Below are 57,671 nucleotides of genomic sequence, written 5' to 3' on the forward strand. Positions count from 1 at the left end.
GCTTTGGCTGTTGCTTTGGCTTTTGATTTTCTTGCCCCATCGAGAGGCCGAGTGGAGGTTCTGCGCAGTGGGTAAACCGGCATGGATGCCGGTTTAGCCGCGCTGGGCCAAGGATGGCCCATCGCGGCGGGCCCACGGAGCAGGACCGGAGCGAGGGTATGCCGAGCCCTAGCGAGGCACCGAACGCCAGGGGCAAGAGCCCTTGGTTACTTAGGGCCGGGCGGCGTTCCGTTTTTCCAAGTGACTCGCCGTAAGGGCGAAACCCTAAGTAGCCGTTACCGCAGGAATGGATATGTACACCTGAAAGACAATCATCGTCTGTCAGGACGCCTTCGCCGGCAAGCCGGGCTCCTACAGGGTTTTCACCCGTCGTGAGGAGGATTGGGGCCCAGCAGCAAATCCTGCTCACGCTCACACAACTCCACCACGTAATCCCACATCACCCGCAGCCGCACCGATTTGTGCAGCTCGCGGCGGGTGCTGATCCAGTAGCTGCGCTGGATGCTCTCCTGGGGGAACAACGGCACCAGCGCAGGATCGGCACTGGCCATGTAACACGGCAGCACGGCAATACCCAGGCCCGCGCGCGCGGCCTGTTGCTGGGCGATGACGCTGGTGCTGTGGAACACCACCTGCGGGTTGCGGCAGAAGCTGTTGAGGAACATCAGTTCCTGACTGAACAGCAAGTCGTCGACGTAGCCGATCCAGGCATGCCGCCCCAGATCGTCACGATTGCGCAGCGCTGGCGCACGGTCGAGGTAGTCCTGGCTGGCGTAGAGCGCCAGGCGATAGTCCGTCAGTTTGCGCGTGACCAGCATGTCGGCGGCCGGGCGTTCCAGGTGGATGCTGATTTCCGCCTCGCGGTTGAGAATGCTGACGAAGCGCGGCACCGCCACCAGCTCCACTTCCAGCCCCGGGTAACGCTCGAACAGGCCAATCATGCGGCTGGCGAGGAACATGATGCCCAGCCCTTCCGTCACCCCCACCCGGATCTTGCCCAGCGGCGCCGTGGATTGGGTGATTTCTTCTTGCGCCAGCAGCGCGACGTTCTCCATCGCCTCGGCGTGCTTGAGCAAGGCTTCACCGGCCGGGGTCAGCTCGTACCCCTGTGCATGCTGCACGAACAGTGCGGTGCCCAGGCTCTTTTCAATGGCCTCGATGTGCCGTGCCACGGTGGCATGGGTGGTGTTCAATCGGCGCGCGGCGGTGAGCAAACGCCCGCTACGCTGTAGCTCGAGAAAGAACCGCAGGTCATTCCAGTCGAACATCGTCCATCCTTTGGTCAGCGTTGTTTAAAAACGAACAGCAGCTGGGTAAAAACTAACATTCTTTTAACGAAAGCTAACAACTAGGATGAAGCCCAACAAGAACAACAAGCGAGGTCAGGGATGCACGCTTCCCTTGATGAATACGACTACATCGTGGTCGGCGCCGGTCCGGCCGGTTGTTTGCTGGCCAATCGCCTGTCGGCCAACCCACAGCACCGCGTGCTGCTGCTCGAAGCCGGCGGTCGCGACAACTATGCGTGGATTCACATCCCCGTGGGTTACCTGTTCTGCATCGGCAACCCTCGCACCGACTGGTGCTTCAAGACCGAAGCGCAAGCGGGCCTGCAGGGGCGCACCCTGAGTTACCCACGCGGCAAGGTGCTGGGCGGCTGCTCCTCGATCAACGGCATGATCTACATGCGCGGCCAGGCCGGCGACTACGATGGCTGGGCGGCCGAGGGCAACCCCGGCTGGCGCTGGCAAGACGTGCTGCCGCTGTTCAAGAAAAGCGAAAACCACTTTGCCGGTGATTCCGAGTTTCATGGTGCCACCGGCCAATGGCGAGTTGAACGCCAGCGCCTGTCGTGGCCAATTCTCGATGCCTTCCGCAGTGCCGCCGAACAAAGCGGCATCGCCAGCATCGACGACTTCAACCAGGGCGACAACGAAGGCTGTGGCTACTTCCAGGTCAACCAGAAGGCCGGCATCCGCTGGAATGCGGCCAAGGCGTTTCTCAAGCCAATACGCAATCGCCACAATCTAACTGTGCTGACCGGCGTCGAGGTCGATCGCGTGCTGCTGGAAAACGCCCGGGCCTCGGCGGTCAGCGCCCGTTGGCAGGGTCACGCCAAAACCTTCAGGGCGCGCAAGGAAATCATCCTGTGCGCCGGCTCCGTTGGCTCACCGAGCATTCTGCAGCGCTCCGGTATCGGCCCTCGCCCTCTGCTGAAGCGCCTGGGCATCGGCGTCGCCCATGAACTGGCCGGCGTCGGCGGCAACCTGCAGGACCACCTGCAACTGCGCCTGATCTACAAGCTGGAAAACGCCCGCACCCTCAATCAGATCGCCGGCAGCCTGTGGGGCAAGATGGGCATGGGCCTGCGTTACCTGTATGACCGCAGTGGTCCGTTGTCGATGGCGCCGAGTCAGCTCGGGGCCTTTGCGCGTTCAGGCCCGGAGCAAACCTCGGCTAACCTTGAGTACCACGTTCAGCCACTCTCGCTGGAGCGTTTTGGTGAGCCGTTGCACGCCTTCCCGGCCTTCACCGCATCGGTTTGCGATCTGCGTCCGCAAAGCCGGGGCAAGGTGGAGATCCGCTCGGCCGATCCACAACAAGCACCGTTGATCCAGCCCAATTACCTGAGCCACCCGGAAGATTTGCAGGTCGCCGCCGATGCCATTCGCCTGACCCGGCGCATCGTTGCCGCGCCGGCCTTGAAGGCATTCAAACCGGTCGAGTACCTGCCGGGTGACAGCCTGCAAAGCGAAGAACAGCTGCACGAAGCCGCGGCGCGGATCGGCACCACCATCTTCCATCCGGTCGGTACCTGCCGCATGGGTAACGACGCAGACGCGGTGGTCGATGCCGAACTGCGCGTGCACGGCATCCCCGGCCTGCGCATCGCCGACGCCTCGATCATGCCGCGCATCACCTCGGGCAACACTTGTTCGCCTACGCTGATGATCGCGGAGAAGGCTGCACAACTCATTCTTGACCCTGACACAAGGAGCATCACCCAGCCAAAGGAACTGGTCACACATCCGTGAACCTGCACGGACATTGTAGGAGCGAGCCTGCTCGCGATGAACCTGAGAGCAACGCGGGGTGTCAGGCTCCCCGCATTATCGTTGACCTCCATCGCGAGCAGGCTCGCTCCTACAGGTAACGGGTACACCCGATTTATGGATAAACGCGGCACCCGCCCACAAGGCCAGTGCCGACAGTGGAACAACAAAAACAATCACTGTGAGGGATACCGAAATGTCAGAACACGTTCAGCCCCTGGAAGCCGTGCGCAGCGCGGGCACCAGCCAGGAAACCCAGAAAGTCATCTTCGCCTCGTCGCTCGGGACGGTCTTCGAGTGGTATGACTTTTTCCTCTACGGCGCCCTCGCGGCGGTCATCAGCAAGCAGTTCTTCGCCGGGGTCAACGACACCACGGCGTTCATCTTTGCCTTGATGGCGTTTGCCGCCGGCTTCATTGTCAGGCCGTTCGGCGCCCTGGTGTTCGGCCGGTTGGGGGACATGATCGGGCGCAAATACACCTTCCTCGCCACCATCGTGCTCATGGGCCTGGCCACCTTCTGCGTCGGCTTGCTGCCCAATTACGCGAGCATCGGCATTGCCGCACCGATCATCCTCGTGGTGCTGCGCATGCTCCAGGGCCTGGCGCTGGGTGGGGAATACGGCGGCGCCGCGACCTACGTGGCCGAGCACGCGCCGATGGGCAAGCGTGGCTTCCACACCAGCTGGATTCAATCAACCGCCACCCTCGGCCTGCTGCTGTCGCTGCTGGTGGTGCTCGGCTGCCGCTACTTCACGGGCGATCAGTTCGAAGTCTGGGGCTGGCGCATTCCGTTCCTGTTCTCGATTATTCTGCTGGGCATCTCGACCTGGATTCGCCTGAGCCTGCACGAGTCGCCTGCGTTCGTGAAGATGAAAGAGGAAGGCAAACTCTGCAAGTCGCCGATCCGCGATTCCTTCGGCAAGTGGGAAAACCTCAAGGTGGTGCTGATCGCCCTGTTCAGCATCAACGCCGGGCAAGCGGTGACCTTCTACGCCGCGCAGTTCTATGTGCTGTTCTTCCTCACCCAGTTCCTGAAAATGGACCCCGCGGTGGCCAACGGCCTGCTGATCGTCAGTGTGACCATCGGTGCGCCCTTCTTCATTTTCTTCGGCTGGCTGTCGGACAAGGTCGGGCGCAAACCGGTGCTGATGCTTGGCCTGCTGCTCGCCACCGTGTTGTACTTCCCGATCTTCAAGACCCTGGCCCACTACGCCAACCCGGCCATCGACCTGGCCAGCCGTCAGGCGCCGATTACCGTGCTCGCGGACCCGGCCACTTGCACCTTCCAGTTTGACCCGGTGGGCAAGGCGAAATTCGACAGCCCATGCGACAAGGTCAAGACCTTCCTGGTCAAGCAGGGCCTGCCGTACCAGAGCGCAGCGGCCCCGGCCGGCAGCGCTGTGCAGGTCAGCGTCGGTGACGTGAAGATCGACGGTTTCGACGAAGCGGCCCTGCGTGGCGCGGTGACCCTGGCGGGTTACCCGCAACAGGCCGACATGCAGCAGATCAACAAACCGATGATCGTGGCCCTGATCGTCGCGCTGATCATCATCTCCGCCATGTGCTACGGCCCGCTGGCGGCGCTGATGGTCGAGCTGTTCCCGACCCGCATCCGCTACACCTCGATGTCCCTGCCCTACCACATCGGCAACGGCTGGTTCGGCGGCTTCCTGCCGACCGTGTCGTTCGCCCTGGTGGTCTACACCGGCGATATCTTCTACGGGCTGTGGTACCCGGTGCTGATCACCGGGGTGAGCCTGGTGGTGGGGATGCTGTGTTTGCGTGAGACGCGTAACGTGGATCTAGACAAGAACTGACGCAATGCCAATGAACATGCCCCGCACTGCGGGGCATGTTTGCGTTTTGACAACGCAGAAGGCCCAGCACAAGCATCCCCATCACTCATCGATATCGATCAATTCGAACGTCACCTGATCCGGATAGAACGCCACGTAGTCTTGAATCTGCCTGACAGACACCTTGGGATTTTCGTAGCTCCAGACCGCATTGGCGCCTTCATGCCCCGGAACCTGCAGACTGAAATAACTGGCATCGCCCTTGTAAGGGCAATAGCTGGTGTGGTCGGTACGGGCGTAATACTTTTCGTCGATGTCCTCGCGCGGCACGTAGTACACCGGAGGGTAATTGGCCTCCAGCAACACCAGCGCACGAGCGGACGCTGCCACCTGAAATCCGTGAAACTTCACCAACAGGCAGCCGGGCTGCTCGGCGATGGTGATGACAGGGCTGGGACCGGAGCTTTTCATGGAAAACAATCCTCATGACAGAAATTGATCTGTAGGAGCGTGGCTTGCCCGCGATGGGCTGCGCAGCGGCCCCAAAACCTGAGACCACGATTATCAGGTATAACCCAGATTCCCCAATAACGAGCGCCTCACAGCCAAACGGCCTGCGCAACCAAACGCAACTGAAAAAACTGTACATCCATACAGATAAAGATTGCTCTCGCGCCCCACTCACGCCATCCTGTGCACTTGCGCACATTGATCGACGATGGTGGTTATGCGGCTGTACCTCTGTGAAAAACCTTCCCAGGCCAAAGACATTGCGGCTGTGCTCGGCGCGCGGCGGCGCGGTGACGGCTGCTGGCTGGGAACGGACGTCACGGTGACCTGGTGCATCGGCCACCTGCTGGAAACCGCGCCCCCGGATGCCTATGACGCACGCTACAAGCGCTGGGTCCTGGCAGACCTGCCGATCATTCCCGATAAATGGAAAATGACCGTCAAGCCGCGCACGGCCAGCCAGTACAAGGTGGTCAAGCGCCTGCTCGGCGAAGCGCGCGACCTGGTCATTGCCACGGACGCCGACCGTGAAGGCGAAATGATCGCCAGGGAACTGGTGGAGCATTGCCGCTATCGCGGTCCGATCCAGCGCTTGTGGCTGTCGGCGCTGGACGATGCCTCGATCCGCAAGGCCCTCGCCGCACTCAGGCCCGGCGCGCAAACCTTCAGCCTCTATCATTCGGCACTGGGGCGCTCCCGGGCCGACTGGCTGATCGGCATGAACATGAGCCGGCTGTTCACCTTGCTGGGGCGCCAATCCGGTTATCAGGGGGTCTTGCCGGTCGGCCGGGTACAGACGCCGACCTTGCGCCTGGTGGTGGATCGCGACCGCAGCATCGCCGCCTTCGTACCCGTGCCCTACTGGGCTGTCGAGGTGCAGTTGCTGCATGACGGCACCACTTTCACGGCACAATGGCGGGCACCTTCCGAACTGTGCGACGACCAGGATCGCTGCCTGAACCAGGCGCTGGCCCAACGCGCGGCGGCGGCCATGCTCGCCGCCGCCAGCGCCAGGGTCGTCAAGCTGCGCACCGAACGGATGCGCGAAGTGGCGCCGCTGCCATTCGACCTCGGCACCTTGCAGGAAGTCTGCTCGAAAAAGCTCGGGCTTGGCGCCCAGGAAACCCTCGACATCGCCCAGGCGCTCTACGAAACCCACAAGGTCATCACCTACCCGCGTAGCGATTGCGGCTACCTGCCCCTCAGCCAGCACAGCGAAGCACCGGGCATTCTCGCGGCGCTACGCCAGGCCGACCCGGCACTGAACGCCTTGCACGACTACCTGGAGCCCCAGCGTCGCTCACGGGCCTGGAACGATGCCAAGGTCAGTGCGCACCATGGCATCATCCCCACCGCCGCGGCGAAAAACCTCGATCGTCTGGTGGGCAAGCAGCGCGCGGTCTACACCTTGATCCGCGCCCGTTACCTGGCGCAGTTCCTGCCCAATCACGAGTTCGACCGCACCCAGGCCGACTTCGATTGCGCCGGCGAGGCCTTGCGTGCGGTCGGCAAGCAAATCGTCGAGCCCGGCTGGAAACGCGCCCTGCCCGAAGCCCTTGCGCCCGCCAAGGGCCGCGAAGCACCCGCCCCGCAAACCCTGCCCAACCTCAGGGAAGGCATTGATTGCGCGGTGGCCGACGTGCAACTCAAGGACCTCTGGACGCAACCGCCCAAACCCTTCACCGAGGGCGACCTGATCAAGGCCATGAAGAACGTCGCCAAGCTGGTGGAAGATCCATTGCTCAAGCAAAAGCTCAAGGACACCACCGGCATCGGCACCGAGGCGACCCGTGCCTCGATCATCCAGGGGCTGCTCGACCGTGGCTACCTGATCAAGAACGGCAAGGCACTTGCCGCGACCCCGGCGGCTTTCAGCCTGATCGATGCGGTGCCGCGCGCCATTGCCGACCCGGGCACCACGGCCATCTGGGAGCAAGCCCTGGACATGGTGCAGAGTGGAGAAATGAGCCTGGACGAGTTCGTCACCAAGCAGGCGGCCTGGATGAGCAAGCAAGTCAGCCGCTGCGCCGGCCTGAGCCTGACCATCAGCGGGCCGGCCAGCCCTGCCGGGCGGGGCGCGACGCCGTGGAAAAACAAGCGCAAGCCGGCCAAGCGCAAGCCCGCGAGCACCAGCAAGCGTGGAGCAAAAGCAGCGAAGCCAACGTGATAAGCCGCACGCTTGCACGTGGTTGAGTCAGGTTAAACATTGCCAGTTCGAGGTTTTCATTTCTGCGCCGCTTTTGCATTTCTGTGCGACAGATCCCACATCAGGGGCTCCCCACCCTACCCTCGCGATGTTAGTTTGCGGATGTTTCTGATTAAACGATCAGATATTTCCTACGAACTACCTGCAAAGGAATGCCCCCAGCAATGGACTTTTCACTCAAGCACCTGGCCGCAGCCACCCTGATGCTCGCCAGCCTGTCGTCGTTTACCAGCGCCGCACACGCCAATATCACCGCGCAACAGAGTGCGATCATCCTCAAGACGTTCAGCGATGCCTCGGTCACGGATTTCAGGCAGTTCCTGAAAAACCTGGGCAAGAGCGACGTGGCCAAGACCGACGAGCTCGGCCCGGCCATCAGTGCCTTCCTCGATAACAAGGCACTGCCCCCTGAGCAGCAAAACGAAATCCATCGCCTGCTCGGCCTCTACACACGGATCAAGTACGGCAGCGCGGCGACCGAAACCCTGCGGGAACTGGTAGCCATCCCGACTGTGCGCGTGGACGGCGTTGCCCAGCACGACAATCCCGAGTTCATCAAGATCGCCGAGAAGATCAAGAGCCTGGCCGAAGCTTTCAACCTGAGCTTTCGCAACATCGACAACCGCGTCTATGAAATCTCCCTGCAAGGCACTGGCGATGAAGTCGTGGGTATTCACGCCCATGCCGACGTGGTGCCGGTGACGCCAGAGAACTGGGTGCTGCAGGATGGCACCCGGCTCGACCCGTTCAAGGTCACCCTGGTGGGCGATCGCATGTATGGCCGGGGCACCGAGGATGACAAGAACGGCATCGTGGTCGCGCTGTACGCCATGAAGGTCATCAAGGAAGAGAAACTTCCGCTGGCGAGGAATTTCAAGCTGCTGGTAGACACCACCGAGGAAACCACGGGCGACGCCATCCCTTACTATTTCGAGCGCAACCCGACGCCCAACTACAATCTGGCGCTGGATGGCGGCTACCCGGTGGTGATCGCCGAGAAAGGCTACGGCACCGTCATGGCCAGCTTCGCCAAGCGCAAGGCTCAAGGCAAGGGCGCCGAAATCACCTCGATGACCGGCGGCCTGGCCACCAACCAGATTCCGTCGACCTCGGTCGCCACTCTGGTGACAGACAAACCCGCGGAACTGGCGGCCAGCCTGCAAAAGGCCGGTATCGAGTACGCCATGCGCAATGGCGGCAACTTCGACATCGCCACCAAAGTGGACGGCAAGGACGTCAAACTGACCGTCACCGGTGTGTCCGCCCACTCCTCCGAACCCGAGTCCGGCGTCAATCCGGTGGCCAGGATGCTGGACTTCATCAACAGCCTCGACGGCCAGGTCGCGCTCAAGCACAACCACATCACCGACGCCGCCCGCTATGCTGCGGACAACTGGGGCCTGGACTACCTGGGTGGCAAATTGGGGGTGGGTTTCGCCGATGAATTCATGGGCCCGCTGACCACGTCGCTGACCTATGTCGGCATGGATGACAAAGCCTTCAAGCTCGCGGTCAACCTGCGGGTGCCCAAGGGCAAGTCCCCGGAAGTGCTCAAGGCCGAAATCGCCACGAAACTGGATGCCTGGAGCAAGAACAGCAAAATCGCACCGGCCTTCGACTACTCCATCGCCAAACCGATGTACCGCAACCCCGAGGGTGAATGGGTCAAGGCCCTGCTCGCCGTGGCCAGCGAAAACCTCGGCATGGAGCACAAGTTCGGCACCTCCGCCGGCGCCACCTCGGTGCACGAACTGCCCAACGGCGTGCAATTCGGCCTGGCCATGCCGAACGTCAAATACACCGGTCACAACGACAACGAGTTCAAGACCACCGAGCAGTTCCTGCTCGACCTGCAAATTGTGACCGAAATGATGGGGCGTATCGGGCAGTTGCCGAAGCTTTGATTCTTCGGGTCACCGCTACCTTTGCAGGAGCCAGGCTTGCCGGCGAACCAGACGCTGGGGTGTATCTGTTGCACCGCGTTACCGTTCTTCGCCGGCAAGCCTGGCTCCTACAGGCGAACCAGGCGCCGCGGTGTATCTGTAACACCACGTCATCGTTCTTCGCCGGCAAGCCTGGCTCTACAGGGGCACCATCGAACACTAACGCTGAACGCGCCCACCACTCAGTGGTCACAACAAATGATGGCATCGCAACTGATCACTGGCCTCAGGCCTGCTCCCTTCAGCCGCGACGCTTGCGATTCACACATTCCAGGGCGCGCCGGATAACCTTCAGTAAGTTCGGGTCCTGCCTGACACAGGCGCCGACTGCTGCTGCCATCCAATGCTCCCTTATCGGAGTACGCAAATGACTCAATCAATACGGTTCTTCCTGACGGCCTTGCTCACGGTTGCAGCATTGGCATCGGCCAGTCTCCTGAACACGGCAGGCGCCGCCACCGCCGAGGACCTCAACACCGACTCCCGGCAAGCGTTGCAAACGCTCTACAAGACCAATCCTTTCTCAGAAACCATCTCGCAAAAAGCCAAGGCCGTGCTGGTCTTCCCGAAAATCATCAAGGCCGGCCTGGTATTCGGTGGCAGCTACGGCGAAGGCGTTTTGATGAAAGGCACGAAGGTTGAGGATTATTACAACTCCGTCAGCGGTTCCTGGGGATTGCAGGCTGGCGCGCAGTCATATGGCTATGTGGTTTTCCTGATGACCGACAAAGCGGTGAAATACATCACTGAAACCAAAGGCTGGGAAATCGGTGTAGGGCCAACGGTGGTTGTGGTAGACGAAGGGGTTGCCAAGAACCTGTCCAGCTCGACGCTCAAGGACGACGCCTACGCGTTCATTTTCGACCAGCAAGGACTGATGGCCGGGATCAGCATCGAAGGCACGAAGATTTCCCTGATCAAACGCTAAAACCGGCAGTTCAGTTGATCGTCGGTCGAGCGATGGCAGCCTGTGTCAACGTGGGTTGATCTCCCAGCAGGCAAGGCTGCCACTCGATAACATCAAGGCCTGCTTACCAGAGCGCCATATCGTAGGTGAAATAAATCCGATTGCTGTCGCGCCCCCGTGCGAAGTCCGCGCGGTAGACATAGTTACGCAGCTTTACCCCCACGCCTTTGAACGCACCGCTCTGGACCACGTAAGCCAAGTCGGTATCGCGCTCGGACTCTTTGATCTGGGTGTCAGACTTGCCATCGCTGCCCTTCAGGTAACGCGTCATGAACGTCAGGCCTGGCACGCCCATTGGCGCAAAGTCATAACCGTAGCTGAGCATCCAGGTTTTCTCGTCCTCCTCGATGAACTTGCCGATACCGGCGTTGCTGAACGAGTAAACCGTGGCACCGCTGATGTAAGGCAGCCCGGCATCGCCGCTGAGGGTTTGATAACCACCGCCCAATGTATGCCCTGCCACCGTGTAGGACACCAGGGCACTGAGCATGTCGTTATCGATCTTCGAGGCATAGGCGCGGCCCGCGTCATGGCTGTTGAAATAGCGCAGGTCGCCCGTCAGGGTCCCGCGGCCCAACGCTATATCGTGCTGGATGCCGGCGAAGTCCTGGCGATAGAAATTTTCCAGCTCGCCGTGGAAGTAGCTCAGGCGCGTGTTCTTGCCGAGCTTGTAGTCGGCGCCGGCATAGGTGAAATCCCCGCCCCTGTCGCCCGAATAGCCATCAGGAATGATCGGGACGCTGTTGGTGGAATCACGCTGCTTGAACCGATCCAGACGGCCGCCGGCCAGGGTTAGATTGTCGATATCCAGGCTGGTGACCTGGCCACCCTCATAGGTCTGCGGTAACAAGCGTGCATCGTTGTAGATCAGTACTGGCGTCTTGGGTAGCAGTGTTCCGTACCTGAGGGTGGTCTTGGCCAGTTTGATCTTCGCCGTGGCGCCGGCACTGGAGAACTCATCGGCGGCGCGTCCATCGTCGTGCACCGGCAGCAGCCCGGTACCGCTGCGGCCACGCCCCGAGTCCAGCCTTACCCCCAGCAAGCCCAACGCATCAACACCCACCCCCAATGTCCCCGGGGTAAACCCCGACTGATAGTCCAGCAGGAAGCCTTGCGCCCACTCGGTACGCTCACTTTTAGCAGTGCTCGCCGCACGGGCACTCAATCCATGTTCATCACGAAAGTTTTCATTGAAGTACACATTGCGCAGCTGCAACTTCAGTTTGCTGTCGGCGATGAAACCGCTCGCATCGACAGCGGCAATCGGTAATACCCCCAGGAGAGGTAAAAGCGCCCTGCTGATCAGAGAATGGGGCATGTCGAACTACTCTTGTTGTTGTTTTTCAGGATGCAGGTATCCGCGCGCCGGCAGTCGGCGCGTGAAACGCGTCTAGAGGTGAGTCAGGGGTGAATCAGGCGAACAGCGTCAAGGCACCGGTCAGCAGGGCTAAAGCTGTGATCACCAGGGAGGTGAGCACTGCCCATTTCACGGTGGCGCGCTGGAAGTCGCCAATGTCGCGATCGACCATCCCGACCAGCAACAGGGTCGAAGCCACCAACGGGCTCATCAAGTGCACCGGCTGCCCCAGGACCGATGCCCTGGCAATTTCCACCGGGTCAATACCGTAGGCAGCAGCGGCGTTTGCGAGGATCGGCACCACGCCGAAGTAGTAAGCATCGTTGGACAGCACGAACGTCAGCGGCATGCTGGTAATCGCCACCACCAGCGGAAACAGATGCCCCCAGGACGGTGGAATCCACTCCACCAATGTCTGTGCCAGTGCATCGACCATTTTCGTGCCGGAGAAAATGCCGGCGAAGACACCGGCTGCGAACACCAGCAGTACCACGGTCATGGCGTTGCCGGAATGGGCGAGGATGCGTTCCTTTTGAATGTCCAGCTGCGGGTAGTTGATCATCAGCGCCAGGACAAAACCGATCAGGAACAAAATCGCCGAATGGGCCAGCCCCATCACCAGCGCAATCATCACTCCGGTCACCAACAGCAGGTTCACATAGGCCAGCTTCGGACGCTTGTACGGTGTGTCTTCAAGAATGGCCTTGATGTAGCAATCACCACCGCCGCTCTGCAACTTCGTATTGCCGATTCGCTTGCGCTCGGCGCGCCCCAGCAAAAATGCCGTGAACACCACCCAGGCGGCACCGCCGATCATGGTCGGCAATAACGGGATGAAGTATTCCCCGGCATCCACCCCCAGCGCGGCAATCGCCCGGGTGGCCGGACCGCCCCACGGGCTCAAACCGCTCATGATGCTCAGCGACAGCATGGAAATCGTTGCCAGGATCATCGGGTTCATGCCGATACGCTTGTACAACGGCAGCATCGCCGCACAGGTGATCATGTAGGTGGTCGTGCCATCGCCATCCAGCGCGACAGTCAACGACAGCAGTGCGGTGCCGAGGGCGATTTTCATCGGGTCGCCATTCACCCGCTTGAGGATTTTGCGGATCAGCGGGTCGAACAGTCCCGAGTCGATCATCAACCCGAAAAACAGGATCGCGAACAGCAGCAACGCGGCCGACGGCGCGACCATTTTCAGGCCGTCGAGCATCATTTTCCCGGTGGTCCCGCCAAAACCGCCGATCAGGGCAAAGACGATCGGCACAACGGTCAACGCAACGATTGGCGACAAACGCTTGGACATGATCAGGTAGGTGAACACTACCACCATGGCCAGGCCGAGTAAGGCGAGCATAGGGCATCTCTCTTGTTGTTATTAATGGCGAGGCCGGCGCACAGGCGAACGACCCCGAGACTACCAGACGTTGCTGTCCGCTATGTCCGGTGGTGGGTAATGACGAGCGCGTTTCATGGCATCACCCATTTTTACAATTGTGCTGATACAAAAACCCAGGCACCGTCAGATCACTAGCCGGCGAGTCGCTGGGAAATCGGGGCATAGACGAAACCGGAGAACAATCGTCGTGCCGTACGCACCACCGAGGCGCGGATGGTCTGACCGTTATCGCCGACGTAGGACAACACGACATCGATGCCGCCACTCGGGTGCTCGATACGCACCTGTTGCAAGCGCGGACCTGCGGTATTGCCAAGCATCCGGGCCACTACGCTGCCCTCGCTGACACAGGCAGTCGCCACGCCGATGGAGCCGGTAATGGCCAGCGCGCGATGGCAGTTGTGGGGCATGAAGTAGCGAACCTGCAACGTGCCACCCGCCTTGGCCGGTGAAACCAGCACCGGTTTGGGGATGACCTTGTCGCTGACATCGCCCAACCCCATCGCCCTGCCGGCCTGCAACCGCAAGGCTTCGAGCTGGCGCAGAAAATCCTTGTCCGCGTCCAGCTCGGCTGGGGTTTCATCGCCGCGCTTGGCCAGATGACGGGCCTCGATGATCAGCATCGGCATGGCCATGTCGATGCAGGTAACAGGCACCCCATCGAACACATCCAGGGTATTGCCGGTCGGGAACAGTTTGCCGGTCTTGCTGCCGGCAGCGTCGAGGAAGGTCAATTGCACGGGTGCCGCACTGCCAGGCACGCCATCGATGACCGTGTCGCCCTCGTAGCTGACTTTGCCGTTGGGCGTGTGCACGTCCGAAGTGACGAAGGTGCCGGTGTTGAGGTTGCGAATGCGCACCCGGGTCAATCCGTTGCCCGCCTTGACCAGGCCCTGCTCGATGGCGAACGGGCCAACCGCGCAGAGCATGTTGCCGCAATTGGGCGCGGTGTCGACACGGCGTTGGGAGACCATGACTTGAACGAACAGATAGTCGACATCCGCATCAGGATGCAGCGACGGGCTGACGATCGCCACCTTGCTGGTTTGCGGGCTGCCGCCACCGATGCCGTCAATTTCCAGCTCATGGCCAGAACCCATCAGGTTGAGCAGCAGTTCGTCACGTTCTGCGATCGCAACCGGTAGATCCCAGGCGAGAAACACCGGGCCCTTGGACGTACCGCCGCGCATAAGCACACAGGGAATTCGTTGCATGAATACTGACTCTTGTTGATCAATAGGGGTAATTGATGTCTTGGGAGCAAGAGTCGCAGGCTTTGAAAATTGTTTCCAATGCAAATATCAGCCTGATTATTGCGTTTTACGAATGATAAATTTAGGATGATTTCGCTGGTTCACCCTCGTCTGCTGAGATAAAACAATTGAATTATGAGCTCAATGACATCCGGTCTTTCGTGAAGATCGCAGAACTTGGGAGCTTCCATGAGGCTGCCGATGCCTTGCATCTCTCTCAACCCGCGTTGAGTCGCAGAATGAAAAAGCTAGAAGAGGGGTTGGGAACAGCCCTTCTTGATCGCACGACAAGAAGGGTAAGCCTCACCAGCGTCGGGCGAGACTTCCTGCCCAAGGCACGACGTTTGCTGGATGACTTCGATGACTCGATACTTAACATCCGGGAGCTGGCGGAGCGCCAGAGCGGTCGTGTCACCCTTGCCTGCATCCCGACCGCCGCCTTCTACTTCCTCCCTTCGGTCATCCGCCTCTACAACGAACGCTATCCACAAATCCGCATTCGCTTGCTCGACCTGAGTGCGAACGAAGGGCTGGAGGCTGTCCTGCGTGGCGAAGCCGACTTCGGCATCAACATGATGAGCGGCCAGCACCCGGACATCGAGTTCGTGCCGTTGGTCAACGAGCCTTTTGTTTTGGCGTGTCGACGCGATCACGAGTTGGCCGAACGCAGCTCGGTCACCTGGTCTGAACTCAGCAATTACCGGCTGATCGGGGTCGGTCGCCTGAGCGGCAACCGCATGTTGCTTGACCATGCCTTGTCAGGCTTGAGCTGGCGTCCACAGTGGTTCTATGAGGTGCAACACCTGTCTACGTCGCTGGGGCTGGTGGAAGCCGGATTAGGCGTTTCGGCAATGCCGAGCCTTGCAATGCCGGCTGTGGATCATCCAACGTTGGTGAGCGTCCCCTTGATCGAGCCCATTGTGAACCGATCGTTGGGACTGGTTTACCGCCGAGGCGCCTCACTGTCTCCGGCAGCGGAAAAATTCGTCTCGATACTGCTGGAACAGTGGGAACAATGAGCTCAATCAGCGATACCCATCCGGTGCGCATAGTCGACGTCCTGGTCGATGAAATTCGTATACCATATCTCTAACTCAATCCGAACGACCGCCGCCGTGAACTCACCCAAATTCAACGCTCCCGACTTGGGCAATGCGCCTTCGACATCGGAAATAATCACCCGCCATCTGCGTGACGCCATCGTCGCCGGGCACTTCGCCGAAGACGAGCCTATTCGCCAGGACGACATCGCCCGGCAGTTCAACGTCAGCAAAATTCCGGTCCGCGAGGCCCTCAAGCGCCTGGAAGCCGAGGGCCTGGTGATGTTCCAGCGCAATCGCGGGGCAATGGTCACGCGGGTGTCCGATGCCGAACTGGCACAGATGTTCGAAGTGCGCATGTTGCTCGAAGACAAGGTGCTGCGCCTGGCCATTCCCAACATGACCGAAGCCACCTTCGCCCGCGCCGAAAGCATTTGCCAGGAATTCGTCGGTGAAGATGACGTGGGCCGCTGGGCCGAGCTCAACTGGGAACTGCACGCCTGTCTCTACGAGCCGGCACAACGTCCATTCCTGGTGAGCCTGATCCGTTCGGTCAACGACAAACTGGAACGTTACCTGCGGATGCAGATGAGCCTTTCCGCCGGTAAGGAGCGTGCCGACCACGAGCACCGGGAGATCGTCGAAGCCTGCCGCGCCGGTGACGTCGACCGGGCGGTGAAGCTGCTCGACGAACACATTGCAGGGGTCTGCAAGACCTTGTTCGAGCACCTGCCGCACCACCATTGACAGTCCGCTCTACTGTGCCGATTTCGTCATCGGCGCAAGATAAAACCATCAAGCCGGCATCCCCTCGCACGGGCCACTCTTGCGTTCACTCATCTGAACGGACGTGGCCCTGTCATGAAACGCATCACCGTGATCGACTCCCACACTGGCGGCGAACCCACTCGCCTGGTGACCGCCGGCTTTCCCGACCTGGGCACCGGCAGCATGGCCGAACGGCTTCGGCGGCTGGCTGCAGACCATGATCAATGGCGCGCCGCCTGCGTACTCGAACCACGGGGCAGCGACGTGCTGGTCGGCGCATTGCTGTGCGAACCGGTCGACCCCGCCGCCTGTGCCGGGGTGATTTTCTTCAATAACACCGGCTACCTGGGCATGTGCGGCCACGGCACCATTGGCCTGGTGGCCTCGCTGGCGCACCTGGGCAAGATCGGCCCGGGCGTGCACAGCATCGAAACGCCGGTCGGTACGGTGCAGGCCACCTTGCACGACGACCACTCGGTCAGCGTGCGCAACGTACCGGCCTACCGTTATCGCAAAGCCGTGGCATTGCAGGTGCCGGGGATCGGCCAGGTGGTCGGTGATATCGCCTGGGGTGGCAACTGGTTTTTCCTGATCGCCGAACATGGCCTGCGCATCGCCAATGACAACCTCGAGGCGTTGACCGCCTACACCTACGCCGTGCAGCAAGCACTGGAGGTTCAGGGGATACGCGGCGAAGACGGCGGGTTGATCGACCACGTCGAACTGTTCGCCGATGACGCCCGCGCCGACAGCCGCAACTTTGTACTCTGCCCCGGCAAAGCCTATGACCGTTCGCCCTGCGGCACCGGCACCAGTGCCAAGCTGGCGTGCCTGGCGGCCGACGACAAATTGCAACCGGGACAGATCTGGCGCCAGGCCAGCGTGATCGGCAGCGAGTTCGAAGGCTCCTACGAACGACAGGGCGAGCGCATCGTACCGACCATTCGCGGTCGCGCCTTCATCAGTGCCGAGGCCAGCCTGATCATTGAACAGGACGACCCGTTTGCCTGGGGCATTCGCCCATGAACCAGGGCCTGGTGGCCGATGTGATCGTGATCGGTGCCGGTATCATCGGCGCCGCCTGCGCCCAGGCGCTGGCCCGGCGCGGCCTGCGCGTGCTGGTGCTGGACGCGGGCCTGCACAACGCGACAGCCGCCGGCATGGGCCACTTGCTGGTGCTGGATGACAATGTGGCCGAACTGGCCCTCAGCCAATACTCGCTGCAACGCTGGCGCGAACAGGCACCGCAACTGCCCGACAACTGCGCCTACCGCTGCAACGGCACATTGTGGCTGGCGGCCAATGCCGAAGAAATGGAAGTGGCCCGCAGCAAATACCTGAACCTGCAGGCCCAGGGCATTGCCTGCGAGTTGATCGCCCGCAACGCCCTGCGTACCCGAGAGCCCGAGCTACACGACGGCCTCGAAGGCGGTTTATTGATCAACGGCGACGGCATTCTCTACGCCCCGGCGACCGCCAACTGGATGCTCGACACCACAGGCATCGAACAACGGCGGGCACGGGTCAGCGAGGTCGATGGCAACCGCGTGCGACTCGAGGATGGCCAGTGGTTGAATGCCGAAGCCGTCATATTGGCCAACGGCATCCAGGCCAATGACCTGTGCCCCGAGTTGCCGATCGAACCGAAAAAGGGCCACTTGCTGATCACAGACCGCTACCCCGGCAAGGTCACCCACACGCTGGTGGAACTGGGCTATGTCACCAGTGCCCACAACGCCACGGGACCTTCGACCGCCTGCAACATACAGCCTCGCCCCACCGGGCAACTGTTCATCGGCGCCTCGCGACAATTCGGCACCACCGACACGGAGGTCGAAAGCTGGATGCTGGCGAAAATGCTCAAGCGCGCCAGCGAATACATGCCGGGCCTGGCCCAGCTCAATGGCATCCGCGCCTGGACCGGTTTTCGCGCCGCCAGCCCCGATGGCCTGCCGCTGGTTGGCCAGCATCCCAAACGCAAAGGCTTGTGGCTGGCGGTCGGGCACGAGGGACTCGGAGTCACCACGGCCCCCGGCACTGCCGATTTGCTGGTCGCGCAATTGTTCAACGAGACGCCGCCCCTGGCGGCACAACCCTATCTGCCGCAACGCTTTCTGGGAGAGCCCCTATATGCCTGACTTGATCATGGACGGCCGCACCCTGAAGGTGGCCGAGGGCACGACGGTGGCCGCGGCCCTGGCACTGGCCGGCGACGGTTGCAGTCGCACTTCGGTCAGCGGAGAGCGCCGCGCACCACTGTGCGGCATGGGCATCTGCCAGGAATGCCGGGTGACCATCGACGGTCGCCGCCGACTGGCCTGCCAGACGCTGTGCCAGCAGGGCATGCAAGTGCAGACCCGAGCATGAACGAATACGCCGACCTGCTGATCATTGGCGCCGGCCCCGCCGGCATGAGTGCCGCCCTCGCCGCGGCACCCAGTGGCGCACGCATTGTGATGCTCGACGACAACCCGTCGCCGGGAGGCCAGATCTGGCGCGACGGGCCAAAGGCCTGCCTGCCGAATCAGGCCCGGCAGATGCGCGAGCGCCTGCACGCCCACAGCAATATCCGCCACCATGCCGGCACCCGGGTGATCGCCCTCGCCGGTGCCAGACAATTGCTGGTGGAAGACGCCGACCACGGCTGGTTGATCGGCTATGACCAACTGATTCTATGCACCGGCGCCCGTGAATTACTGCTGCCCTTCCCCGGCTGGACACTGCCAGGGGTGACCGGCGCGGGCGGACTCCAGGCGTTGATCAAGGGCGGCCTGCCGGTGCAGGACGAGCGTGTGGTGATCGCCGGCAGCGGGCCGTTGTTGCTGGTCAGCGCGGCCACCGCGAAACATAACGGTGCCCAGGTGCTGCGCATCGCCGAGCAGGCCTCTGCGGGCGCGGTCGCCGGGTTCGCCCTGCAACTGCCGCGCTGGCCGGGCAAGCTGGTGCAATCCTTCAGTCTGTTCGACCGCCAATACCGCACCGGCACCCACGTCGTGGCGGCCTTGGGCAACGAACGGCTGGAAGCTGTGCGATTGCGGCATCAGGGCAAAATCGTCGAATTGGCGTGTGATCGCCTGGCCTGCGGCTTCGGCCTGATTCCCAACACCCAACTCGGCCAGGCCTTGGGCTGCGCGCTCGATGGCTCGGCGCTTGCAGTGGATGCCTGGCAAACCACGAGCCGCGTCGACCACTACGCCGCCGGCGAATGCAGCGGTTTCGGCGGCAGTGAACTGGCGCTGGTCGAAGGGGCAATCGCCGGTCATGTGGCCGTGGGCAACACCGCGGTGGCACGGGATTTGTGGCCACGCCGGGCGCGCTGGCAGGGTTTCGCCAAGGCGTTGAACAGCGCCTTCAGCCTCGACCCACAGCTCAAGTCGCTGGCGCAGCCCGACACGCTGGTCTGTCGTTGCGAAGACGTGCCCTACGCGGCACTGGCCGGACACACTGGCTGGCGTGAGGCCAAACTGGCCAGTCGCTGCGGCATGGGCGCCTGCCAGGGCCGGGTGTGTGGCGCTGCCTTGCAGTATCTGTTCGACTGGCAACCCTCGGCACCCCGGCCGCCGTTCAACCCTGCACGCATCGAAACCCTGATGTGCCTGGATGACACCCCGCCGGCGTAAACGCTCGCGCCGGGGTTTCGGGGGCGCTGCCGAGTCTTTATAGTCCCGGTAGTCGCCACCAGGCCCCCTTGCCATGTTCCCCTCACTCAATCACTTCAAACCCTGCGACCTGCCGACGTTGCTAAACAGTTTGCAGGCCATCGCGACGCTGCTCGATACCCTGACGGACGTAGTGTTTTTCATCAAGGACAGCGAGGCCCGCTACGTTTTCGTCAACCAGACCCTGGTTAGACGCTGTAGCTTGAAGCACAGCGACCAACTGCTGGGGCTGACAGCGGACCGTGTGTTCCCGGAGCGCTTTGGCCCGATTTACACCGAGCAGGATCGGCGGGTGCTGGCCACCGGCCGCGAATTGGCCGATCAACTGGAACTGCACCTGTATTTCGGTAACCAGCCGGTCTGGTGCCTGACCCATAAACTCGCGCTGCGCGATGAACAAGGGCGGATCGTTGGCCTGGCCGGCATCTCCCGCGACCTGCAACTGCCCCAGTCCAACCACCCGGCATTCCAGAAACTGGCAGCGGTGGACGCACACATCCGTCGCCATTTTGCCCGACCTGTCAGCCTTGCCGAGCTGACGGCAATCGCGGGCTTTTCGGTTGCGCAACTCGAACGCCATTGCAAACGGGTTTTCCAGCTCACCCCACGGCAGATGATCCACAAGTGCCGGCTCGAAGAAGGTACGCGGTTGTTGCTGGATACCGAGCTGCCCATTACCGAAATCGCACTGCGCTGTGGCTACACCGACCACAGTGCATTCAGCCGCCAGTTCCGTGCCCTCACCAGCCTTTCGCCCAGCCAGTTCCGCGATCGTGGTCGTTAGAATGTTCCTTTAAGGGGCGCCTTGCACACCGGTTGCTCCCTTCTGTAACACCTGCCTGCCTCGCGCCATGGTGCCGTTGCCCTGCTCCCGACGTCTGAACCGCCCTGACTCAAGGGCTGGAAAATATTTGCCTGGAAAAAGGCAAATCGGCACAACCGTTGCTATTGTTAATATCGTATACGAAATCCTCAATCCGATATCTAACAGCACTTTCCGATAACGAGGCCTCTATGAAAAACCCCGCATTTGCCGTAGCCCTCAGCGCTGTTCTCAGTTCCACCTTCATCGCCACCGCGCACGCCGACAAGCTCGACGACATTATCGGTTCCGGCAAGCTGCGCTGTGCCGTCACCCTGGACTTCCCGCCCATGGGTTTTCGAGATGCCAGCAACGCGCCGGCCGGTTTCGACGTGGACTATTGCCACGACCTGGCGAAAATCCTCGGGGTCGAGGCCGAAGTGGTCGAAACACCGTTCCCGGACCGTATTCCGGCCCTGATCTCCGGGCGGGCCGACGTGATTGTCGCCTCGACCTCCGACACCCTCGAACGGGCCAAGACCGTCGGCCTCACCGTGCCGTACTTCGCCTTCCAGATGGTCGTGCTGACCCGCGACAACACCGGCATCAACAGCTTCGACGACATCAAGGGCAAGGCACTGGGCAATACCAGCGGCACCTTTGAAGCCATTGCCCTGGAGAACGATGTGAAGAAATGGGGCAGCGGCAGCTTCCGTGCCTACCAGTCGCAGAACGACACCCTGCTGGCAGTGGCCCAGGGGCACATCGACGCCACGGTGGTCACCAATACCGTGGCCGCCGCGACGATCAAGTCGGGCAAATACAAAAACCTGAAGATCGCCGGCAACGCGCCCTACACCATCGACTATGTCTCCCTGGGTGCCAAACGCAACGAGTACGGCCTGCTCAATTACCTCAACCTGTTCGTCAACCAGCAGGTACGCAACGGTCGTTACAAAGAGTTGTACGCCAAATGGGTCGGCACCGAGATTGCGCCGACCGACCTGACCGTGCCCAAGGTCTACTACTGAGATGCCCGGCATGCCTGGGCCTACTTCTCTGACCGGTCGCAGCCTGGTCCCGGGCTCTGCCCAGGGCGCTCTGCTGTTTGCCGATGTCGGGCTGAGCTTATGGGGCGGAGTCGACCCCTTGCGGGGTGAAATCATCGACCGTCACCACCCGCTCAGCGGCGAATACCTGACCGGTCGTGTGCTCGCCATTCCCAGTGGCCGCGGTTCGTGTACCGGCAGCAGTGTGCTGATGGAACTGATCAGCAACGGTCATGCGCCGGCCGCACTGGTACTGGCCGAGGCCGATGAGATCCTGACCTTGGGCGTGCTGGTGGCACAGATGATTTTCGAGCGTTCCCTGCCGGTGCTGTGCATCGGCCGGGAGGCCTTTGCCGCCTTGCGCGGCAAGGCGTTTGCCCGAATCGACGGTGCCGGGCTGGCCGTGTTCGATCACATACCCGTCGACAACTGGCAGCCCTGCGAAACGCCAATCCCGGCCCATGCAACCAGCGCGTCAATGGTACTGAGCGAACTTGACCATGCGCTGCTCGACGGCGCTCATGGCAAAGCGGCGCAGATGGCCATGCAAGTTGTCCTGCGCATGGCCGAACTGCAAGGCGCGCTGTGCCTGATGGATATCACCCAGGCACACATCGACGGTTGCATTTACACGGGACCGGCGAGCCTGCGTTTTGCCCGACAACTGGTGCAGTGGGGCGCGAAGGTTCGGGTGCCCACTACCCTCAATTCAATATCCGTAGACCAACGCCGCTGGCGCGAGTTGGGCATCGACCCACTGCTCGGCGAGCCGGCCAGTGCCTTGGGTGACGTCTACATGGCGATGGGCGCACAGCTCAGTTTCACCTGTGCGCCCTACTTGCTCGACAGCGCACCGAAAGCCGGCGAGCAGATCGTCTGGGCCGAATCCAACGCGGTGGTCTACGCCAACAGCGTGCTCGGCGCGCGCACCTTGAAATACCCGGACTACCTGGATATCTGCATCGCCCTGACCGGCCGCGCGCCCCTGATCGGCTGCCATCTGGACGCGCCACGCAAGGCCCGCCTGCGCGTTGAACTGCCAGAATTGGGTGAACTCGACGATGCGTTCTACCCCTTGCTCGGATACCACATCGGCGCCCTCGCAGGCAGTAGGATCCCGCTGGTATTCGGACTGGAACAACACCAACCAGACCTGAACGATCTGAAAGCCTTCGGCGCGGCGTTCGCCACCACGTCCGCCGCGCCGCTGTTCCACATTGCCGGGGTCACGCTCGAAGCACACGACCCGGCACAGGTGCTGGAACCGGATACCCCGCTGCCCGTGGCAACCATCCGCCTGGAGGACCTGCTCGTCAGCTGGCGTGAGCTCAACAGCGCCAGGGACAACCGCGTGGATGTGGTCTCGCTGGGTAACCCGCACTTCTCGCTCAGCGAGTTCGCCCGCTTGGCACAGCTGTGTCGCGGCCGGGTCAAACACCCCGGGGTGGTGCTCGCCATCACCTGCGGTCGTGCGGTGCTGGAGCAAGCCCGTGACGCCGGGCATATCGCTGTGATTGAGACCTTCGGCGCCATCCTGGTGACCGATACCTGCTGGTGCATGCTCGGCGAACCGGTGATCCCACCGGCCGCCTCCACGTTGATGACCAATTCGGGCTAGTACGCCCATTACGCACCCGGTCTGGTGCGACGCAAAGTGCACTTCGCCAGCCTCGCAGAATGCGTCGATGCCGCCTGCACCGCCACCGCCAGCGGGCGTCTGCCGCGCTGGTTGCAACCCGCCTTGCCGAGGGAGAACCACTCGCATGTTTGATTACACCTTCCAATGGCGCGCGGCTCTGCGCGCCCTGCCGGACATGCTCAGCGGCGCCTGGATCACGTTCGAGACGGCTGCGCTGTCGATGATTTTCGGTGTGCTGATTGCCCTGGCCCTGACGGTCATGCGCGAAGCCAGGAACCCGCTGCTGCGCGGTATCGGCAACGGCTGGGTATCGATTGCCCGCAACACCCCGTCGCTGTTCCAGGTGTACATCCTGTACTTCGGCCTCGGCTCACTGGGCCTGCATGTCAGCTCCTGGCTCGCGCTGCTGGCCGGCATCACCTTCAATAACGCCGGTTACCTGGCGGAAAACTTCCGTGGCGGGCTCAAGGCGGTGCCCCACACCCAGGTGCGTGCCGCGCGCTCCCTGGGCATGAGTGCCTTCCAGACCTACCGCATGATCATCGTCCCGCAACTGCTGCGGATCGTCTTCTATCCGCTCACCAATCAAATGGTGTGGGCGGTGCTGATGACCTCGCTGGGGGTCATCGTAGGCCTTAACAACGACCTGACCGGAGTGACTCAGGAATACAACGTCAAAACCTTCCGCACCTTCGAATACTTCGCCATCGCAGCCGTGCTGTATTACCTGATTGCCAAGGCGATCGTCGCGGCAGCCCGGCTGATGGCCTGGCGGTTGTTCCGTTACTGAGGAGCTGTCCATGTTTTCCACCGAGTTTTCCTCCAATGACCTGTTGTTCCTGCTCGACGGCGCCTGGGTCACGCTGCAATTGACGTTCTGGGCGATCATCCTCGGCTCCGTTGCCGGGCTGTTGTTCGGATTGCTGCGGGCCCTGTTCCCCCGGGTCAGCCTGCCGCTGGCCTGGGTGTTGGATGTGTTTCGCAGCGTGCCGTTGCTGATCCAGTTCGTCCTGTTCAACTCACTCAAAAGCATCGTCGGCCTGAACATCAGCGCCTTCAGCGTCGGTTGCATTGTGCTGGGGGTCTACACCGCTGCGTACTTCACCGAAATCGTGCGCGGCGGCGTGCTGTCGGTACCGTTCACGGTGCGCCGCGCCAGTCGCTCGCTGGGCCTGAGCTTCCTGCAGGACCTGCGCTGGATCGTCCTGCCGATGGCCACACGCGTGGCCTTTCCCGGCTGGCTGAACCTGGTGCTGGGCGTGATGAAAGACACCGCGCTGGTGATGTGGATCGGCATCGTCGAACTGTTGCGCGCTTCGCAAACCATTGTGACCCGCATCCAGGAACCGCTGGTGGTGTTGTGCATCGCGGGCCTTATCTACTACGTCATGAGCCTGGTGGTCGCACGCCTCGGCGCTCGTCTGGAAAGAAGGTGGCAAGAAAATGATTGAGATCGACAACGTACATAAATCCTTCGGCAATCTCGAAGTGGTCAAGGGCGTGAACCTCACGGTGAGCAAGGGCGAGGTGGTGTCCATCATCGGCGGCTCCGGCTCTGGCAAGTCGACCTTGTTGATGTGCATCAACGGCCTGGAGCCGATCCAGAAAGGCAACATCCGGGTCGACGGCGTCGAGGTCCATCACAACGCCACCGACCTCAATCGCCTGCGGCAGAAGATCGGCATCGTGTTCCAACAATGGAACGCCTTTCCGCATTTGACGGTGCTGGAAAACGTCATGCTGGCGCCGCGCAAAGTGCTGGGTAAAAGCAAAGCCTGCGCCGAGGAACTGGCGGTACGGCAACTGACCCATGTGGGCCTGGGCGACAAACTCAAGACCTTCCCCGGCAAACTGTCCGGCGGTCAGCAGCAGCGCATGGCCATCGCCCGCGCCCTGGCCATGTCGCCGGACTACATGCTGTTCGACGAGGCCACCTCGGCGCTCGATCCGCAGTTGGTGGGCGAGGTGCTGGATACGATGCGCATGCTCGCCGAGGACGGCATGACCATGGTCCTGGTGACCCATGAAATACGCTTTGCCCGCGACGTCTCTGATCGCGTGGCGTTCTTTCGCAACGGCCTGGTGCATGAGATCGGCTCGCCGGATCAGGTGATCGGCAACCCGGTGCATGCCGAGACCGCGGCGTTCCTGAAATCGGTGAAATAGCTGATGGACCTATCGCGAGCAGGCTCACTCCTACACTGGGTCTGTGCCGCACAAAAAACCTCCTGTAGGAGCGAGCCTGCTCGCGATGAGGCCCTCACAAACAACACAAGGAGCAGAGAATGCGTTCATCGAAAGTGATTCATGTGGTCAGTTGCCACGCCGAAGGCGAAGTCGGCGACGTCATTGTCGGCGGCGTCGCACCACCGCCCGGTGCCACGGTGTGGGAACAATCGCGCTGGATCGCCAAAGACGAAACCCTGCGCAACTTCGTACTCAACGAGCCGCGTGGCGGCGTGTTCCGGCACGTCAACCTGCTGGTGCCCGCCAAGGACCCGCGGGCGCAAATGGCCTGGATCATCATGGAGCCGGCGGACACGCCGCCGATGTCCGGCTCCAATTCATTGTGCGTGGCCACCGTGTTGCTCGACACCGGCATTTTGCCAATGACCGAACCGCAAACCCGGCTGGTGCTCGAAGCCCCCGGCGGCCTGATCGAAGCCGTAGCCGACTGCCGTGACGGCAAGGTCGAACGGGTGGAAATCAAAAACGTGCCGTCCTTCGCCGATCGCCTTGACGCGTGCATTGAAGTGGAAGGTGTCGGCACACTCAAGGTCGATACCGCCTATGGCGGCGACAGTTTTGTGATTGCCGATGCCCAGGGCCTGGGCTTTTCAGTGAGCCCCGATGAAGCCGCCGACCTGGTGGCGGTCGGGCTGAAGATCACTCGGGCAGCCAACGAGCAACTGGGCTTTGTGCATCCGCTGAACCCCGAGTGGTCGCACATTTCCTTTTGCCAGATCGCCGCGCCCATCGTTTATGAGCAGGGCATTGCCACGGGCGCCAATGCGGTGGTGATTCAACCGGGCAAGATCGACCGCTCACCTACCGGCACTGGCTGCTCCGCACGGATGGCGGTGTTGCATGCCAAAGGTTTGCTGGGCGTCGGAGAACGGTTTATCGGTCGCTCGATCATCGGCTCGCAGTTCCACTGCCGTATTGACTCATTGACCGAAGTGGCCGGGCTTCCCGCCATCTACCCGTGCATTTCCGGGAGGGCCTGGATTACCGGCACCCATCAACTACTGCTCGATCCGAGCGATCCATGGCCACAGGGCTATCGACTTTCAGACACCTGGCCGGGTGCCTGAAAGCTGAGCCCCTGCCCCCCGACCAACGGCCAGGAAAACCCCCGCAAACCTGAAAAAACCACTGGCTGATTTCTTTCACTTTTAATATCGTATACGATATACAATAAACAACCCCGGAGGCAACAATGAGCAAGCGCATTAACTGGAGCGGCGTGTTCCCAGCAGTCACCACGCAGTTCAACGATGACTTCTCCATCAACCTGGAAAAAACCCATCAGGTGATTTCCAACGTGATCCGCGACGGCGTTTCAGGCTTGGTGGTTTGCGGCTCGGTGGGTGAAAACACCTCGCTGAGCGCCGCCGAAAAAATCGCCGTGACCGAAGTCGCGGTCGCGGCCTCAGGCGGCCGTGTGCCGGTGATTTGCGGCGTCGCCGAGTTCACCAGTGTGGAAGCGGCCAAGGTCGCCAACGCGGTACGCCGGGTCGGCGTCGATGGCGTGATGCTGATGCCGGCGCTGGTCTACGGTTCCAAGCCGTTCGAAACCGCCGAGCATTACCGTTACGTGGCGAAAAACGCCGACGTGCCACTGATGGTCTACAACAACCCGCCGATCTACAAAAACGACGTGACCCCGGACATCCTGATTGCCCTGGCCGACTGCGACAACGTGGTGTGCTTCAAGGATTCCTCTGGCGACACCCGTCGCTTCATCGACATTCGCAATGAAGTGGGTGACCGTTTCGTGTTGTTCGCCGGCCTCGACGACGTGGTCCTGGAAAGCCTCGCGGTAGGCGCGGAAGGCTGGGTGTCGGGCATGTCCAACGTGTTCCCCAAAGAAGGCGAAACCATCTTCCGCCTGGCCAAGGCCGGACGCTATGCCGAAGCCATGCCGATCTACGAATGGCTGATGCCGATCCTGCACCTCGACGCCCGTGCCGACCTGGTGCAGTGCATCAAGCTGTGCGAAGCCATCGCCGGTCGCGGCAGCGCCCTGACCCGTCCGCCACGCCTGGCCCTGCCGGAAGCCGATCGCGTCTTCGTCGAGCAGATCATGGCCAAGGCCCTGGCCAACCGTCCGCATTTGCCGGACGTCGGTCTCTGAGTGATTGCCGGGTGGGTCTTCGCGGGCCCGACCCGGCTGCCTGTTTTTGCGCCCCTACAGGAAACGCCAGCATGCCCAACGCTCAACACACTCAAAGCGCAACCACACCCTCGGGACTCAAGCGTGTCGTGGCCGCCGCCATGGCCGGCACCGTTGCCGAATGGTATGAATTCTTCCTCTATGGCACCGCTTCGGCACTGGTCTTCGGCCAGTTGTTCTTCCGCCAGACCGACAGCCCCATCGATGGCATCATCGCTGCCTTCGCCCTGTACGCCGTGGGCTTTCTCGCCCGTCCGCTGGGCGGGCTGGTGTTCGGTCACTACGGCGACAAGTACGGCCGCAAGCGCCTGCTGCAATTAAGCCTGGTGGTGGTCGGCATCACCACCTTCCTGATGGGCTGCCTGCCCGGTTTCAACCAGATCGGCTATGCCGCGCCGGTATTGCTGGTGCTGCTGCGGTTGATCCAGGGCTTCGCCTTTGGCGGCGAATGGGGCGGTGCGATTTTGCTGGTGTCCGAGCACTGCCCGGACAATCGGCGAGGCTTCTGGGCCAGTTGGCCGCAAGCCGGTGTACCGGCCGGCAACCTGGTGGCGACGGTTGCCCTGCTGCTGTTGTCGTCGAACCTGTCGGAGGAGCAATTCCTCGCCTGGGGCTGGCGCGTCGCATTCTGGTTCTCGGCCGTCGTGGTGTTGATCGGCTACTGGATTCGCACCAGCGTCGATGACGCGCCGATTTTCAAGGAGGCCCAGGCCCGCCAGGCGCAGACCCGGCACCAGCAACTGGGGGTGGTCGAAGTGCTGCGCCACCACTGGCGCTCGGTGCTGGTCGGTATCGGCGCGCGGTTTGCCGAGAACATCCTCTACTACACCGTCGTGACCTTCTCGATCACTTATCTGAAACTGGTGGTGCACAAGGACACGTCAGAGATTTTGCTGCTGATGTTCGGCGCTCACCTGCTGCACTTCTTCCTGATTCCGTTGATGGGTTACCTGTCGGATCTGGTCGGGCGCAAACCGGTATACCTGGTCGGTGCGGTACTCACCGCTTTCTGGGGATTCGTCGGTTTCCCGATGATGGACACCGGCAACAACTGGCTGATCATGGCGGCCATCACCCTGGGCCTGGCCATCGAGTCGATGACCTACGCCCCGTACTCGGCGTTGATGGCCGAGATGTTTCCGACCCATGTGCGCTACACCGCACTCTCGCTGTGCTACCAGGTGGCGCCGATCTTCGCCGGCTCCCTGGCCCCACTGATCGCCATCACCCTGCTCAACAAGTACCACAGCTCGACACCGATCGCGCTCTATCTGGTCGGTGCTTCGCTGATCTCCATCGTGGCCGTCGGGCTGACCCGGGAAACCCGTGGCAAATCGTTGCACACGGTAGATGCCGAGTCTGCTGCGCGGATTGCAGCGCTGGACCCGACTGCGGCGACCCCACGTCGCGCCGATTCACTGGCGTAAACCCTGTAGGAGCGAGCCCGCTCGCGATGGTCTCCAACGATAACGCGTGCATTCTGGATTCACGCGGTGCCCTTGAGTGCTTCGCGAGCAGGCTCGCTCCTACAGGGGAGTTGTATTACCCCCCCTTTTTTTTGACAGGAGCTTTTAGATGCCTGAGATCCTCGGTCACAACTACATCGGCGGCACACGCAGCGCCGCCGGCAGCATCGCGCTGCAAAGCCATGACGCAAGTACTGGCCAAGCGCTGCCCTTCTCGTTCATGCAGGCGAGCGTCGAAGAAGTCGACGCCGCCGCCCAGGCCGCCGCAGCCGCCTACCCGACCTTTCGCAACCTGCCGGCCAGCCGCCGTGCGGAATTTCTTGAGGCCATCGCCACGCAGTTGGAGGCGCTGGACGATGAATTCGTCGCTCTGGTGAACCGAGAGACGGCACTGCCGACCGCTCGCCTTCAGGGTGAGCGCGCTCGCACCAGCGGCCAGATGCGCCTGTTTGCGCAAGTCCTGCGCCGTGGTGATTTCTACGGTGCGCGCATCGACTGCGCCTTGCCCGAACGCCAACCACTGCCACGGGTTGATTTGCGCCAATACCGAATCGGCGTCGGTCCGGTCGCTGTATTCGGTGCGAGCAACTTCCCGTTGGCGTTTTCCACCGCCGGTGGCGATACCGCTGCCGCCCTGGCGGCCGGTTGCCCGGTGGTGTTCAAGGCCCACAGCGGACACATGGCGACGGCCGAGCTTGTGGCCGACGCGATCATCCGTGCTGCCGAGCAGACTGACATGCCCAAAGGTGTGTTCAACATGATCTACGGGGCTGGCGTGGGCGAAACCCTGGTCAAGCATCCGGCGATCCAGGCTGTCGGTTTCACCGGTTCACTCAAGGGAGGCCGTGCCCTGTGCGATATGGCCGCTGCACGAGCACAACCGATCCCGGTGTTCGCTGAAATGAGCAGCATCAACCCGGTCGTGGTGTTGCCCGAAGCCTTGCAAGTTCGTGGCGAGAAAATCGCCGGTGAGCTGGTGGCATCGGTGGTCCAGGGCTGCGGTCAGTTCTGTACCAATCCTGGCCTGGTCATCGGCATCTCGTCACCGCGATTCGACGCATTCACTGCGCTGCTCAGTGGTTTGATGAGCGAGCAACAGCCCCAGACCATGCTCAACGCCGCAACCCTCGTCAGCTATGAAAAAGGCGTGCAAGCGCTGCTCAGCCATCCTGGGGTGACCCACCTGGCCGGTCAGGAACAGCTGGGCAATCAGGCCCGACCACAACTGTTCAAGGCCGACGCCAGCCTGCTGCTCAATAGTGACGCGCTGCTACAGGAAGAAGTGTTCGGCCCGACAACCGTACTGGTGGAAGTCGCCGATGCAGGCGAACTGTTACGGGTATTGCAGAGCTTGCACGGCCAGCTCACCGCCACCTTGATTGCTGAAGCCATCGACCTGCAAATCTGCGCGGGCGTCCTGCCTCTGCTGGAACAGAAGGTGGGTCGTGTACTGTTCAACGGCTACCCCACCGGCGTCGAAGTTTGCGATGCGATGGTGCATGGCGGCCCCTACCCGGCCACTTCCGATGCCCGTGGCACCTCGGTCGGCACCCTGGCCCTGGAGCGTTTCCTGCGACCGGTGTGCTACCAGAACTGCCCCGATGCCTTGCTGCCCGACGCGCTGCAAAATGCCAACCCATTAGGCATCAATCGCCTGGTCAACGGCGCCCTCCAGCGCCAACCGCTGTAAACCACACGGGCGCCATGGGCGCCCGCTTCCTTTCAATCCAGCAGCGCCTTCAAGTCCTCGTACAACGCCTCGGGAATCTGCACCCCTTCCACCAGGCTGCGCGCTCGCGCCTCGTAGCGTCGCTGCGACGGCAAGCGCGCGCCCTGCCCTTCGATTCCCTGGAACAACACTTCGGCCCTGGCCAGGTGCTCGTGGGTTGCATCGCCCAAAAAGCGCCGGGGATCCAGGGCGATGATCAGTTCGCCATGATAAGGCGATGACTTGCTGCCCGCGTCGTAAGCCAGTGATTCAGCGCTGGTCAGGTCGCCAATCAGCGGCCCGGCAATCAACTCCACCATCGCCGCCAGTGCCGATCCCTTATGCCCGCCGAACGTCAGCATCGCGCCGCTGTCGAGCACCACACTGGCATCGCTGCTCGAATGGCCTTGCGCATCCACGCCCCAACCTTCGGGAATCGCCTTGCCGGCACGTCGATGCAGCTCGATATCGCCGCGTGCGATGGCGCTGGTGGCAAAATCGAATACAAAAGGCTCTCGCCCTGCACGCGGCCAGCCAAAGGCAATGGGATTAGTGCCGAATAGTGGCAAGTGCCCCCCGGCCGGCGCCACCCAGGCATGGCTCGGATTACACGCCAACGCGACCAGGCCGGCCTGGGTCAGTTGCTCGATCTCCACCCATAACGCCGAAAAATGCACACAGTGATTGATTGCCAGCGCGGCAATCCCGTTGGCACGGGTTTTCTGCGTCAACAACGCGAGCCCCGCCTGAAACGCCAACTGCGAAAAGCCACCCCCGGCATCCACCCGCACAATCGACGGCGCCTGGTCGACGACCCTCGGCTCGGCACTGGCCGACACCTTGCACGCGCGCAGGGAATTGACACACCCAAGAATCCGGTACAAACCGTGGGAGGCGCAGCCATCACGCTCACCCGCGATGACCGTCGCCGCCACCGCTTGCGCATGGGCCAGATTAAAACCGTTGTGCAATAGGATCGATTCGGCCAATTCACGGGCTTCGATCAGGGTCAGTCGGATCATATTCATCTCCCAGGACAGACCGGTCAGGGTGATCCGGTCGAAGCCACCTGGCTTGATGCATTTTTGCCCCTGGTGTGACGAAATCGGCATAGCTCAGGAATGGATATGCACACCTGAAAGGCAATCATCAGCAGAGATAACGCAAAATGGCGCGCACCCAATGAGTTTTTTTATCATCTAAACGAGCGCAGAATGAGCTACCCGGCGTTCGAGTGACGTGTAGCGGTCAATTGGCGAATGCTCATCTCGAGCGCCATGGGCAACGAGCTCGCTTGCTGTCGACTGTAGGGGCCGGAGGAGGCGTTTTGAAACCATTCCCGCTCAAACCCGGCACCTCGACCCTGGACGTATTTCTTCAAGCGTGCCTGCCCCGCCGTGACGCTGTTCCGCCCACCTTGACGGAAAAAGCGGTCATCCCGGGCATTCCCGATGCCCGCTACAGGCTGGACCACGACCTGACGCCGTTCATTCAGGATGCGGTTCAATCCAACAAACGTGAGAGCGAGCTTCTCGCCCAGGCCGGGAAGCCGAACGATATCCTGCCGCTGGCCAGTATGCTGGCCGTTTCCGGCGGTGGCGATGCAGGCGCTTTCGCAGCGGGACTGATTGCCGGATGGACCACCCATGGCACCCGGCCCATGTTCAAGGTCGTCACGGGCATCAGCGCGGGTGCCCTGGTCGCCCCGTTCGCTTACCTGGGGCCTGAGTACGACGGTGTGATCCGGCACGTCTGCAATGGCGTCGGCCCAAAAGACATTTTTCATTCGCGCAACGTGCTGACCCGTCTTGCCAGCGACGGCATAGCGGACAGCAAGCCACTATCGCGGCTCATCACAAAACACATCACGGCGCAAATTCTGGCGGCGATCGCGGCGGAATACGCCAAAGGCAGAATCCTGCTGATCGGCACCACGGACCTAGATGCCGGGCGACCCGTCACCTGGAACATGGGCGCCATTGCGGCAAGCCAGGCACCGGGCGCGCTCGAGCTGTTTCGTAACATCATGATCGCGTCGATGAGCATTCCCGGGGCCGTCTCACCCGTCATGATCGATGTGGAGGTTGACGGCCAACAGTTTCAGGAAATGCACGTGGACGGCGGGGTCATCACTCAAGTGTTTCTTTACCCACCTGGCACGCTGATAGGGCTCAACCGAGCTGCCGGAGTTCCTTTGCGCCACGAACGTCATTTCTATGTCATTCGCAACGGGACACTGGAGCCGCAGTGGTCCGGGACCAAGCGCCGCACATTGAGCATCGGCGGTCGAGCCATCAGTGCATTGATTCAAACCCAGGGGATCAGCGACCTGGAGCGAATCTACCGCATGGCGCAGCAGGATGGAGCGCAATTCAACCTGGCGTACATTGGCTCCGACTTCAATGTTGCACGCACCCGGAAATTCGATGGCGAGTACATGAAGCGGTTGTTCGATTACGCCTGGCAACTCAGCGCGAAGGGCTATCCGTGGCATAAATCACCGCCCTCGCAAACCCCCAGGCTACGAACCCATCGCTGAAAAACACTGCCCGCAACATCGTGAAAGGAGGCGTTTAAAATGCAACTCATCACGTTGAAAATCGAAAAGCCGGAAGATACCAACTTCATCCTGGGGCAGACGCACTTCATCAAGTCCGTCGAAGACATCCACGAAGCCTTGGTCAATGCCGTGCCGGGTATCCCGTTTGGCGTGGCCTTTTGCGAAGCTTCAGGCAAATGCCTGGTGCGATGGTCTGGCACCGATACCGCGATGATTGAACTGGCACAAAAAAATGCCAAAAACATCGCCGCAGGCCATAGCTTCATCATTTTCCTGGGCGACGGCTTCTATCCGCTGAACGTGCTGAACACCCTCAAGATGGTGCCAGAGGTGTGCCGAATTTTTTGTGCAACCGCCAACCCGACTGAAGTGATTGTCGCCGAGACCGAACAAGGGCGAGCCATCCTTGGCGTCGTGGATGGTTTCTGCGCCCGTGACATTGAAGGCGACGACGACATCCTGTGGCGCAAGAACCTGTTGCGGCAGATTGGCTACAAGCAATGAATGCCGCTGATAGCCAATCCACTCACTGATCCGCAGCTCCCGTCACGGCGAAAACGTTGCAGGGCACCTGATACAGCACATGCTCCGTGGTACTGCCCACCCATTTGCCCAGCCCCTTGCGGTGGGCATTGCCCATGACGATCACGTCGGCCCGTTGATGCGCTGCACAATCGGCCAGCGCCTTGCCAGGTGACGCTTCAACGAAGTGTTGTCGCTCAGTGGGCACGCCATAGTGGTCGGCCAAGGCGATAAAGGTCTTTTGCAGCGACTTGCGCACATCGCTGCTGAAACCTGGCATCGTCACGGCACCCGCGCCGGCGTCGGACATATGCGTACGCGATGGATCGTAGGCATGCAGCAGATGCAATTCCGCACTGCATTGCATCGCCAAACCGTTCGCCGCCTGGATGATGCGCTCGTTGATGCCGGTGATCTGCGTCTCAGGGTGTGACGGATCGACTGCCGCCACGACCACCCGCGGCAGTGGACACCTGACCTCGCTGACCAGATGCACAGGCACCGGACATTCGCGTAACAGGTGCCAATCCAGAGGTGTGATGAAAACGCGCTTGAGCGCTGACTCGTGTTGCACGTCCTTGATCAGCAGATCCGCCTGCATTTCTGCCACATGCAGCAGTATTTCTTGCAACGCGGTGCGCGTAACAAGCACTTCGGTACTCACCTTGATCCCGCGCTCGCGGATCAGGTCGGCCTCATCCTCCAACCATTTTTCGTTCTCTTGCTGGCAGGCTTCACGAAAACGCGCCCCAGCGCTCTTCAAGCCCAGGAGGTGGGAGTCTTCGATAAACACCGTGATGTGCAGCGCCGCGCGTGTAGCCTGGGCAATGGCGACTGCTCGCTCCAGCGCCGGGGTGTGACGCATGGCGGGACCGGCTACCAGAAAGAGTCGTTGATACTGGCTCATGCAACACCTCCAAAAGTTTCGGGGCGTTTCACAACACCGACGATTCACGATCGCCTCAACTATCAATATACGCCTGGATTCCATGACTGGAGTAGCGACCCCCCCTCGATGGTCGCTTCCCCTGCTTCAATTACATCAAATACCCTTATGCGCCTTAACGGGCCCCTGGTAATAAGGCAGCCTGTCAATCCGTGGTTTATAGGCGCCCGAGGCGACGCTGCGCTGGACATGCGCGGCGATCTCATCCATCCGTGCAAACCAGACATCACCTTTGGCCATCATGTATTCGATCAACTTCGACACTTCATGCCAGCGCGACAAGCGACCGGAAAGGAACGGATGCCAGACGGGCACGAAGAGCGCGCCATACTCCCAGGCCGCATCGAACTCGGCCTTGAACACTTCGACGGCACGTTGTGGTGACTGAATCGGCATCTGAAAATCGAGGTCGATGCTGTGCATGTACTGGGGCCAGTCATCCAGCGCCCAGCTGGAGGGAAGTTCCACCAGCTCTCCCGTCCCGGTGCGCAGCAGATAAGGCACGTCGTCGCCCATCAACGAAGCGTCATAGCTAAAGCCGCGTTCGATCAACAAGTCAGCCGAGTGCTCCGACATGTTGTAGAGCGGCGCCCGCCAGCCCCGTGGGGCCTGGCCGGTGAAGCGCTTGATGGTGTCGCAACCGCGGTCGAGCCAGTAAGCCTCTTCTTCGCGGGTCAGCTCGTTTGGATGCTCATGGATGTAGCCGTGATGGGCAATCTCGTGCCCGCCTTCGACGATCGCCTCGATGGCCTGGGGGTATTGTTCGATGCACCAGGCCGGAATGAAAAACGTCTGTTTGATCTCGAAGCGTCGATAAGTTTCCAGAATCCTTGGAATCGCCACCTTGGGTCCATAGTGCAGCATCGAAATACTGGCAACCCGTGGCGCGGAGTCCTTGGGGTGCGCTACATGCAGAATGCTGTCCGCATCCATATCAAAGGTAAAGGCTACGGCGCAGCGCGCACCGTTTGGCCAGACAATCGGATTTTCAATCATGCTTATTCACCGGTTGATTTTGAAAGTTTGCGAATGCCCTATCAGTACTCGTGATCCATCAACCAGTTGGAATAATGCGTAAGTCCTCGTTCAAGTGACCATTGTGCTCGATAGCCCAGCTCGCGCTCGGCTGCACTCATGTCCCACTCCCCATGGCGATCGAGATGCCAATAACCGTCGCCCACTTCGATGCGCGCACCCGGAATAATTTTGCCGATGATTTCAACGGCTTGGTGCAACGTCCAGGAGCGGTCACCGGCAATGTTGAATACACCGCCTTTAAGGTCTCGGGTTTCAGCCGCCAGCAGTACCGCACGCACCACGTCTTCCACGTGTATATAGTGGAATCGATGATCCCCGCCGGACGGCAAGCTGAATGCTTCACCACGATGAACGGTTTTAAGTATGTCCCTGAGCACTTGCGGCATCTTGTTTTCCGGTCCGTACACTTCCGCAATCCGCAGTGAGATCACCTCCATGCCATAAAGATCGTTGTAGACCCGGCCAAAGTGTTCGGTGGCAATTTTGGTTACACCATAGGGTGTCGTTGGGTAAGTCGGTGTCTGTTCATTAATCTCACCTTCGAAATGCCCGTACACCGTTTCGGAAGAAAAATTCACCAACTTCTTGATGCCCGCCAGGCGCATGGCTTCAAGCAAATGAATGGTGCCATCGATGTTTGCCGCCACCGTGGTAATGGGCAGGTCTATGGACAAGTCGGGATGTGACATGGCCGCCGTGTGAATGACACGATCAACGCCATGTTCCTGGATAGTTCGAACAATTCTGGGTATATCGAATAGTTCCCCCTGCACAGGGGTCATGAACTCAGACCTGGCTTCGGAGTAGTCACGGTTGTAACTAATCACCTTGACGCCTTGTTCGCTGAGCTTTTTCGTCAGGTATCTGCCGACATAACCCAAACCACCGGTAATCATTACAGCGCTCATTTTGGATCCTTCTTGTTATCAGTAGAATAAGAGCTACAACTAGATCGCAGCACCGCCATTGGGGCTGATGATCTGTCCAACCATGTAATCACCCGCGGGCCCGGCCAGGGCTTCGACCATCGCCGCGATTTCATCCGGTTTGCCGAAGCGCTTCAAAGGGAGGCTCGCGCGGGTCTCATCGTTGTATTCGATGGTGTCGTTGATCAGCATGTCGGTTTCAATCGGCCCCGGCGCCACCGAATTGACCAGTACACCTTTGGGGGCCACTTCCTTGGCCACCGCTTTGGTCAGCGCGATCACCCCGCCCTTGGAAGCGCAGTACGCGGCGTAGGTAGGAAAGCCAATCAACCCCAGCTCCGAGCTGATGTTGATGATCCGCCCCTGCCCGCGTGCCAGCATCCCCGGCAACACCGCCTGCATGCAGGCCCAGGTGCCTCCGAGATTGGTGCTGATCATCTGCTCCCACTGCGCCCAGGTCGTTTGCTCCACTGTCGCCGACACCAGTCTCCCGGCATTGTTGACGAGCACATCGACCCGTCCATAGCGACTCTGTGCCTCGCGGATGATGCCGGCCGCGGCGTCGGGATTGCTGATATCCGCTTGAACGGTGAACCCGTCGCCACCGTTGCCTTCGGCAATTCGCAGCACGTCGTCCAGTTGCTCCTTGCTGTCAAAGTAATTGAGGACCAGATGATCGCCACTTGCGGCAAAACGCTTGGCGATTGCCAGCCCGATGCCCTTTGCAGCGCCAGTGATAACGACAACTCGTTTCATAAGTTCTCCGTTGTTTTTTAAATGAACGCCGCGCGTGAGCATCAGGACTGTTGAACTTTGGAAAGTACGGGCTTTCTGGAGACACGCGATTGCCAGACCAGAATCAGTGCGCCAGACAGAATCGTCAGCGCGCCGAGGTACCAGGCGGTGTATTTATCTTCTGGGGAAACCGGATTTGCTCCGGCGGTATAACCGATGTATCCCAACACCAGAATGGCCAGGGCCGCCGGGATCGACAGGGCCAATGCGATGCCGAAGCGCTGGCGTCGGAAAGTCATGACAATGAAGGCTGCAATAGCGGCCATGTAAGACATCACCAGCGTGATGGTCACGACGTCGTAGTACCAGACGATCTTGTCCAGCGGTTTCCACCAGAGCAGGGAAATGGCGACGGCCGAGACAATCATGCTGGCGAGCCACGGCGACTTGGTTTTGTTGACGGCGCTGAACGCCAGCGGCAAATGCCCTTCTTCACTCATGCGATAGAGCGTACGCGCCGCCGCGCTGGAAGAGATTTGCATACCGGCACAGGCCGAAGTGATCACCACGAACAAGGCAATCCAGGCCATGGCCGGTGGCAAGTAGACGTTGGCGACAGCCGCGATTGGCCCGCCGTTGCCGTCCTCGATGATTGCCGCGAGTTTCTCCACAGGCACGGCATACTGCCAGCCGATCGCCGCGAGGGTGTAAATGACAAAGGCGCTGGTCAGGACGAGCAACATGGAGCGTTGCACGGTGCGAACAGGAATACGCGATTCCTCGATGTAGTTGATCGCCGAATCGAAGTTGGCGAGCATCCAGACACCGAACAGCACCCCCGGCCCTATGGCCGACCAGCCAGCCGCCCCCTGCGGCGTATACATGGACAGAACCGACAAGTCCGGAACCTGCGGGTCGATGATGCCCATCAAACCCAGCCCGGCGACCACGGCGATCTCGAAAATCAGGAAGATACTGGCGATTTTCGCCGTGGCATTGACGCCTTTACAGGAAATGGCCAGGAAGGTCAGCACCATGCCCGTGCCGATCAGCTTGGCGTTAAGCGCACCCGCCAGGGCCGGGAACAGCGCCTGGATGTATTCGGTGCCGATGATTGCGCACATGGCCATCACGGCCGTGCAGGCAACAGCGTACGCCCAGCCGAGAATGGTCCCGACGCTGGTATGGAGAAATCGCGAGGTAAAGGTAAAGACGCCGCCTGCCGAGGGTGCCTGGCGAGTCAGGGAGATCATGCAGAACGCCATGACCAGCATGGGAAAGAAGTACGCAATCAAGATGGCCAGTGGCGCATGGTGGCCGGATATTGAATAAAGAATCGACATCGAAGAGGCTGCAATCCAGCCGGGTGCATTAAAGCCAAGTGCGGAAAACGTTACATCCCTTGTGGTAAGGGTCCCCTTGTTTAGTGCCGTATCAAGTTCACGAACAGTTCCGTCACGGTCATAACCGATGATGTCATAGAAGTTCATTATTCAGGCTCTGATTGATAGCTATAGAAGATGTTTTAGCGCCAAATCGTCTGAATGGATTTGAGCGCCGCTTTTATTATTCAACTAAGCAAAATGCAGATACTTACAACTTCAACAAGCCGCACCCCGAAAGCCTATTCAGAATTGACTTGTAAATTTCTTGTTTTTATCGCCCTTCAGATAATCTCGGTACTGAACCTTGATTGGGCGCCAGTATAGAAACAGCAAAAAAAAACCTACCATCAGGAATATCCGATCTTTGCATCTGGATTCGCGAAGTATAGGGCAACCCCTGATACACCCCATACTTTTCTTACAACAAATCAAGAGGTTATAAATCAAAAAGACCTGCACGGGGCAGCTTGTACTGCACCACACAAAAACAAAATCCTATCCTATGCAGGCCATCCGATTCGTACGCAGTGCGCTCGCTCAAGCACTTCCCACGGTCCTTTCCCAGCGTCTGAAAACGTTAATGTGTTGTGTCAGCGCATTATCCGATGCGAGGTTTCGTCTGCCTTGGATAAAAGCCGTTGAGCTACAAGGCGGGTATTACGTGGGGCGAGTGCGTACCCGGGCCCTCTACCGCAGCGACGCACAGACGTCGGCGGATGTTTTCCGCGGTCCCCTTTTCCGCTGCTGAAGTCGCGCATTGACCAAATTTCTAACGTAGTAGTCGTATGGAAATTCCAACTATCAGAACTGCTGGGTTGCCAGAGGTGATTTGTGGTGATACTGAGGAACATGCGGGCGGAACTCTTCCCCCTGTCCTTCTCCTCTTTTCCCGCTCAGGACGGGGCACGAAACTAGTAGTTCTGATAGTAGCCACGCGTCGCATAACGAGCGACACTCCTTTCCAACATTGCGACTGCTGGAGCTACCCTCATGCAATCACTACCTCCTGCCCTGCTCTGCCGTTACGACTATGATCCACTAGATAGAATCACCCGTCACATCCTCCCGGATAATCACCAACGCCAGCGCTTTTATTGCAAAAGCCGACTGGCCTCCGAGATACACGGTACGACCCATTACTCGATCATTCAGCATCACGATCAGTTACTTGCGCAGAAGCAGAGCGATGGTAACGAAGTCAACACAACGCTGCTGGTCACAGATCAACAGCGCTCGGTATTGCAGACGATCAAGGCCAATCATCCACGACAGCCCATAGCCTATTCGCCCTATGGCTATGGGCCCCCAGGCAACGGTTTACTTAGCCTGCTCGGTTTTAATGGCGAACGACCTGATCCGGTGACCGGGTGTTATTTATTGGGAAATGGTTATCGGGCACTTAACCCGGCGTTAATGCGCTTTAACAGTCCAGATAGTTTGAGTCCATTTGAAAAGGGCGGACTCAACCCATACACATACTGTTTAGGAGATCCGATCAATGCCATTGACCCAAACGGCCACACCCCTGTCGCCATGAAAGCAATGAGTTCAACATTGATATTCAAGAAAGTGCCTGGCACGCAACTTGTAAAAGTACGTGTTGAAAAAACCATAACCGAAGTCACCCTAGAAACGATAAACTATGATAAGCACGGACTTAAGTCGAATACCTTAGAGCTTTATTATGAGACAGGGATATCTACGCGAAATAAACCATTTACCATTTTTAATACCCACCCTTTCGAAGGGGAGCTTAAATACAATACAACACTCCCATCTAGCCTTGATAAAAACTCAAGATCTACCACAGCAAACCTCGTTCCAGGTTCAGTAGACGAGATGAATCTACGTAATCATGCATTCAAAATTGAACACAACCTGACCCGGGCCGGTATGAAGGGCGAAAAATTTATGCCAACCGTTAAAAAAATGGTCCGGCGCGACCTCATAAACGACAATATAAGAGGTGTTTTCCGGGAAAAAATTTCGGATTCTTATGCCAACTATTACGGCATTAGGAAACAGCGTTAAATAATTAAAATCAACCAACCGACAGCGAACAAACGCAAAATTTTACGCCCGGGCTAAACCATCCTCGTCGATGCAGCAGGAGGAGGCTGTGCATGCCTAGAGCCGGGCGCGTTAAACTCAGCTCTGTACAAAAATAATATCTTTAACACCGTACCGCACAAGCCAGCGAGACCACCGCCGCATAAATTTTCGCAAGTTTGCCGAAGCGCGTAACTTTGCGACGACTCTCCTGCGAGTAAAAAAGAGAAAAAAGGAGACAGAGTCTGATGAACCCCAAATTTTTCTTCGATAATTCAAGAGTTTATAAATTGAAGAGACCTGCACGGGCGGATTGTATTGCCCCACACAAAAACAAGATCCCGATCCCATGCAGGCCATCCGATTCTTGCTCAGCGCACTCGCCCAGCACTTCCCACGGTCCACTCCCTGCGTCTGAGAACGTTGATGTGTTGTGTCAGCGCATTACTCCGAGGACGTCGGCTTACTCTGACGGGGTTCAGCCGATACATGTCAGGCGAGCGCGCATTGCGAAACGAGTTACATCAACAGGCACAGGCGTTGGAGTAGATTTGTGGGAATCCCTAAGGGGCGGCCCCAAAAACCTGTGTGCTTACGGGTGAGCAGTTTGCGAGTTGCACAAATGATCAGGTCATCACTCAGATCAGGTAACCGCACAGTCCTTAATCCGCTCCCGCAACCATTTCAAACCAGGATCGGCGTCGAACCGGGCGTGCCAATAGGCAATCAATTGCGGTGCGGGGAAATCCACCGGTGGCTCATGGCAGCTAAGGCCGAACGTCTCTGCGAAAGCCTCGGCAATCGGCCCTGGCAAATTGCAGATATAGCCCGTTTGCGCGGCGATCACCGGCATCGCCATGAAGTTCTGCACCAGTACGCCAACCCGTCGGGCCAGCCCCTGGGCCTGTAGCGCGTCGTCGATGATGTTGCCCTCCCGTTGGTGCACTTCGATCATCACTTGCGGCCGCTCCAGGTAGAGGTCCAGCGGAAAGCGCCCGGGCGGCAAGCCTTCGCGTTGCCAGATCAGCGTCAGCAGTGAAACCGTGGTGATCGCCTCCTCCCGCAAACCCGAACCCAGCGCCATGGGCGTGCTGATGGCCAGGTCGATCTCGCCGTTTTCCAGCAGCGCTGGCAAGAGATTGTTCGGTGGCAGCGGCACCACCTCGATCATCACGCCGGGTGCTGCATCGGCGATGTGCTGGATCAACCGCGGCAAGATCAGGAACTCGACGAAATCGCCGGAGGCAATGCGGAACTTGCGCTGCGCCACTGCCGGCAAAAATAGCGTGGAGCCTTGCAGCACTTCGTCGAGGCGACCCAGTGCTTCGCGCACGGGGCCGATCAGTTCGCTCGCGCGCGCGGTCGGCACCAGGCCATGGCGGCCATTGACGAACAGTTCGTCGCCCAGGCGCTCGCGCAGGCGTCGTAGCGCATGACTGACCGCTGGCTGGCTGAGCGCCAGGCGTTCGCCGGCACGGGTGACGTTTTGCGTATCCCACAGGGTCGCGAAGACCACCAGCAGGTTCAGGTCGAGGGTACGTGTATTTACGTTATGCATACCTGAAATTCCAACTATTCATTTCCCTCACTGTACAGGCTTTGATGTAGTGGCTCCAACGTTCCCCCGGTACAAGAGCCCAAGCATGAACAATAAAAAATCCCTGCAGATGGGTTGGTTCATTCCAACGATTGGCGACACCACTGCCTTCAGCGACCCGAGTAAAAGCATCCCGCAGTCCCTCGAACATTTCGAGCGGGTAGCCGTCGCCGCCGAACAGGCCGGATTCGACTACGTGCTGGTCCCCGTCACGCCCTTCTGCTGGGATGCCTGGGTCACCGCCTCCTTCGTCATCGCCCGCACTCAAAAGCTCAAGGCCCTGGTGGCGGTGAAGCCTGGCTTCATCCATCCGGTCGCCCAGGCCAAGATGTTCGCCACCTTCGACCAACTGTCCAAGGGGCGCATCTACATCAATCTGATCGCCGGCCTCAGCGAGAAAGACGCCCACGCCGAGGGCCAGATCGTCTCCAAGGAAGAACGCTACGAGCAGCTGGAAGAAGAAGTCGAACTGATGAAACGCCTGTGGACCGAGGAAGGTGTGGAATACGCAGGCAAGTACCACCAGGCACACGGCCCGAAAGTCATACCGGCGCCCTTCCAGCAACCCCACCCGCCGTTCTTCCTCGGCGGCGGCTCGGAGCAGGCGGCAGAGATTTCCGCCAGGCACTCCGCCGTCCACCTGTTCTGGGGCGACTACCCGGAGCGCATCGCCGAACAGATCAAGGACATGCGTGAGCGGGCCGCCAAATATGGCCGCGGCGAAGCCATCGAGTTCGCCATGCGCCTGCAGATCATCTGCCGGGAAACCGAAGAAGAAGCCTGGGCTGCGGCAGATACCCTGGTCAACGGCGCCGATCCGGGCTGGACCGAGCAGGTGAAAACCATGATGGCCGAGTCCGTTGCCAACCAACGGATGAAAGAGCTCTCCCACACCGTCGGCCGCAAGATGACCCCGCACCTGTGGACCGGCATCACCGAAGTGCGCCCCGGTGCCGGTATTGCCGTGGTGGGCAACCCGCAACAGGTCGCCGACCAGTTGCTGGCTTTTGTCGATGCCGGTTGCAGCGGTTTCTGCCTGTCGGGCTACCCGCACCACGAAGAAGCCGAGCGCTTCGGCCGCCTGGTCATGCCGCTGCTCAACCGCTGAGCCATTGCACTCCTGTCCAATAACAATCAGCCGCTGGCACACCCGGCGGTAATGGAGTACCCCTCATGAACACCCAGCATTTCGATCCCAAGCAGTTCCGCCAGGCGCTCGGCGCCTTCACCACCGGCGTGACCATCGTCACCACCCGCGGCGCGGATGGCCAGGACTACGGTTTGACCGCCAACAGCTTCAACTCGGTGTCGATCGACCCGCCGATGGTGCTGTGGAGCATCAACAAGGATTCCTCGTCGGCACCCGCCTTCACCGAAGGTTCGCACTTCGCCGTGCACATCCTGGCGACGGACCAGGAGCCGCTGTCAAACCGCTTCGCCAAAAGCGGCGCGGACAAGTTCAGCGGTCTCGACCTGCAACGCGGCACCCGCGACATACCGCTGCTGGACGGGTGCTCGGCGCGCTTCCAGTGCAAGACCACGTATCAGTACGAGGGTGGCGACCACATCATCCTGGTCGGTGAAGTGTTGGCCTTCGACCGCTTCGACAAGGCCCCGCTGGTGTTCCACAGCGGTGGCTACCGACGCCTGTTGCCTGTCGCCGCGGACAACCACCTCTGGCAGCAGCCCGATGCCGTCGTGTCGGCCCGCTAAGGCAGTACCGCGCGGCGATGAGTGCGCCGCGTGGCCTCGACTACCAGAACAAGCCCAAGAGGTAAACTGTCGATGACCAGCACAACGACCGTCCCGGCGTCGGCCACGCCTTGTGCCGCGCCGTTACTGCCCAATCAGGGCCGAGCCAGCTATGCCCTGGGTGTGCTGACGCTCGCCTATGTCTTTTCGATCATGGACCGGCAGGTCCTCAGCCTGCTGGTCGGACCGATCCAGCAATCGCTGCACGTCAACGATGCCTGGATGGGCCTGCTGCATGGCTTCACCTTTGCCGCCTTCTATTCCCTGGCCGGCCTGCCGATCGCGCGTGCGCTCGATCGTGGCAACCGGCGCCTGATCATCACGGTCGGTATTGGCTTGTGGTGCCTGGCCACCGCTGCCAGCGGCCTGGCCAGCGAGTTCTGGCACCTGTTGCTGGCTCGCGTCGGGGTGGCGGTCGGCGAAGCCGTGTTGCTACCGGGCGCCGTGTCGCTGATCAGCGACCTGTTCGTGCCGCACAAGCGCGGCCGCGCCCTCGGTGTGTTCGGTGCCGGTGGCCCGATCGGCGTTGGCGGTGGTCTGCTCGCCACCGGCCTGGTGCTCGGCTACTTCAGCGCCCATCCATTGACCCTGCCCTTGCTTGGCACCCTGGCGCCTTGGCAAACCACACTGATGTCGATCGGCCTGCCGGGGCTGATCGTTCTGCTGCTGATGTGCGGTGTGCCGGAGCCGCGACTCAATTGCAACCCACGGGCGACGTCGGCTTCGGTGGCGTCGGGCGTGCCACTGGGAGAAGTGCTGGCGTTCCTGCGCGCAAACCGGCGCACCTTCGTCGCCGTCGTGGTTGGCATGGGCTGCTATAACGCGGCGGTCTACGGCGGCGGCGCCTGGGTCCCCAGCTACCTGGTCCGCGAGTTTGGCTGGAGTTACGCCAAGGCCGGCACCGTGATGGGCCTGATCATGTGCGTCAGCTCGCCCCTGGGTGTGCTCGGTGCCAGTTGGCTGGGTGAATACTGGCGCCGCCGCGGCGTGGCCAATGGCAACCTGCGCGTGGCGATCTGCGCCAGCATCGTCCTGCCGCTGTGCGCCACACCGCTGCTGCTGGCGCCCAGTGCCACGCTGGCACTGCCGTTCCTCGCGCTCAGCGCGGCCCTTTGGGTCAGCCTGTTCGGCATCGGCCCGGCCTTGATCGTCGAAATAGCGCCCGCGCCGATGCGTGGACAGTTCATCGCCCTGTTCACCGGCGTACTCAATCTGCTCGGGGTGGGCATCGGCCCGCTGGCGATCGGCGTGATCACCGACTACGTGCTGGTCGACCCCGCCGCCATTCGCTACTCGATCCTGATCGTCACGCTGATCGCCTGCGTCCTCGCTTGCCCACTGCTGTCCTGCGCCCGCCACAGCTTCAAGCACACCGCCCGGCGAGCCCGTGAATGGCAGCCCGCTGAACTGACCCCAAACCGATGAGAACGCTCATGAACATGATCAAAGGCAGCTGCCTGTGCGGCGGCATCCACTACTCCAGCCACCTCAGTGCGCTGTCCACCGCGGTCTGCCATTGCAGCGACTGCCAGAAGCAGACCGGCAGCGCCTTCTCGGTCAACCTGCTGGTGCATGCCCAAGGCTTCATGGTCGAAGGCTCAAGCCTTGGCTGCTACTCCAAGGCCGGTGGCAGCGGCTTGCCGGTCAAGCGTTACTTCTGCACCCGATGCGGCTCGGCGCTGTACTCCGAAATCAGCGCAATGCCCGGCCTGCTGGCGGTCAAGGCCGGCACCCTGGTCCAGCCGGCCAACCCCACACCGGATATGCACCTGTGGTGCGCCTCGGCACGGCCGTGGGTGGTCATCGATCGCGCGCTGCCGTGCTTCGAACAGGCACCCACCGAGTGAAACATCACGGTTCCAACACTTGAGAGCGACTTCATGAAAACAACAAGAATACTGGTGCAAACCGGCGCCCTGGCGCTATCGCTGCTGGCCACGGCCGTCATGGCCAAGGTCTCTCCCGAAGAGGCTGCACTGTTGGGCACGACGCTGACGCCAATGGGTGCCGTCAAAGCCGCGAACGCCGATGGCAGCATCCCTGCCTGGACCGCAGGCCTGCCAACAACGGCTGGTACGGTGAACAGCAAAGGCTTTTTGAGTGACCCGTTTGCCAACGAAAAACCCCTGTTCGTCATCACTGCATCTAACGCCGAGAAGTACAAGGACAAACTGTCTGCCGGTCAGTTGGCAATGCTCAAGCGTTACCCGGACAGCTACAAGATCCCCGTCTACCCCACTCACCGCAGCGCAGCGCTGCCAACAGGCATCTATTCGGTCATCAAGGCCAGCGCGGTCAAGACTGAAGAAGTGGATGGCGGCAACGGCCTGAGCGGTTTTGCCGATACCCGTTACTACGCTTTCCCGGTGCCCAAAAATGGCATCCAGGTGCTGTGGAACCACATGACTCGTTATCGGGGCGGCAACCTCCACCGCCTGGCAACCCGCGTCCAACCGCAGGTTGACGGGGCGTTCACCATGATCCAACTGGAAGACGAGATCTCTTACCCCAGCGAGCTGCCTGACCTGGACAAGAGCAAGGCCGATAACATCCTGTTCTACTTCATCCAGCGCGTGACAGGACCCGCTCGCCTGGCCGGCAACGTGTTGCTGCTGCACGAAACCATCGACCAGGTGAAGGAACCGCGCGACGCCTGGCTGTACAGCGCCGGACAGCGCCGCGTGCGCCGTGCGCCACAGGTTGCCTACGATGGCCCGGCCACGGCCGCCGATGGCCTGGCCACCGCGGACAACTTCGACATGTTCAACGGTGCGCCGGATCGCTACACCTGGGAACTGGTCGGGAAAAAGGAGCTGTACATCCCTTACAACAGCTACAAGCTCGACTCACCCAACCTCAAGTACGCCGACATCCTCAAGGCCGGCCATATCAATCAGGACCTGACTCGCTACGAACTGCACCGGGTGTGGGAAGTGGTGGCCAAGGTCAAGCCCGGCCAACGTCACATCTATGCGACACGCCACATGTACTTCGATGAGGACACCTGGCAACTGGCCGAGGTAGACCATTACGACGGCCGTGGCCAACTGTGGCGCGTCGGCGAAGGGCATGCCCAGCAGTACTACCATAAGCAGGCGCCGGGCTATACCGCCGAAACCCTGTATGACCTGCAGTCCGGTCGCTACTCGGTACTGGGCCTGAAAAACGAAGAAAAGCGCAGCATTGAATTCGGCGCCGTCGCTTCGGCGAACAACTACACTCCGGCCGCATTGCGTCAGGCGGGTGTGCGCTGATTGCGTCATCCACATGAATTTGGCGGCTATCCAGCCGCCTTTTTCAAGCCCCTCAGACCTCGACTAAAACGCCAACGTGTAGCCCACGATGAGGCGGTTTTCGTCCGCCGCATCAGCGAAATTGGAGCGCATCGTTGCGTTGCGCCAGCGCAGCGAAACATTCCTCAAAGGTCCTGACTGGACGATATAGCTGAGGTCGGTCGTGCGCTCCCATTCTTCACCCTCGCCGCCTGCGGCATCCAAGGCGCGACCTTTGACGCTGCTGATCCGTTGCGGATCGACCTGGTCGCCCTTCACGTAACGTAAATTGAACGTCAGCCCTGGCACACCGAGGGCCGCAAAATCGAAGTCATAGCGCATCATCCAGGCGCGCTCATTGGCCAGCGCAAAGGTGCTGATTTGTTGCTCGCTGAAGAGGTAGGTGTCCGTCCCGCCGACGTAAGCGTAAGCCGTATCGCCACTGACCTTCTGGTACCCGCCGCTGAACGTGTGCCCCTGGATCGAATAGCCGACGTTGGTGCTCAAGGTCCTGTTATCGACTTTGCCGAGCAACTCGCGCCCTGCTTCTCGCGCAGAGAAATAACGCCATTCGGTGAACGCTTCGCCCGGCCCCATCGCGGTCTTGTATTTGAAGCCGGCGAAGTTGCGCTGAAACAGGTCTTCAAGCTGACTGGTGTGAACACTCAGCGTCAGGTTTTTCAGCGGCTGGTAATCGACCCCCGCGTAGTACAACCGGTCACTGGTCACCGTTGCCGAATAAGCCCCCTGCTGCGCCATCGCCGTCAGGTCTTCGAAATCCGTGGAGTCACGCAGCTTGGTGGCGTCGACCTCAAGCAGCGTGAAGGTAAACCTGTCCAGGTCCTTGCTGACCAACTGGGCGCCGTTGAACCACTGTGGAAACAGCCGACTGTAGTTCGACGCCAGCAACGGCAGTTGTGGGCTGAGACCGCCCACACGCAATTCTGTCTCGGACAACCGGGCCTTGAACGCGCCGACAGCCTTTGAATAGTCATCCACGGCACGCTTGTCCGAACCCCGAGGCAACAAATCCGGTACCGGAGCGATCCGGGCTGGAATCGAGCTTGATCCCCAACATGCCCACGGCGTCCAGGCCAAAACCCACGGGGCCGGGTGTGAAGCCGGACTGTAGCTTCAACATGAAACCCTGGGCCCATTCGGCGCGTCGGGACTGGGTGGCGGAATCACCGTGGAAATCACGATCAAAATAGAAGTTACGCAGTTCCAGGCTGCCCTTTGCATCGTCGATGAAACTTGCGTAAACCGCCGAATGCGAAGCGCAGCAAAGCGTCGCGAGCATCAGCGATGCCCGCTGGGTGTTGAATGAGGTCATGTTGGCGCCTGTCTTATTGTTGTTATCAGCAGTGAAGGATGCCGGGCAATCCGGTCAGACCTTGGGATTCCTGACGTAGCGCATCACCACAAAACAGGCGATCAGGATCATCGGTGCGATGGACAACATGCCCATGTAGCTGGTCCCGCTGACGTCGTTGATCTTGCCCACCATCACCGGCGCGACCATGCCACTGAGCTGGCCGATGGAGTTGATGGCCGCCGTGCCGCTGGCGATCGCCAGCCCCGAGAAGGTCGATTGCGGAATCGTCCAGAAAATCGGGATCGCGATGAAGGTGCCTGCCGTGGCCAGCACCAACGCCGCCATCATGGCCCAGGATGAATCGGAGAACAGGCAGGCCAGCAGGTACCCCAGGGCCGCCAGCAACAGGCACATCACCAGGTACTTCTTGCGCTCGCCGGTGCGGTCCGAGAGCCGGGTCAGCCAGATCATGCCGATGCACGCCACGATGTAGGGCAGCGATGACAACATGCCGACCCAGAACACGCTTTGCACGCCGGACGATTTGATCAGGTGCGGCATCCAGAAATTCAGGCCGTAGGAAGCGGTCTTGATCACGAAGTAGATCAACGCCATGATCGCCACTTCCCGCGTCAGCAACACCCGCCACAATGACCCCAATACCGGCTTCTGGTTCTTCTTGTCATGCTCCAGGTTCGCCGCCAGCAGGTCCTTCTCGCCCCGGCTCAGCCACTTGGCCGATTCGATGTCCCGATCGAGCTTCCACAGCACCAACAGACCCAGCACCACACAGGGCAAGCCGGACATCAGGAACAGCCAGTGCCAACCGGCCAGGCCGAGCACGCCGTCCATCGTACCCAACAGAATCCCGGCCGCCGGACCACCCAGTGCCCCCGCGAGCGGTACCGACAGGAACCACAGCCCGTTCATCTTCGCCAGGTGCTTTTTCGGGAACCAGCACGCCAGGTAGAACAGGATCGCCGGGCCAAAACCGGCTTCCATCACGCCAATCAGGAATCGCAAGAAGTACAGCGTGTATTGGGTGTAGGCGAACATCATCGCCGCCGTGGCCAGGCCCCAGGAGACCATGATCCGGCAGATCCAGGCGGGTGCACCGTAGCGTTTCAGGCCCAGGCTGCTAGGGACTTCGAACAGGACGTAGCCAATGAAAAACATGCTCGCCGCCAGGCCATAGGCCGCGTCGGTCAAGCCCAGTTCCTGCTGCATCTGGGTTTTGGCGAAACTGATGTTGATCCGGTCAAAATAGGAAAACAGAAAGCAGATGATGGCCAGCGGCATGATGCGCCAGGCCACTCGCCGATAGAGCAGAAGCTCGTTGATCGTTTCTTCGCTGCGCGCAACCGAGATTGCACCAGTCATGGCAACCATGATGTTTCTCCATTGTTGTAATTATTGGAGAGAGGCACGTCCTCAAGGACGTTGCTCAAAGGGGTTTAGCGGATTCGTACCAGTTTGTCTTTGTAAACCTGACCCTTGGTCACGTAGTCCCGGGCGTTACGGTGCATGCCGGCGATGGCTTCAGGTGTGAGCTCGCGCACGACCTTGGCCGGCGCACCCAGAATCAACGAGTTGTCCGGGAACACCTTGCCCTCGGTGACAATCGCTCCGGCGCCAACCAGGCAGTTCCTGCCGATTACCGCCCCGTTGAGCACGACCGCCTGAATCCCGATCAGCGCGCCATCGCCGATGGTGCAACCATGCAACATGGCCTGGTGCCCGATGGTGACCCCCTCGCCTACCGTCAGCGCAAATCCGGGGTCGGCGTGCAGCACCGCACCTTCCTGCACATTGCTGTGTTGGCCGATGCGAATCGGTTCGTTGTCCCCGCGCAGCACGGCTTGGGGCCAGACGCTGACGCCCTGTTCGAGGGTGACATTGCCGATGACGGTGGCATCCTCGGCGACGAAGGTTTCAGCGTGAATGGCAGGAATGAGCGTGTCGAATTGATAGATAGCCATGGCAGATTCCCCTCAAGCCGCAACGTCGGTTTTCAGGACGCCCGCCGCACACAGTTCGGCAATGTGTTCATCGCTGTAACCCAGCTCGCGCATGACCTTGTGGGTGTGTTCGCCGATGCGCGGAATCGATCGGCGCGCCTGCAGGCGTTCGCCATCCAGGGACAACGGCAGCAAGGGCATGGCGGTGAACGTTCCGTCTTCCAGCTCAAGATTGGCCAGGCCGCCGCTTTGCAGCAGATGCGGATCTTCGAACAACTCCTCCGGCCGACGGATCGGCGCAAACGGAATGCTGTTGGCCTCAAGCTCCACAGCCAGTGCCTGGGCATCCATGCTGGCAAAGACTTCAGCCAGGTGAGCCAGCAATCGTGGCCGTTGGAGCACGCGATCGTTGTTGGTGGCAAGGCTCTGGTCGTCGAGCAATGCGGTCTGGCCCAGCACCTGGCACAAGGCGTTCCACTGCCCTTCGCCGGTGGCCGCCACGAACATCTGCTCACCGCCCGCGAACTCGAACACGTCGTAGATGGCCCACGCACTGATGCGGTTCGGCATCGGCGCAGCCGCCTGGCCGGTCACGGCGTACTGCTGCATATGTTGCGCCGCGAGCAATACGCAGTTTTCGTAAAGCGCGCTTTGCACCTCGCGGCCAACGCCGCTGACGTTACGATCGTTGAGCGCGGCGAGCACGCCGATGGCCCCGAACATGCCGCCCATGATGTCGTTCACCGAGCTGCCGGCACGCAAAGGCCGGCCGACCGGGCCGGTCATGTAGGCCAGGCCAGCCATCATCTGCACCACTTCATCCAGGGCCAGGCGGTTGTCGTACGGGCCGTTGAGAAAGCCTTTGTGCGATGCATAGATGATGCGCGGATTACGCTCGCGAATCGCTGCGTAACCAAAGCCCAGTTCCTGCATGCGACCGGGTTTGAAGTTCTCGATGAACACGTCAGCCGTGTCGATGAGCTCCAGCACGGCTTCACGGCCTTGCGCGGTATTGACGTCGATGGCGACGCATTGCTTGTTGCGGTTGAAGGTGCGGAAAAATCCGGCACCGGCGCCCAGCAGACGGCGTGTGCCATCGCCACGGGTCGGTTCGATCTTGATCACCTCGGCACCGAGGTCACCAAGGATCATCCCGCAGGTCGGCCCCATCACCATGTGAGAAATTTCGACGACACGAATGCCGTCCAAGGGAAGTCTGGACATTGTTGTTCTCCTCGATAGGGCAGGCTTAAACGCGGCTGGCAGCGGGCGCGTAATTGAGTGGCAGGCCGGCGCGGGCAATGCAGCCGTAGAGGCTCTCGCCTGGCAACGCCTCACGCAGCACATCCCGTGAGGCGATCAGTGCGGCCAGGTCGATGCCGGTGTCGTAGCCCATGCCTTGCAGCATGAACACCAGGTCTTCGGTGACGGTGTTGCCGGACGCACCCGGTGCGAACGGGCAACCGCCCAAACCGGCCAGTGACGAATCGAGCTCGGTAATCCCCTGCTGCACGGCCACCAGGCTATTGGCCAGTGCCAGGCCTCGGGTGTCATGGAAATGCGCGGCCCTGAGTTTGTCGCCAGCGATGGCCCGCACGGCCTGCAAGGTCGTCGCAACCTGGCCCGGATTGGCGTAGCCCGTGGTGTCGCCAAGCGAAACCAGGTCACAACCGGCCTCCAGCACATGACCGGTCAACTCGCAGAGGTCGCTCAATGGCACATCACCCTGGCGGGTGCAGCCGAAGGCCACCGACATTCCGGCAATCACCTGCACGTTGTGCAAGCCCGACTCGGTGCGCAGCTGGCACATCCGCCCCAGCTCCTCGACCATCTCCAGCGGCGTGCGGCGCACGTTGGCCAGGCTGTGGGCCGAGCTGACAGAAACCGGTGCAATGATGCGGTGGGCACCGGACTCAAGCGCATCACGGCAGCCGCGCAGGTTGGGTGCCAGTACGGTGACGACCAGATCCGGGTAGCTCAAGGCATGCGCCACGACCTCCTTGGCATCGGCCATCTGTGGCAGCAGTTTGGCGGGGACGAAGGAGGCGACTTCCATGTAACGCACGCCCGCCGCATAGGCGGCATCGATCCATTGGCGCTTGGCGGTGGTGGGCATGATGGCTTGAAGGCTTTGCAAGCCATCGCGCATACCGACTTCGTTGATTGTTATTGTTGTCATCAAAAGGCTCTCACGGTCTGAAGCGTGGTTTCAGATTAGAGAGCCATCGGTACAGCGAAAAGACGTCATTTACGGGCCGATCCATCGTCAACCACGATGGATGATTGACGCGGTGGCGCGCGCAACAGCAAATGGTCCAGCAGCCTTCGCGCCGACAGCGATAGCGCATCCCGATCACGTACGCAGATCACGAACTCACCCAACGCCCACTCATCGGTCAGCGCAATGATGCTTAGGTCAAACAAGCGGGTGTATCGAGCCACCGCCTCCAGCGGAAACACCGCCAGCCCCAGACCGAACTGCGCCAGGCGAAACGCTGCATCGAACGACGACACATAGGAGCGAAAACGCAGCTCCTGGCCGTGTTGCGCGGCTTCTTCGCGCATGAAGTTGTTGAGCGTGGCGAACGCGGACAATCCCAGGTGATCGAACGCCAGCGTCTCGGCGAACGCGATGCTGGAGCGACCCGCCAAAGGATGGTTGGCACCCACCACGACCGCCAGATGGTCTTGCCGATACGGCAGAAACTCCAGGTCCCCCACCGCCATCGAACGTCGACAAATGCCCAGGTCGGCATTGCCCTCAGCCACCCCTCGCACCACATCAGGACTGAAGCGCTCCTCGATGTCGACCTGGATCCTCGGATGCTCCAGCATGAAATCCGACAGTTCCTCCGGCAGGAACTCCATGATCGATGAGATGTTGGCCAATACCCGAACATGCCCGCGGGCGCCTTCGGCGTACTCGCTGAGTTCGCTGTCCAGCCGCTCCATCGCCCGCGTCAACGACCGCGCGTGCCGCAGCAGTGCGACACCCGCCGGTGTCGGTTCAACCCCGCGTTTGCTGCGCTTGAGCAACGGCGTACCGAAACGCGCCTCGATATCGGAAATCCGCTTGCTGACCGCCGACGGCGCGATAAACGCCCGCTCGCTGGCGCGTGCGATGGTGCCCTCATCGCAGACCAGGATGAACAGGCGCAAGGAAAAGTGATCCAGGTGTTGCATCATGCCCTGCCCTCAACTCGTCGCCTGGCACGGTCCAGGCGTTGCTCTTTCGATTTGCGTGAGGTTTTCGCAGATGCTCGGGATATGTGCAAGGGTCGCCTTGTGAGACTGATCGGCGCGGCCGGCGGTGGCGAAGGATTTGACTAATCCACCTGCGCTTTAAACGCGTCGTACGCCGATAACGGCAGGCTGATGCCCTCGCGGACCGCACGGGCATAGGCCTGCTCTTTGGCCTTGCCCGGCAGGTAAACGCCCAAGGCTTCAAGCCGCGTCATCTGCTCGCCCAGCCGTGAGGCAAAGCACTCGTCCAGCAACCTGGGAGCAATGCCGATCACCAGCATGCCAGCCCCTGGGGATTCGCTGCCGGCACGGAAATCTGCTGCATCCAACGACCAATTGGCCCCCGTCAAACCCGCCGCGAGCACCTCGACCATCAACGCGATGTTGGCGCCGCGACCGCCCCCGAATGCCAGCAACGTCCCGTGCAGTGCCTCCCGCGCGCTGCGCGTTTCATTGCCTTGTGCATCAACCGCCCAGCCTGCCGGTATCGCCTCCCCCGCTTCAGCGGCCCGAAGGAGGTTTACGTAGGCCGTGGCGCTGCTGGCCTGGTCAATCGCCAGTAAACGACCCGCAGCACTGGCGGCGGCAAATGCGATGGGGTTGGTGGAGTACAGCGGCCGGCTCTGGCCCGCCACGGTGAGCAGCGGTGAGCCATTGGTGAACGCCAACGCGACCAGCCCCTCGCGCGCCAGGCGACGGGTGTAATAGCCCAACTCGCCACAGGTGAACGCGTTGAACTGCGCAAACAGGGCGATACCCAGTTGATGCGCATTGCTGCACAGCACTGGGAAAGCGCGATCGAACCCCAGTTGCGCGATGCCTTGGGCCGCGTCGCACCGGATCATGGCCGGCGCGACCTGGGTCACGATGGGCTCGGCAGCCGTGGCGATTCGGCCGGTGGCAAAGCCGCTGAGGTAGTCAGGCAAATGGCCGAAACCGACTTCGTGTTGGCCATGGGCCTGGGCTGATACCGTGGCGTTGGCAAGCGCCGAGGCCACGGCGTCGCTGGTGCCGTGGGCCAGGCAGAGCTGTTGTGCGAAGGTGGTGGCATCGGTCAGGGACAAGCGCTTGTCGGGTTTGTCGTCGTCCATGGTGGCTTCAGTGTTCTCGGATTGTAGGTGTGCCGCAGCTTGAGAACCTGCAGGAGCGGCTTTGGGCGCTCCTGCAGGATTTGTGTCGTTCAGTTGATTAACTTTACTGAATCATCCTCGGCTCACCCACCTGCGCAGCCTCGCGGTCCAGGCCAAACGAGGCGAGGATTTCAGCGATTTCGCCCGAGGCATGCAAGGCCTGGATGTTCTTGCCCAGCGCCTCGCCCAAGGCTGCGTTGGACTTGGTGTACGGGAAGGCGCTCTGCCCAGGCTCAAGCGTGGCCTTGACCCGTTGATCGGGCTCGGACACCTTGATGCTCTTGCCGGGGTACGCGCCCTTCTGCTGCGATGAAACCCCCACCGCGAAGCTGTCCGCGCCGACCTGGATGCGCTTGGACGCCAGGTCCTGGGCCATGGCCACCGGGTTCGGGTAGAGCACCAGATTATCGCCAAAGGCCTTCTTCAAATCGTCCACCCACAGGTAGCCCTGCACGGTGCCGATGCGCTTACCGTCCAGTTCGGAAATCTTCGTGTAGCCCTCATCCGAAATAATGCCCATCACGTCCAGGTACAACGGTGCCGACAACCCCAACGCCTTGCTGCGCTCTGCCGTGCGGTACCAGTCACCGATGCCGACATCGGCGCGCTTTGACACCACCGCCTGCACCACAGCTGCGGTGTCCACCACCATGGTCTTGACCTTCAGGCATTCGCGCTCGGCGATGCGCTTGATGATCTCGCCATCCACGCCGCTCAACTGGTTGTTCGGCCCCGGTATCGAGTAAGGCGGGAACACATACGCCGCCACGGTCAGCACACCCGGCGTAATGGTTTCAAACTGGTTCGCCGGGGTGCATTCGGCCAGGGCGTACGGCGCGCCGGCCAGGGTCGAGCACAAGAACATCCAACGGGTAAAGTGTTTGAATGAGCGAGTCATGAAATCACCTTTGCAATAAGAGAGCAGCAGCCGAAAACGGCGTGAGTGGCATTTGTTGTTATGGCTGGCTGGGTGCCAGTCTTTTTTCCAGCGCTGCCACGCCCAGGGTCGCCGGGGCACAGACAGCGGCATACATCAAACCGGCCAGGATCAGCACCGGCATGTACTCAAACGTGGAGGAACCTATGGAGGACGCCCGGCTGACGATTTCTGGTAGGGCGATGGTGAAACACAGCGACGAGGCCTGGAACATCATGATCGAGAACCCCAGCAGCGACGGCAGCGCTACCCGCAAGGCCTGAGGCAGGATCACAAAACGCAGGGCGTCGAACCGGTTGAGGCCGATCACCTCAGCGGCCTCGGTTTGCCCTGGGGCCACCGCCTCGATGCCACCGCGAATGATTTCACTGGTGTAGGCCGCCGTGCAGTACGCCATGGCCAGCGCGGCAGCCCAGAACGAGGTCAAGGTCAGGTTGACGCTGGGCAGGCCAAAGTAAAAATACTGCAGCAGGATCAACGCCGGCGCACCGCGCCCAAGCTCCACGATGACCAAAGACGGGTAACGCAACCAGCGGCTCGGGGCCGAGACACCGAGTGCCAGCACCAGCCCCAGTACAATACCCAGGCCCAGGCTCACCGCCGTGACCTGCATCGACAGCACAAAGCCCTTCCACAACTCCGGCAGCCATTGGGCCCACATCGTCAGCAGTTCGCTCATCGGGCAATCCTCTGTTTCAACGTGGCCGAGAGCCAACGGGAGAACAAGGCCACCGGCACGCTGAGCACCAGGTAAACCACCGCCGCCGCGCTGTAGACGCTCAGGCCCTGAAAGGTTTGTTGTGAAACCTGATAGGCCTGGAAGCTGATATCGCCGACGCCAATGGTCGAGGCCACGGCCGAATCCTTGAGCAGGCCAATGGCGTAGGTGGCCGAGGTGGGAATGGCGATGCGCACCAACTGCGGTAACACCACATCGAAAAACCGTTGCGATGCCGACAGGTTAAGCACATAGGCGGCTTCGAACTGCCCGCTGGGAATCGCCGCGAAAGCACCGCGGTACACCTCGGACATGTGCGCCGCCGTAATCAGCCCCAGGCCGACCACTGCCGCGGTAAACGGCGACAGGCTGATATAGCCGCCACCGATGCCAAAGAAGATGAAAAACAGCCAGACAATCGGCGGAATGGAGCGCAGGGTCAGCACCAGCATGGCCGCCAGAAAACGCAGGGGCTTGACCCTGGACAGGCGCAGGGCACAGATCGGAAACCCCAGCACCACGCCGACGCAGAAGGCGAGCACGGTGACGGCAATGGTCCACGGCACACCGTT

49 protein-coding genes and 2 pseudogenes (1 of these 51 running past the window's edge) are annotated in these 57,671 nt (G+C 60.7%); 29 read left to right on the forward strand and 22 right to left on the reverse strand.

Annotation, left to right across the window (positions count from 1 at the left end; genetic code table 11):
• Window positions 1-362: 362 nt before the first annotated feature.
• The gene (locus PMI35_RS16260; RefSeq protein WP_008059723.1) at window positions 363-1,268 is read right to left on the reverse strand and encodes a LysR family transcriptional regulator; all 906 of its coding nucleotides are present in this window, start codon (window positions 1,266-1,268) and stop codon (window positions 363-365) included.
• Window positions 1,269-1,388: 120 nt separating this feature from the next.
• Here PMI35_RS16260 and PMI35_RS16255 point away from each other — a divergent pair, with 120 nt between their 5' ends.
• Entirely contained in the window at window positions 1,389-3,035 is a 1,647-nt protein-coding gene (locus tag PMI35_RS16255; RefSeq protein WP_008059724.1) for a GMC family oxidoreductase, read from the forward strand.
• 214 nt (window positions 3,036-3,249) lie between these two features.
• Window positions 3,250-4,872, forward strand: coding sequence for an MFS transporter (locus PMI35_RS16250; RefSeq protein ID WP_008059725.1), 1,623 nt, complete (start codon window positions 3,250-3,252; stop codon window positions 4,870-4,872).
• Window positions 4,873-4,953: 81 nt separating this feature from the next.
• Here the strand turns inward: PMI35_RS16250 and PMI35_RS16245 are convergent, their stop codons facing one another.
• Window positions 4,954-5,322 (reverse strand): DUF427 domain-containing protein, encoded by a 369-nt coding sequence (locus tag PMI35_RS16245; RefSeq protein ID WP_008059726.1) that lies wholly within the window; start codon window positions 5,320-5,322, stop codon window positions 4,954-4,956.
• Between the two features lie 256 nt (window positions 5,323-5,578).
• On the opposite strand from PMI35_RS16245, the gene PMI35_RS16240 reads away from it, so the two are divergent.
• The 3 genes from PMI35_RS16240 to PMI35_RS16230 all read left to right on the forward strand — a co-directional run bounded on the left by PMI35_RS16240 (window position 5,579) and on the right by PMI35_RS16230 (window position 10,438).
• Entirely contained in the window at window positions 5,579-7,528 is a 1,950-nt protein-coding gene (locus PMI35_RS16240; RefSeq protein WP_008059727.1) for a DNA topoisomerase III, read from the forward strand.
• Window positions 7,529-7,731: 203 nt separating this feature from the next.
• The gene (locus PMI35_RS16235) at window positions 7,732-9,471 is read left to right on the forward strand and encodes a dipeptidase (RefSeq protein WP_008059728.1); all 1,740 of its coding nucleotides are present in this window, start codon (window positions 7,732-7,734) and stop codon (window positions 9,469-9,471) included.
• Window positions 9,472-9,877: 406 nt separating this feature from the next.
• Window positions 9,878-10,438, forward strand: coding sequence for a YSC84-related protein (locus PMI35_RS16230; RefSeq protein ID WP_008059737.1), 561 nt, complete (start codon window positions 9,878-9,880; stop codon window positions 10,436-10,438).
• Window positions 10,439-10,541: 103 nt separating this feature from the next.
• On the opposite strand, the gene PMI35_RS16225 is transcribed toward PMI35_RS16230, so the two are convergent.
• The 3 genes from PMI35_RS16225 to PMI35_RS16215 form a co-directional block, all read right to left on the reverse strand.
• Window positions 10,542-11,795 (reverse strand): OprD family porin, encoded by a 1,254-nt coding sequence (locus tag PMI35_RS16225; protein ID WP_008059740.1) that lies wholly within the window; start codon window positions 11,793-11,795, stop codon window positions 10,542-10,544.
• A 94-nt stretch (window positions 11,796-11,889) separates the two neighbouring features.
• Window positions 11,890-13,194, reverse strand: a complete 1,305-nt coding sequence (locus tag PMI35_RS16220) for a CitMHS family transporter (RefSeq protein WP_008059742.1) — start codon at window positions 13,192-13,194, stop codon at window positions 11,890-11,892.
• Window positions 13,195-13,367: 173 nt separating this feature from the next.
• Complete coding sequence (locus PMI35_RS16215; RefSeq protein ID WP_008059745.1) at window positions 13,368-14,450, reverse strand: 4-oxalomesaconate tautomerase; 1,083 nt, start codon at window positions 14,448-14,450, stop codon at window positions 13,368-13,370.
• A 167-nt stretch (window positions 14,451-14,617) separates the two neighbouring features.
• Between PMI35_RS16215 and PMI35_RS16210 the strand changes: the two genes are divergently transcribed.
• The 16 genes and pseudogenes from PMI35_RS16210 to PMI35_RS16135 all read left to right on the forward strand — a co-directional run bounded on the left by PMI35_RS16210 (window position 14,618) and on the right by PMI35_RS16135 (window position 30,998).
• Complete coding sequence (locus tag PMI35_RS16210; protein ID WP_032831601.1) at window positions 14,618-15,508, forward strand: LysR family transcriptional regulator; 891 nt, start codon at window positions 14,618-14,620, stop codon at window positions 15,506-15,508.
• Window positions 15,509-15,604: 96 nt separating this feature from the next.
• Window positions 15,605-16,276 (forward strand): GntR family transcriptional regulator, encoded by a 672-nt coding sequence (locus PMI35_RS16205; protein ID WP_032831602.1) that lies wholly within the window; start codon window positions 15,605-15,607, stop codon window positions 16,274-16,276.
• A 114-nt stretch (window positions 16,277-16,390) separates the two neighbouring features.
• Complete coding sequence (locus PMI35_RS16200; protein WP_008059751.1) at window positions 16,391-17,323, forward strand: 4-hydroxyproline epimerase; 933 nt, start codon at window positions 16,391-16,393, stop codon at window positions 17,321-17,323.
• Complete coding sequence (locus PMI35_RS16195; RefSeq protein WP_008059754.1) at window positions 17,320-18,435, forward strand: NAD(P)/FAD-dependent oxidoreductase; 1,116 nt, start codon at window positions 17,320-17,322, stop codon at window positions 18,433-18,435. Before PMI35_RS16200 ends, PMI35_RS16195 begins: the two co-directional genes overlap by 4 nt.
• A complete protein-coding gene (locus PMI35_RS16190; protein ID WP_008059756.1) occupies window positions 18,428-18,664 on the forward strand; it encodes a 2Fe-2S iron-sulfur cluster-binding protein in 237 nt (78 codons plus the stop codon). The genes PMI35_RS16195 and PMI35_RS16190 overlap by 8 nt, the downstream gene beginning before the upstream one ends.
• A complete protein-coding gene (locus PMI35_RS16185) occupies window positions 18,661-19,917 on the forward strand; it encodes an NAD(P)/FAD-dependent oxidoreductase (protein ID WP_008059758.1) in 1,257 nt (418 codons plus the stop codon). The genes PMI35_RS16190 and PMI35_RS16185 overlap by 4 nt, the downstream gene beginning before the upstream one ends.
• 73 nt (window positions 19,918-19,990) lie before the next feature.
• Window positions 19,991-20,740, forward strand: a complete 750-nt coding sequence (locus tag PMI35_RS16180) for an AraC family transcriptional regulator (protein ID WP_008059759.1) — start codon at window positions 19,991-19,993, stop codon at window positions 20,738-20,740.
• Window positions 20,741-20,970: 230 nt separating this feature from the next.
• On the forward strand, window positions 20,971-21,789 hold the full coding sequence (locus tag PMI35_RS16175) for an ABC transporter substrate-binding protein (RefSeq protein ID WP_008059760.1): 819 nt from the start codon (window positions 20,971-20,973) through the stop codon (window positions 21,787-21,789).
• A 10-nt stretch (window positions 21,790-21,799) separates the two neighbouring features.
• Window positions 21,800-23,578, forward strand: a pseudogene (gene lhpI, locus PMI35_RS16170) (cis-3-hydroxy-L-proline dehydratase).
• Entirely contained in the window at window positions 23,571-24,236 is a 666-nt protein-coding gene (locus PMI35_RS16165) for an amino acid ABC transporter permease (RefSeq protein WP_008059765.1), read from the forward strand. The pseudogene lhpI and the gene PMI35_RS16165 overlap by 8 nt, the downstream one beginning before the upstream one ends.
• 10 nt (window positions 24,237-24,246) lie before the next feature.
• A complete protein-coding gene (locus tag PMI35_RS16160) occupies window positions 24,247-24,897 on the forward strand; it encodes an amino acid ABC transporter permease (protein WP_008059766.1) in 651 nt (216 codons plus the stop codon).
• On the forward strand, window positions 24,890-25,612 hold the full coding sequence (locus PMI35_RS16155) for an amino acid ABC transporter ATP-binding protein (protein ID WP_008059768.1): 723 nt from the start codon (window positions 24,890-24,892) through the stop codon (window positions 25,610-25,612). The genes PMI35_RS16160 and PMI35_RS16155 overlap by 8 nt, the downstream gene beginning before the upstream one ends.
• A 119-nt stretch (window positions 25,613-25,731) precedes the next feature.
• The gene (locus tag PMI35_RS16150; protein WP_008059770.1) at window positions 25,732-26,760 is read left to right on the forward strand and encodes a trans-3-hydroxy-L-proline dehydratase; all 1,029 of its coding nucleotides are present in this window, start codon (window positions 25,732-25,734) and stop codon (window positions 26,758-26,760) included.
• A 125-nt stretch (window positions 26,761-26,885) separates the two neighbouring features.
• Complete coding sequence (locus PMI35_RS16145; protein WP_008059772.1) at window positions 26,886-27,803, forward strand: dihydrodipicolinate synthase family protein; 918 nt, start codon at window positions 26,886-26,888, stop codon at window positions 27,801-27,803.
• Window positions 27,804-27,874: 71 nt separating this feature from the next.
• A complete protein-coding gene (abaF, locus tag PMI35_RS16140) occupies window positions 27,875-29,269 on the forward strand; it encodes a fosfomycin efflux MFS transporter AbaF (RefSeq protein WP_008059774.1) in 1,395 nt (464 codons plus the stop codon).
• A 148-nt stretch (window positions 29,270-29,417) separates the two neighbouring features.
• Window positions 29,418-30,998 carry an aldehyde dehydrogenase (NADP(+)) gene (locus tag PMI35_RS16135; protein ID WP_008059777.1) on the forward strand — a complete coding sequence of 527 codons (1,581 nt, stop codon included), beginning with the start codon at window positions 29,418-29,420 and terminating at the stop codon, window positions 30,996-30,998.
• 32 nt (window positions 30,999-31,030) lie between these two features.
• Here PMI35_RS16135 and PMI35_RS16130 read toward each other — a convergent pair whose 3' ends face one another.
• Window positions 31,031-32,038, reverse strand: a complete 1,008-nt coding sequence (locus PMI35_RS16130) for an Ldh family oxidoreductase (protein ID WP_008059779.1) — start codon at window positions 32,036-32,038, stop codon at window positions 31,031-31,033.
• Between the two features lie 305 nt (window positions 32,039-32,343).
• Here PMI35_RS16130 and PMI35_RS16125 point away from each other — a divergent pair, with 305 nt between their 5' ends.
• Together PMI35_RS16125 and PMI35_RS16120 are read left to right on the forward strand one after the other, a co-directional pair.
• The gene (locus PMI35_RS16125; RefSeq protein ID WP_008059781.1) at window positions 32,344-33,555 is read left to right on the forward strand and encodes a patatin-like phospholipase family protein; all 1,212 of its coding nucleotides are present in this window, start codon (window positions 32,344-32,346) and stop codon (window positions 33,553-33,555) included.
• 39 nt (window positions 33,556-33,594) lie between these two features.
• Window positions 33,595-34,080, forward strand: coding sequence for an adenosine-specific kinase (locus tag PMI35_RS16120; protein WP_008059784.1), 486 nt, complete (start codon window positions 33,595-33,597; stop codon window positions 34,078-34,080).
• 22 nt (window positions 34,081-34,102) lie between these two features.
• Here the strand turns inward: PMI35_RS16120 and PMI35_RS16115 are convergent, their stop codons facing one another.
• From PMI35_RS16115 to PMI35_RS16095, 5 genes are all read right to left on the reverse strand, one after another.
• Window positions 34,103-35,005, reverse strand: coding sequence for a universal stress protein (locus PMI35_RS16115; RefSeq protein WP_008059786.1), 903 nt, complete (start codon window positions 35,003-35,005; stop codon window positions 34,103-34,105).
• A 135-nt stretch (window positions 35,006-35,140) separates the two neighbouring features.
• Entirely contained in the window at window positions 35,141-36,040 is a 900-nt protein-coding gene (locus PMI35_RS16110; protein WP_008059788.1) for a polysaccharide deacetylase family protein, read from the reverse strand.
• A gap of 41 nt (window positions 36,041-36,081) precedes the next feature.
• Window positions 36,082-36,990, reverse strand: coding sequence for an NAD-dependent epimerase/dehydratase family protein (locus tag PMI35_RS16105; protein ID WP_008059790.1), 909 nt, complete (start codon window positions 36,988-36,990; stop codon window positions 36,082-36,084).
• 39 nt (window positions 36,991-37,029) lie between these two features.
• A complete protein-coding gene (locus PMI35_RS16100) occupies window positions 37,030-37,764 on the reverse strand; it encodes an SDR family NAD(P)-dependent oxidoreductase (protein WP_008059793.1) in 735 nt (244 codons plus the stop codon).
• Window positions 37,765-37,805: 41 nt separating this feature from the next.
• A complete protein-coding gene (locus PMI35_RS16095; RefSeq protein WP_238543168.1) occupies window positions 37,806-39,086 on the reverse strand; it encodes an APC family permease in 1,281 nt (426 codons plus the stop codon).
• Between the two features lie 1,032 nt (window positions 39,087-40,118).
• Here PMI35_RS16095 and PMI35_RS33325 point away from each other — a divergent pair.
• A complete protein-coding gene (locus tag PMI35_RS33325) occupies window positions 40,119-41,159 on the forward strand; it encodes an RHS repeat-associated core domain-containing protein (protein ID WP_008059797.1) in 1,041 nt (346 codons plus the stop codon).
• A 661-nt stretch (window positions 41,160-41,820) separates the two neighbouring features.
• Here the strand turns inward: PMI35_RS33325 and PMI35_RS16090 are convergent.
• Entirely contained in the window at window positions 41,821-42,735 is a 915-nt protein-coding gene (locus PMI35_RS16090) for a LysR family transcriptional regulator (RefSeq protein ID WP_008059799.1), read from the reverse strand.
• A gap of 85 nt (window positions 42,736-42,820) precedes the next feature.
• Here PMI35_RS16090 and PMI35_RS16085 point away from each other — a divergent pair, with 85 nt between their 5' ends.
• The 5 genes from PMI35_RS16085 (at window position 42,821) to PMI35_RS16065 (ending at window position 47,780) form a co-directional block, all read left to right on the forward strand.
• On the forward strand, window positions 42,821-43,882 hold the full coding sequence (locus tag PMI35_RS16085; protein ID WP_008059801.1) for an LLM class flavin-dependent oxidoreductase: 1,062 nt from the start codon (window positions 42,821-42,823) through the stop codon (window positions 43,880-43,882).
• Between the two features lie 65 nt (window positions 43,883-43,947).
• The gene (locus PMI35_RS16080; RefSeq protein WP_008059802.1) at window positions 43,948-44,487 is read left to right on the forward strand and encodes a flavin reductase family protein; all 540 of its coding nucleotides are present in this window, start codon (window positions 43,948-43,950) and stop codon (window positions 44,485-44,487) included.
• A 72-nt stretch (window positions 44,488-44,559) separates the two neighbouring features.
• Window positions 44,560-45,951, forward strand: coding sequence for a spinster family MFS transporter (locus tag PMI35_RS16075; protein WP_008059804.1), 1,392 nt, complete (start codon window positions 44,560-44,562; stop codon window positions 45,949-45,951).
• Between the two features lie 8 nt (window positions 45,952-45,959).
• A complete protein-coding gene (locus PMI35_RS16070; RefSeq protein ID WP_008059806.1) occupies window positions 45,960-46,373 on the forward strand; it encodes a GFA family protein in 414 nt (137 codons plus the stop codon).
• Between the two features lie 33 nt (window positions 46,374-46,406).
• On the forward strand, window positions 46,407-47,780 hold the full coding sequence (locus PMI35_RS16065) for a DUF1329 domain-containing protein (protein WP_008059808.1): 1,374 nt from the start codon (window positions 46,407-46,409) through the stop codon (window positions 47,778-47,780).
• 63 nt (window positions 47,781-47,843) lie between these two features.
• On the opposite strand, the pseudogene PMI35_RS0132640 reads toward PMI35_RS16065, so the two are convergent.
• From PMI35_RS0132640 to PMI35_RS16020, 10 genes and pseudogenes are all read right to left on the reverse strand, one after another.
• Window positions 47,844-49,131 (reverse strand): annotated as a pseudogene (locus PMI35_RS0132640) (OprD family porin).
• 54 nt (window positions 49,132-49,185) lie between these two features.
• Window positions 49,186-50,502, reverse strand: a complete 1,317-nt coding sequence (locus tag PMI35_RS16060; protein ID WP_008059815.1) for an MFS transporter — start codon at window positions 50,500-50,502, stop codon at window positions 49,186-49,188.
• Between the two features lie 65 nt (window positions 50,503-50,567).
• Window positions 50,568-51,092, reverse strand: coding sequence for a gamma carbonic anhydrase family protein (locus PMI35_RS16055; RefSeq protein WP_008059817.1), 525 nt, complete (start codon window positions 51,090-51,092; stop codon window positions 50,568-50,570).
• 12 nt (window positions 51,093-51,104) lie between these two features.
• Window positions 51,105-52,295 (reverse strand): CaiB/BaiF CoA transferase family protein, encoded by a 1,191-nt coding sequence (locus tag PMI35_RS16050; RefSeq protein WP_008059819.1) that lies wholly within the window; start codon window positions 52,293-52,295, stop codon window positions 51,105-51,107.
• 25 nt (window positions 52,296-52,320) lie between these two features.
• A complete protein-coding gene (locus PMI35_RS16045) occupies window positions 52,321-53,250 on the reverse strand; it encodes a hydroxymethylglutaryl-CoA lyase (RefSeq protein ID WP_008059822.1) in 930 nt (309 codons plus the stop codon).
• A gap of 65 nt (window positions 53,251-53,315) precedes the next feature.
• On the reverse strand, window positions 53,316-54,254 hold the full coding sequence (locus PMI35_RS16040; RefSeq protein ID WP_032831610.1) for a LysR substrate-binding domain-containing protein: 939 nt from the start codon (window positions 54,252-54,254) through the stop codon (window positions 53,316-53,318).
• 143 nt (window positions 54,255-54,397) lie between these two features.
• Window positions 54,398-55,405 carry an Ldh family oxidoreductase gene (locus PMI35_RS16035; RefSeq protein ID WP_008059826.1) on the reverse strand — a complete coding sequence of 336 codons (1,008 nt, stop codon included), beginning with the start codon at window positions 55,403-55,405 and terminating at the stop codon, window positions 54,398-54,400.
• A gap of 103 nt (window positions 55,406-55,508) precedes the next feature.
• Window positions 55,509-56,342 (reverse strand): substrate-binding periplasmic protein, encoded by an 834-nt coding sequence (locus tag PMI35_RS16030; protein ID WP_008059829.1) that lies wholly within the window; start codon window positions 56,340-56,342, stop codon window positions 55,509-55,511.
• A gap of 58 nt (window positions 56,343-56,400) precedes the next feature.
• A complete protein-coding gene (locus PMI35_RS16025; RefSeq protein WP_008059832.1) occupies window positions 56,401-57,060 on the reverse strand; it encodes an amino acid ABC transporter permease in 660 nt (219 codons plus the stop codon).
• Window positions 57,057-57,671, reverse strand: the 3' portion of a protein-coding gene (locus PMI35_RS16020; RefSeq protein ID WP_008059833.1) for an amino acid ABC transporter permease. 27 nt of this gene lie beyond the right edge of the window; only the last 615 of its 642 coding nucleotides appear in the window; its start codon lies off the right edge, out of view; the stop codon is at window positions 57,057-57,059. The genes PMI35_RS16025 and PMI35_RS16020 overlap by 4 nt, the downstream gene beginning before the upstream one ends.

The sequence above is a fragment of the Pseudomonas sp. GM78 genome (assembly GCF_000282475.1).
In the GTDB taxonomy this organism is placed as follows: Bacteria; Pseudomonadota; Gammaproteobacteria; order Pseudomonadales; family Pseudomonadaceae; genus Aquipseudomonas.

Excerpts from the sequence above, each read along its gene's own strand:
- PMI35_RS16065 (WP_008059808.1), top strand. The coding sequence starts at position 46,407 with ATGAAAACAACAAGAATACTGGTGCAAACCGGCGCCCTGGCGCTATCG.
- PMI35_RS16185 (WP_008059758.1), top strand. The coding sequence starts at position 18,661 with ATGAACGAATACGCCGACCTGCTGATCATTGGCGCCGGCCCCGCCGGC.
- PMI35_RS16195 (WP_008059754.1), top strand. The coding sequence starts at position 17,320 with ATGAACCAGGGCCTGGTGGCCGATGTGATCGTGATCGGTGCCGGTATC.
- PMI35_RS16250 (WP_008059725.1), top strand. The coding sequence starts at position 3,250 with ATGTCAGAACACGTTCAGCCCCTGGAAGCCGTGCGCAGCGCGGGCACC.
- PMI35_RS16200 (WP_008059751.1), top strand. The coding sequence starts at position 16,391 with ATGAAACGCATCACCGTGATCGACTCCCACACTGGCGGCGAACCCACT.
- PMI35_RS16050 (WP_008059819.1), bottom strand. The coding sequence starts at position 52,295 with ATGTCCAGACTTCCCTTGGACGGCATTCGTGTCGTCGAAATTTCTCAC.
- PMI35_RS16180 (WP_008059759.1), top strand. The coding sequence starts at position 19,991 with ATGTTCCCCTCACTCAATCACTTCAAACCCTGCGACCTGCCGACGTTG.
- PMI35_RS16090 (WP_008059799.1), bottom strand. The coding sequence starts at position 42,735 with ATGCATAACGTAAATACACGTACCCTCGACCTGAACCTGCTGGTGGTC.
- PMI35_RS16190 (WP_008059756.1), top strand. The coding sequence starts at position 18,428 with ATGCCTGACTTGATCATGGACGGCCGCACCCTGAAGGTGGCCGAGGGC.
- PMI35_RS16155 (WP_008059768.1), top strand. The coding sequence starts at position 24,890 with ATGATTGAGATCGACAACGTACATAAATCCTTCGGCAATCTCGAAGTG.
- PMI35_RS16110 (WP_008059788.1), bottom strand. The coding sequence starts at position 36,040 with ATGATTGAAAATCCGATTGTCTGGCCAAACGGTGCGCGCTGCGCCGTA.
- PMI35_RS16120 (WP_008059784.1), top strand. The coding sequence starts at position 33,595 with ATGCAACTCATCACGTTGAAAATCGAAAAGCCGGAAGATACCAACTTC.
- PMI35_RS16105 (WP_008059790.1), bottom strand. The coding sequence starts at position 36,990 with ATGAGCGCTGTAATGATTACCGGTGGTTTGGGTTATGTCGGCAGATAC.
- PMI35_RS16175 (WP_008059760.1), top strand. The coding sequence starts at position 20,971 with ATGAAAAACCCCGCATTTGCCGTAGCCCTCAGCGCTGTTCTCAGTTCC.
- PMI35_RS16145 (WP_008059772.1), top strand. The coding sequence starts at position 26,886 with ATGAGCAAGCGCATTAACTGGAGCGGCGTGTTCCCAGCAGTCACCACG.
- PMI35_RS16220 (WP_008059742.1), bottom strand. The coding sequence starts at position 13,194 with ATGCTCGCCTTACTCGGCCTGGCCATGGTGGTAGTGTTCACCTACCTG.
- PMI35_RS16160 (WP_008059766.1), top strand. The coding sequence starts at position 24,247 with ATGTTTTCCACCGAGTTTTCCTCCAATGACCTGTTGTTCCTGCTCGAC.
- PMI35_RS16035 (WP_008059826.1), bottom strand. The coding sequence starts at position 55,405 with ATGGACGACGACAAACCCGACAAGCGCTTGTCCCTGACCGATGCCACC.
- PMI35_RS33325 (WP_008059797.1), top strand. The coding sequence starts at position 40,119 with ATGCAATCACTACCTCCTGCCCTGCTCTGCCGTTACGACTATGATCCA.
- PMI35_RS16055 (WP_008059817.1), bottom strand. The coding sequence starts at position 51,092 with ATGGCTATCTATCAATTCGACACGCTCATTCCTGCCATTCACGCTGAA.
- PMI35_RS16060 (WP_008059815.1), bottom strand. The coding sequence starts at position 50,502 with ATGGTTGCCATGACTGGTGCAATCTCGGTTGCGCGCAGCGAAGAAACG.
- PMI35_RS16235 (WP_008059728.1), top strand. The coding sequence starts at position 7,732 with ATGGACTTTTCACTCAAGCACCTGGCCGCAGCCACCCTGATGCTCGCC.
- abaF (WP_008059774.1), top strand. The coding sequence starts at position 27,875 with ATGCCCAACGCTCAACACACTCAAAGCGCAACCACACCCTCGGGACTC.
- PMI35_RS16100 (WP_008059793.1), bottom strand. The coding sequence starts at position 37,764 with ATGAAACGAGTTGTCGTTATCACTGGCGCTGCAAAGGGCATCGGGCTG.
- PMI35_RS16030 (WP_008059829.1), bottom strand. The coding sequence starts at position 56,342 with ATGACTCGCTCATTCAAACACTTTACCCGTTGGATGTTCTTGTGCTCG.
- PMI35_RS16070 (WP_008059806.1), top strand. The coding sequence starts at position 45,960 with ATGAACATGATCAAAGGCAGCTGCCTGTGCGGCGGCATCCACTACTCC.
- PMI35_RS16255 (WP_008059724.1), top strand. The coding sequence starts at position 1,389 with ATGCACGCTTCCCTTGATGAATACGACTACATCGTGGTCGGCGCCGGT.
- PMI35_RS16245 (WP_008059726.1), bottom strand. The coding sequence starts at position 5,322 with ATGAAAAGCTCCGGTCCCAGCCCTGTCATCACCATCGCCGAGCAGCCC.
- PMI35_RS16130 (WP_008059779.1), bottom strand. The coding sequence starts at position 32,038 with ATGATCCGACTGACCCTGATCGAAGCCCGTGAATTGGCCGAATCGATC.
- PMI35_RS16115 (WP_008059786.1), bottom strand. The coding sequence starts at position 35,005 with ATGAGCCAGTATCAACGACTCTTTCTGGTAGCCGGTCCCGCCATGCGT.
- PMI35_RS16240 (WP_008059727.1), top strand. The coding sequence starts at position 5,579 with ATGCGGCTGTACCTCTGTGAAAAACCTTCCCAGGCCAAAGACATTGCG.
- PMI35_RS16260 (WP_008059723.1), bottom strand. The coding sequence starts at position 1,268 with ATGTTCGACTGGAATGACCTGCGGTTCTTTCTCGAGCTACAGCGTAGC.
- PMI35_RS16150 (WP_008059770.1), top strand. The coding sequence starts at position 25,732 with ATGCGTTCATCGAAAGTGATTCATGTGGTCAGTTGCCACGCCGAAGGC.
- PMI35_RS16165 (WP_008059765.1), top strand. The coding sequence starts at position 23,571 with ATGTTTGATTACACCTTCCAATGGCGCGCGGCTCTGCGCGCCCTGCCG.
- PMI35_RS16225 (WP_008059740.1), bottom strand. The coding sequence starts at position 11,795 with ATGCCCCATTCTCTGATCAGCAGGGCGCTTTTACCTCTCCTGGGGGTA.
- PMI35_RS16080 (WP_008059802.1), top strand. The coding sequence starts at position 43,948 with ATGAACACCCAGCATTTCGATCCCAAGCAGTTCCGCCAGGCGCTCGGC.
- PMI35_RS16025 (WP_008059832.1), bottom strand. The coding sequence starts at position 57,060 with ATGAGCGAACTGCTGACGATGTGGGCCCAATGGCTGCCGGAGTTGTGG.
- PMI35_RS16075 (WP_008059804.1), top strand. The coding sequence starts at position 44,560 with ATGACCAGCACAACGACCGTCCCGGCGTCGGCCACGCCTTGTGCCGCG.
- PMI35_RS16230 (WP_008059737.1), top strand. The coding sequence starts at position 9,878 with ATGACTCAATCAATACGGTTCTTCCTGACGGCCTTGCTCACGGTTGCA.
- PMI35_RS16045 (WP_008059822.1), bottom strand. The coding sequence starts at position 53,250 with ATGACAACAATAACAATCAACGAAGTCGGTATGCGCGATGGCTTGCAA.
- PMI35_RS16085 (WP_008059801.1), top strand. The coding sequence starts at position 42,821 with ATGAACAATAAAAAATCCCTGCAGATGGGTTGGTTCATTCCAACGATT.
- PMI35_RS16095 (WP_238543168.1), bottom strand. The coding sequence starts at position 39,086 with ATGTCGATTCTTTATTCAATATCCGGCCACCATGCGCCACTGGCCATC.
- PMI35_RS16040 (WP_032831610.1), bottom strand. The coding sequence starts at position 54,254 with ATGCAACACCTGGATCACTTTTCCTTGCGCCTGTTCATCCTGGTCTGC.
- PMI35_RS16135 (WP_008059777.1), top strand. The coding sequence starts at position 29,418 with ATGCCTGAGATCCTCGGTCACAACTACATCGGCGGCACACGCAGCGCC.
- PMI35_RS16215 (WP_008059745.1), bottom strand. The coding sequence starts at position 14,450 with ATGCAACGAATTCCCTGTGTGCTTATGCGCGGCGGTACGTCCAAGGGC.